The organism is Armatimonadota bacterium, assembly GCA_023511795.1.
GTDB lineage: Bacteria > Armatimonadota > UBA5829 > DTJY01 > DTJY01 > JAIMAU01.
Genome location: JAIMAU010000011.1, coordinates 1 through 57,671, shown reverse-complemented (window position 1 = coordinate 57,671; position 57,671 = coordinate 1). Strand labels below are relative to the sequence as shown.

The following is a 57,671-nucleotide window of genomic DNA, read 5'->3' as shown; positions in this document are numbered from 1 at the left end:
TTCTGTGCCTGTGCGATTGCCAGAGCCGTTTGCTCGAGGTTTTCCCCCTCGGGTGAGATGCTGTTACTTTTTATTTCAAGTTTGCCATGTTTCAATACTTCGCCCAAAACGAAAAACTCCCTCTTTTAGCCTTGGAGGGAGTTAAACGTCTATTTATAAAAACGTGACTCCCGCCGAGGAACTTTGGATTTTTTTTGCCCTTGCAGGAGTCATCAGTCGTTCTAGACGATTCTGGGGGACTCCATCCCCTTTTCATATGAATGATACCACAACAATTTTGAAAAAGCAAGTTGTATGTGAAGTAAATCAAGGGTTGACGGTTTTAAAAGCAGAAAGTTATATTGAAACCGGAGGGACCCAGATGACGCCAAAACAACGAATGTTGGTGACCATGAGGCATGGCATACCAGATAGGGTGCCGGTTGCGCCAGATATGTCAAATATGATTCCCGCGCGCCTAACTGGGAAGCCATTTTGGGATATCTATCTCTATCAGAACCCTCCCCTTTGGAAAGCGTACATTGATGCTGTGAAGTACTTTGGCTTCGATGGTTTTCTAGACTACCAGGTCAATGTTATATTCCCCGATGAGGCGAGCCCTCCCGATGATCAAGTCAAGACAGTGATTGTCGAGAAGACTTATGAAAGAATTATCACCCGTTCGTTTCGCGATGAGGACGGAAAGCGCACCTGGTTTCCACTAGTTACAGTTTACCCACGTGATAATCCGCCGACGGGCGGCGTCCACTTTAGCAAGCTTGGCCTTCCCGAGATGCCAGATAAGTGGGAACCAATTGAGGATATAAAAGAATGGCCCACAGGCGAAGAGTTGTTCAAGTTGGCTTATGAAATGATGGGCGACTTTGGAGTTGTTGGCATCACCTGTGGAACAAGCGTGGTCGTTGGGAGCGATGCCGCTATCTACGAGTATTTCGATAACCCTGAAGTTGTGCGTGAGCGGTCAAGAAAGATAATTGAAAACTCCCGTAGAAGGTTCGAAAATATCCTTCACATGCAGGTTCGCCCAGATTATGTGAGCTGTGGTGGTTCTGGGACGCTTGTTTGGCAGAACATCGAAATATTTCGCGATGTCTCGTTGCCTGTGGTGCAGGAGGTCACTCGACTCTGCAAGAATGCTGGAATAGTGAGCCACGTTCATTCATGCGGGCCCGAAGCAGAACTCGTCAAAATATGTGCCGAAGAAACCGACCTCGATGTGATTGACCCATTGGAGGCACCCCCAATGGGCGACTGTAATCTCCGAGGGCTGAAAGAAAAATATGGCAACCGGTTGGTTCTCAAGGGCAATTTGAATACGGTTGAACTCATGCTCATGGGAACATACGACGATGTATTCCAAGCGTCAAAGCAGGCAATAAGGGATGCAGGCGAAGGCGGTGGTTTTATTCTTTCAACCGGAGACCAATGTGGACGCGATACGCCAGATGAAAATATTCGTGCGATGATTAACGCTGCTGAGGAATTCGGTAGCTATAAATAAAATTGGCGCCCCGGACAGGAATCGAACCTGTGCACCGGGCTCCGGAGGCCCGCGCTCTATCCCCTGAGCTACCGGGGCGTTCAAATATTATATTACTTGAATTTGGTTTCGAAGTCAATCAAGAGCAAGCATGCCGATGCCTGCAAATTCTTAAGCACATTGATTCATAAATAACATGTGGTTATAATATCCGCTAGTATCTCAAATAGTTGGCGAGTGATCATTTGATGGACAAGTTTGCTATTTCAACGCTAATAGTTTTTGTGGTATTTGGCTTAACAGCCGCAAAGTCAGACTACGTCAAAGGAGCAAAAAAGCAAATGTATGACATTCCTAGACCAGAGCATCCTAGGCCAGATTTTATGAGGGCGGCTTGGCAGAATTTAAACGGCAAGTGGCGGTTCGCTATAGACAATGAAAAGTCAGGCATGGAAAAGGGCTGGTATACTGGTCACGACTTCCCATCTGAGATTCTCGTGCCATTTTGCCCAGAGAGCAAGCTTTCAGGAATTGGCGTGACAGATTTCATGAACGCTGTGTGGTACCGCCGGCATTTCAAGGTAGACAAGGCGCTTCAAGGCAGACGCCTGCTTCTTCATTTCGGTGCTGTGGACTATGAGGCTCGCGTTTGGGTCAATGGACATGAAGTTGCCCATCACAGAGGCGGCTATACTCCGTTTAGTGCGGATGTCACCGATGTGGTTGATATGAATGGCGAGAATGAGCTTGTGGTGTATGCCGTAGACGAATTGCGCACCGGGTTCCAACCCTCAGGTAAACAAAGCCATCGGCTTGAATCGTATGGATGCATGTATACGCGCACAACTGGAATTTGGCAGACGGTTTGGCTCGAGGCTGTGCCGGAGACGTACATCTCATCGCTAGCAATTTGGCCTGATGCGCTGAATGGTCGGGTCGCGCTTGAAATCGGAATCACAAATCCTGCGAAGGAAATTTCACTTGAGGCAAAGGTGCTTGCTGGTGGAAAAGAAGTTCGCTCCGAGAGCCTTAAGCAAATCAGTGGACAGAATGTGCTTACTATCAGTATACCTAGGCCTAAGCTGTGGTGGCCTGGGCGTCCGTTTCTCTACGACCTGCGCCTTTGCCTCCTTAAGGATGGAAAGGTTACTGATGAAGTGATGTCCTATTTTGGCTTGCGGGACGTGCGCATTGATGGCGACCGTGTGCTCATCAATGGCAAGCCTGTATTCATGCGTCTTATTTTAGACCAAGGCTTCTGGCCAGGTGGAATCTATACGGCGCCGTCGGATGCCGAACTCAAGGCAGATATTCAGAGGAGCATGGCTTATGGATTCAATGGTGCCCGCCTCCATCAAAAAGTCTTCGAACCGCGCACCCTCTATTGGGCGGACAAGCTTGGATACATCCTGTGGGGCGAATTCCCCGACTGGGGTTGCTCAATTGCAAATCATCCCCAAGCACGCGAGAACTTTATCCGCGAATGGACGGAGGTCGTCTTGCGCGATAGGAACCATCCCGCGATTATTGTATGGATGCCTCTGAACGAGGCGCATTCCAGCTATGATCGATATCTTCCAGTTTTCTTCCGCGAACTTTATAGTCTAACAAAGCGTCTTGACCCTTCGCGCCCATTCATTGATGCCAGCGGTTATACACACGTCGTAACGGATATCTGGGACCTCCACGATTATGACCAAAATCCTAAGTCATTTGCCGAGCGATACAGCCCCTTTGGCAAAGACCCGAAGACCGAGACCCTAGCGCGCAATGACCCAAAGTTCGAGCCGCCATATACTGGCCAGCCGGTCGTCGTTAGCGAGTACGGCGGAATTTGGTGGAACCCCGGACAAAAGGACGACAAGGCGTGGGGTTATGGAGATCGCCCGAAAACTGAAAAGGAGTTCATTGAGCGCTATAGGGGACTTGCAAAGGTGCTTCTCGAAAATCCACACATCGCTGGTTTCTGCTATACCCAGCTTACGGATGTAGAGCAAGAGGTCAATGGACTTTATACCTACGATAGGAAACCTAAATTCCCGCCAGAGAAGCTGAAGCCAATCATTGCGAAAAAGGCGGCAATTGAGAGGTAGTGAAATGAGCTTCATGCTGGCCCTTTAATGTTTGGTTCCGTGGTCGGCAAAGTGAGTACATGTTCTCCTATTTGCCTTTTTTGACTCATAGATGGTAGATGGATTGGATTGTTAGTAATACCCGATGTGTATTATTTCGCAATTTATCCCAAGGAGAGCTAGCTGATGATTAGAATAATTCTACTATTGCCCTTGGTCTGCATGGTCTATAAAGCATCCTTAGCTGGTGAGTTAATCTTGCACGAGAGTTTTAAAGGTGGGAAGTTAGATTCTTCATGGCATCTTCACGTTTCAAAAGGGAATGAAATTGTTTTAAAGGATGGCGTTGCGGAAATTAGGGCAAATCTTCATACTTATGCGCATATCTCTCGGCAGCTTGGCGTAGACAATGTTACTGTAAAAGCACGTATTAAACCTTCGTCGCCCGCAGGAATAAGTTGGTGTACTTCCATTTTCCTTGTCTGGAATACGGCAAATTGGTGTCAAATGGGTATGATAAGCGGGCCGGACGGCATCAATCGGTTCTATGCCGCCGAGACTCTCGAAGGTTTTACTCTAGAGAGTTACCTTGAGCCGTGCGACCATCTACTTCCGCATTACTTGCGCATTGAGCTGGGGAAAGATGTTCTCCGTTATTCGATTTCCGAGGACTGTAAAAAATGGAAAACACTCCGCGTCATTCACCGTCCTGCTCAGCTAAGTGGAGCCCCAGCTTCGCTGGTCGTTGGAAAAGGGTTTTCAAATGATAAGCCTAATTACTCGAATCCCGACCTTGACAATGATTACTTAGATCGTGGGCCTTGGGTAACATCGGAGATTTCAGATATTCAAGTAGAAAAGACTTCGCCCAAGCATCTCGCGCTTAAGCCCGCTGAAAGAAGGTCGCTTAGTGAATCTGGCTTGGACCCAGTGGGCAAGATTATTCTTCGCGGGAAAGATGATCCAACGTTCGAGAAAGTGGCGAAGTTCTACCCGAAAATGAAATATCCGAAAGAGGCAGTGGGCGTCCCAGAGCATCCGACAGACATTGCTATTGACCACCTTGGGCGTTTACAGCTCAATTACAACCAGCCGCCAATTGCATGGATCGAGATTGGCAACCCAGGGGTTCCATTTGGCGATGAGAAAACCCCAATCGAGAGAAAGTGGCTAAGCGGGTATATTCCCGTATTAACCCTAACTACCCGACGAAGTGATATTGAGTACCAGCAGACCGTCTTTGGCTGGTCTGAGGGTATGAGTCCTGATACATCGCTTGTTGCTTTCATATGCTTGGAGGCACGTCGGCTAAAAAAGAATGCCAAAATTCCTGATTCTATTACTCTAGTGGCTAATGGAGAACGTCATCAGTTCGAGCTGACATCCGAAGAATCTTCTCAAGACTTACAAATCGCTTGCATGAAAATGGGATGGCCGGATGCAAAGGATATCTCAAAAATCTCTATTTCAGAGTATAATGCTGCCTTAAATGAGGTAGCAGAATTTTGGCGGCGGCTTCTAAACAGGGTTGCGGTTTTTGAGGTTCCCGAACAGAGAATAAATGATGCTTATAGGGCATGGCTTGCGTATTCTCAGCTCAACGTGGATAAAATAAACGGCATTTACGAGCCACACGATGGAATTGGGTTCTACGAAGAGAACTACGGGTATAGCTGTACGCTCCACTACATTGCCCTTGACATGTATGGCTTGCACGACAAAGCAGAGCGCTACCTGGATTCCATCTTGCATTTCCAGCAACCCGACGGCTTGTATACGCAGAACTTTGGCTTGCCCGATATGGGAACGCTTCCTATCGCGCTTGTGGAGCATTATAATTTCACGGGCGATAAAGGGTGGCTCAGCCGAGTTGCGCCCAATATTGTTAAAATTGGCGATTGGCTCATACGCAAGCGAAAAGAAGCACCAAAGGAAGGAATCACCAAGGGCCTAATCAAGTTCCGCCCATACTGCGATTACTCTGAGCCAGAGGTTAACTACTTTTCGGACGCCTACTGCTGTGTTGGCCTTGAAAAAGCATCAGCCGCCCTCGAGGCTGTTGGGATGAAGGAAGAGGCAGAGCGATTCCGAAAGGAAGCCGAGGCATACCGTGCAGATATTCTAGCCTCAATGGATGCAGCTGCTATCGAGTTTGAAGGCAGAACAGTACTTCCACTTGTGCCAGAAAATCACCGACTCCTAAAGTCAAGCGGCTATACCGGCGGAGATTATTATGGTTTGGTTGCTTGTTGTCTTCTAGAATCTGAGTTTTTGCCAGCTAATGACAAGCGTGCCTATTGGATAACCGATTTCATAGAAAGAAAGAACGGACTAATAGCGGGCGTTTGCAAGTTTCAAACCGGCGGCATAGACCATGCATATACATACGGTTACCTTCTCACACAGCTGAAGCGTGGTGATCCAAGGAAGGTCATACTAGGCTTCTACGGAATGCTTGCCTATGGGATGACACGTGATACTTACTCGGGGGTCGAATGCACGTTTGCAGTCAACGGCTCGAATATGTGGACGCTTCCGCATCTTTATTCTGCAACCCAGCAACTTCGGACGCTCCGCATGATGCTTCTTCGCGAAGAAGGTGATGATCTCCACATCGCCGAGGCCGTTCCTCGGGCATGGCTTGAGGATGGTAAGGTGGTTGAGGTAAGACGGGCGCCAACTTACTTTGGGAATGTTTCGTTCCGTATCGTATCGAAGGTCAGCGAGGGACAAATAGAAGTGAGCATTACTCCGCCTGCGCGTAAGCCACCCAAGAGGATTCTTGTCACCTTGCGCCATCCAAAATTCAAGCCAATTAAGGCGGTCTACCTAAATGGTTTGAAGATTAACAAATATAAAGGTGAAACAATTGAGGTTTCGGCTGCTGGAAGGCCGGTCAAACTCATTGTTAGGTACGAGTAAAAAATTGGGAAACAACGCAATGAAGATTAAAGTACTAATTATGTTGCTTTTGTTTGTTTCCACCGTCCCGACTCTGGATGCCGAGCAGTTCAAAATTCGGGGCATAAAGGGCCTGTGGTGGGAAGGAATAGAGAAGTACCAACTAGCACTTCCCTGGCTTGCTGAGCATAATCTAAACTTTCTGATGATTTGTTATTCTTCGTTCCCCGCTAGTGGAATGCGCTGGCGCTCTCAGTATACACCAGATGAACAGAAGGCGATAGGGAAACTAGCCGAAGAAGGGCGCAAGCTTGGAGTGGATATATGCCTCTCCTTCAACCCTGGTATTTGGAGCAATCCACCGCTAGTATATTCGAGCGATTCTGACTTTGAGATAGCACTCAACAAAGTAAAAATTATGCATGCTGCCGGAGTGCGATGGTTTGCCCTATGCCTAGATGACATAAACCGTGAACTTCAGCCAGAGGACAAAGACAAGTTCGGTAGCCTTGCCGCAGCTCAAGTATACTTCGTCAATCGTCTCTGGAATAGCATGAAGGAACTCAAGCCTCGTCCAAAGCTAATATTTTGCCCCAGTGCCTACCTTACAGCTGATATGGAGCGACATATGGATTATGTTGAGGCGATTGGAAAGGGGATTGATAACGAAGTAATGATGTTTTGGACTGGCCCCCAATGCTGTTCGGCCTCAATCACTGCTGACAATGCTAGACTGGTGGCGAAGTGGATTCGCAGAAAACCATTTGTTTGGGATAACTATCCGGTGAATGATATGTTCCCTTGGCGGCCGCTCCTTTCTCCACTGAAGAACCGTTCTGCTGATCTTGCGAGCGCAGTCTCAGGCTATATCGCCAATCCAATGAAGCAATGGTATGCCTCAACAATACCATTGGCTACTACCGCTGCCTATCTTAATGATCCAGAGCACTACGACCCCCAGGCGGCTATGGAGAAGCTAATACAAAGCTATCCGCTGGAACAACAACGTGCAATTCGCCTGTTGGTCGAGCTGTATGGGTGTTCTTTTTGGGGCGAGAAGAATTGGCCGCCACAACCGGCATTGGGCGACCGCAAACAGGCATTGAAACAATTGCCTAAGTATCGCGCATTAAGAGCTGCCTTTTTAGCCCAGCCTTCTCTGAAAAATTTGTGGGAGGATGTTCGCGATACAGTGGAGCAGGACATTGCTTTGCTGGAAAGGATGGTGGCTGACCGTCGTATTTCCTCTCCGCTCAAGGCAACCGGACTTGACTTCGAAGGAGGGGCGGCTTCCCTCTTCGGCTGTCTGAAATTTGGCTATCAAGTCAATTATGTATATGCGAAACAAACTGGCAAAGACGAGATGCATACTGAATTGTGGCTTGGAACGGTGCCCAAAGGAGGAGCAAGGCTCAAGCTTATGGCCAGAAACGATGATTTGGGCATCAATGGCAAAATTTGCATCCGACTCAATGGTTATGTGATATATCAGGGGCCTGCCAACTTTTCGATGACTAACTTTGAGACAAAGGAGTTTGATGTTCCTGCCTCAGCCCTAAAAACTGATGAAAATATGCTTAGCATCCAAATGATTGAGAATCAGGGTACTTTAGGCATGCCACCTTGGTTTATGGTTGCTGAAGCTGAGCTGGTTCCATTAGATTAGTTATCCACTATCAATGGGCGTGAAGTATTTCTCTCTATTGCTTGACGGGGACAAATTTGACCGCATCTGCCAAAACGTTCCCATCAGCATCATTGCTGAACTCTATCGATCCTTTACTTCCCTTTTCAAAGCGGAAAGTTCCGAGCCTGAACCATTCACCTTTCATTTGGCGAAGGTTAACACTTGTTTTGTGCAATCCATCAGCTGAGCGAATCTCCACAGGTGCGTTTGAGGCATGATCGGAGATCGGATCGGGTCCAAACCATGCATAGACGGCATAGCTTCCTGTTTTGGGGATGTTCGGTCTGAAGACAGCTTTTGCATCTCCTGTGCCTTTCCATGCCCAGCGAGTGCCGAGGTAGTAGCCGATTTGCTGGCTCTCAGTGTTTGGCGTCATGTACCACTTGCCTGAGAACGAGACTGCTGGCGGGGAGTCTGTGTCATCAATGACGATTGCCCCGCGTTCCTCCTTTGGCCTGGCCGGTGGGATTTCTGCGGCATTCAATCCGCATTGAAGGTTCGCCTTTGCAGGATTGGCGATGGCTTCTTGGCCAGCCATGCGGTTTGCTGTGATTACAGCTGACTTTGTTTGACCGCGAAGTGCAACTTGCCGCCCTTTTGACATGAAGTTGCAGCCATTTACGAGCAAATTGCCGCCAAAGGTTTCTATCGCTGGAATATTTTTCCCTTCGGCATCCCATTGGCAGAAGTTGCAGTTACTGAAGGAGATGGTGCCCGTGCCTGCAATTCTAGCGATTTGGTGCGCCGGTCCCCAAAATGAGCAGTTTTGGAATGATACAACGCCAGTATGCGAGGCTTTTACCACGACTTCTGTTGGCTTTTCGCCGAGGAAGCTGACAAATTCGCCATTTGTGATGAGTAGCCCTGGCGGCTGAGTTTGTTCCACGAGGACGGCGATGTTGCATGCATCTGCACCAATTCCAAGCAGGTTGCCGTTCATTGGCCCGTTTTCTTTGCTGATAAATCGGTAGCCAATACAATAGCCAAAACAAAAAGTATTGAACACATATTCCCAATCTGTGCGGGCAAAAATAAATGCCTCGCTATTTCTTGTCATCCATTCCCTGATGCCGGTTGTTTCATCCCAGTTCCAGAAAGGCCAGAAGTGGACGTTTTCGATTCGGCCGATGTCATAACATTTATCAACAAAAATACCTCGCCTAAGAGGTTGGCCATACAAGCCGCGTATATAATGCCGACCAGATGGATTCGTGCCAAAGTCCACACCTTGGTATGGATTTACTAGCAGGCAGTCAATGATAGAGGGATTGTCTCCACCAGCGCAGGAAATACACCATGGATATTTCTTGATGGAGTCTGGCTTCTGGTTTGGATAGAAAACTGTAATTCCTTTGATTGTTGAGTTGGCGCCGAGGGTGATAAACGCTGGCCCATCTTCTGAATTCTCGCCCTCAACTGCAAGCAAAGTGCTTCCTTTGTGTTGACTGAATGCTGTGGGAATCTTCCATACACCTTCGAGCGTAGTATTGTTTGGTATTTTGATGTGCGATTTTATTAGATAGTTGCCAATGGGAACGAAGACGGTTGTGCCGCTTTCGCCGGCGGCTTTGAGCGCTGCTTCGAATGCGGGAGTATCATCGGTAACTCCGTCACCTTTCGCTCCAAAGTCCCGAACATTAAGGGTATTCAAAGGTGAACTTTGCTGAGCATGCACGGTTGATGCTATGATTGAAAATGTTGCAAGACATAGAACAAGCACCTTCATATTTACCTCTTTATTTGAAGTTAATTCGTGGATTTCTAGCCATTATAGTGGATATTACTTACAATGGGCAACTATGGAAGGTATCTAAGCTTGGAGCAGAGAATTGATACAAGCGGCTATGTTGGGAAGAATGTTCAAACGTCTATCAAAAATCGATTTTCGATGTGTGTTGTTTGTTGTTTTTGTTGCCCTGTTGTTTTTCGCTTGGGCAAACAGGTTCATTCAGGATGATGCCTTTATATCCTTCCGCTATGCGCGTAACTTAGCAGAAGGCAATGGCTTAGTTTGGAATTATGGTGAGCGGCTGGAAGGTTACACAAACTTCCTGTGGACGCTTGCAATGGCGATTCCCCACTATCTGAAGCATGATCCTGTCACTTTCTCGTTCTTTATGGGGATGGCCTTCTTTGCTCTCACGTTAGCATTCACCTATAAGTTGGCAGTTTCGCTTCTGGAGTCACACTGGCTCGGTATACTCACTCTTGTTTTGCTTGGCACGAACTATTCGTTCAGCTGTTATGCTACTGGCGGTCTTGAGACGCAAATGCAGACTGCCTTTTTTGTAATCGCTGTGTATCTTGCTGTAGGTTCGATGAAACAAGGGTCGTTCAAGGTTGGGCGCACGTTATTTCTATCGCTTATATCCGCGCTGGCAGTTCTTACAAGGCCCGACTCGGCTCTTCCTGTGGCCGTTTGGCTTGGGGTTGGCGGTTACCTTATTTTGCGCGAGAAGAGTAACAGGAAAGTAGCTTTGCTTTTTGCACTGATAGGTCCAATTGTTGTGATTATAGGCGCATGGGTATTTTGGAAGATTGGTTATTATGGTGAGGTTTTGCCAAATACCTTCTACGCAAAGGCGTCTTCTATCACTTCGCCTATTCGCGGACTTAAATATGTGTATGCATTTTTTTCATCATATTGGCTATTTGTCTTCCCTCTACTGGTAATTGCAGCAGCAAAAAATATGAACTCGCGCCTGGCTATGCCAGCAGTCGTAACGCTTGTCTGGCTAGCGTATGTTGTGAAGGTTGGCGGAGATTTTATGGAGTTTCGCTTTATTGTGCCTGTGATGCCGTTCATATTCGTGCTGATTGTTTGGGTTTCATGTGTGTTCATAAAGCAAAAGGCAGTTCAGGTCGCGCTTGTTGCTTTGGTTTTGTCAGGCTCTTTGCAATATATGACTGTCGGCCGAACTTTCTATCAGACTGGTTTGAACGAGAATGGAATTAGCACCATACCCGAACAATACGAATATGTTATTGGCAGGAATGGCCAGCCTGGTTGGATTGAGATGGGCTTAGCGCTCCGCGAGGCTTTACCAAAGGGCTCTAAGGTGTTAATTGGTGTTACGCCTGCAGGTGCAATTCCATACTACTCTGAATTGCAGTCGCTCGATATGCTTGGGATTAATGACCACTGGGTGGCGAGGTATGGAACGGTAATTGGGGACTATCCAGGCCACCAAAGGTTGGCTACTGTGGATTATATGTTAAAGCGTAGAGTTAATCTTGTTATCAACCATCCGCTTCTCATTGGGCCAGGCGAAACAGCACGTGAATACATCCCTCATTTTTTCCGTCGAATACTCCATGGCGGAGAAACTTTGAAGTCTATTCCGGCTGGCTCAAGAATGTTGGAGATACCTCTCCATGGAGGATATCGTTTGCTGGTTCTATATTTGGTGCCGAGCCGTGAGGTGGATGATGCTATTGCAAAACACGGCTGGCCTGTTTGGCGCTTTTAGCGACCTGTATTCGAATGCTTTTATTAATCGTCGAAACAAGGCTTATAGTTCCATTTATTCTTGAGTATCCATTTTAGGACGTACCATTTTCGCTTTTTAATCTCTGGGGCGACGCTTCCTATCATCCAGCATCGTTTCCCACAATTGGATGCCATCTTGCGAACTTCTTCTGCTCGTGGGCTAGCCCATATCTCCTCGAACGTTTGCTCCTTAATATTGCCCATGACCTCATCAAGCACGTTACAAGGCTTAATATCGCCCCAGGGCTCGCAGAGAAAGACATCTGTTCCCATATTGCAAGGCAATAGGCGCTTGCCGCCATTTACATAGTTTATGATGCCGTGATTGAAGTAAGCTCTGTACCAATTTTTCAGTCTTTTGGTTTTAAAAAGCTCGCGAATCAGTTCGGTGAAAGATTCCGTTATTTCTTCTTTTTTTGTAATCTCGTTGTCAAATTTGTGGAAGTAATAGGAATTGTGAACAATTGCAGTGGCAAACTCTACTTTAAGATGCTTTGCCAGCTCATAAAGTTCTAATAGATCCTTTGCGTTTCGGTCGGAAACGGTGATTCCAAAACCGATATCTTTCATTCCCATGCGCTTAAGTTGCAAAAGCGTGCGCAAGCCGTGGTCAAAGCCGTCTTTGATGCCGCGAAGTTCGTCGTTCGCCGCGGGAAGACCTTCGATGCTGATGCGTATGCCAATATCTCCTTTGAATTTTTCCGCAAGTGCAACAATCCTCTCTGTGAAGTAGCCATTTGTGCTTATGCATATTCGGTCGCATTTTGGCTTAACAATGTTTACAATCTCTTCAAGGTCTTCGCGAAGAAATGGTTCGCCGCCTGTGATATTCAAGAACTTAAGTCTAGGAAACCGTTCATAGTACTTTGGATCCATTTCCTGTTCGGGGCTTGTTGGAAATTGCCAGGTATTGCACATATGGCACCGTGCGTTGCAGCGGTACGTAGCGACAAGAATGCCTTCCATCTTTTCCTCACGTTTATTTGGTGAGCTAGCCCTATTATACACTGAAGAAGAATAAAATGCAAGAAAAACAATAATGGGCCCAAAGAGTAAATATATTCAGCTTATCCTGTTTTTAGCTAAGGTTTATAAACAACGAAATTGAAAATTCCTTGGGATTTTGCGTCAGACAAGTTAAAGATAGTCACTATTAGCTTGCTTGAAGCCGAGCTAACCATGGCAAATCTGGGCCCTGTTAACCCCACAACGTTTGCAACTGCAACGTGGGTTAGGGTGCTGTACCCACCGGGGATAGTGATTCTATACTCTTGGTTTGCAGAATCCCAGGTGCTGCTTACGCCTGAAGTGCCCGCCTGTAACGTTCCGTCTGAATTGACGATTCCATAGGCTATAGGCACACTAGGCTTGCCGCTAGGGAAGGTCAGGTCTCCTGCGACGTACACATCGCCGTTGAAATACCCGGCTCTACCCGATACTGAGAATGCGTAAATTGCATCGCCGCTGCCGTTTGTGGTTACGTACAAGGCATTTGAAGAACTATTGGTGTTATTAATCTGGAAGTTGCCTGCATTCCCTGTGCCTGTATTAATAGCACTCACTGCGTGCCCGCTTCCATTAGTAGACGCAAACAAAGCATTTGAGTTGCTGGCGCTGTTTATTGAAAAGCTTCCTGCTTAACCAGTTCCAGAAGACAAGGCGTATATTGCGTCTCCGGCACCTTGGCTGTTGGCATATATCACTCCTCCCGAGCCACTGTTTCTGAGCCAGAATAGCGTGGAACTGCTAGAAAATGTTGTGGAAAATGGAAGGTTTAGTCCGTCTGCTTGCCATGTGCCATTGCCCGTTCCATCAGACTTAAGCACATATCCGTTTGTTGCTCCCGTAGTGAGTTTGAAACCCGTCATTTGTGCCGTGCCAGCAATATCAAGCCTAGATGTTGGATTACTCGTACCTACTCCTAGATTTCCGGTTACAAATGCAGAACCCAACAATTCGCCTGCAAATCCGCTTCCGGTAGCTTGGGCTCTTAAAGCTGGCCCCAGTCCATTAGTATAGGCGTATATTGCAGGTGAGCTATTTGAAGAATTATAAATGCTAAAATCCCCTGCCTTTCCCAGTGCCACGTTTGCTGCCTGTAGCGACGTGGCACTGCTTGTTGCGTTGTCTACGCCAAAATACGCGCTGGCGCCGCTTTTTGCGGTTGTTGTAACTACCAAACCATGGCCTCCCTCAGACCGGAAGCTACCAGCTGGTCCTGTTCCGGAGTTTGTGGCAGAAATAAGGGAATTGGGAGAATCAATTGCTCCCAAGAGGATTAGCGGAGGTGTTACTTCCTCTGCTTTTTTTGAACGAAGTGCATATCCGGCGCTGACAATTCTGACCCTCGGTGTCAGAATATTCCCTTCTACTGAGGTTTGAAGCCACGTCAGTCCTGTGAAAGCACTGTCGGGGAGGGGGTTGACCGACCCCAAGAGTACATTGAATAACCCTTGGCTTACTTGCACGTTGTTTTGAGTCTCTGTCCAAAGCAAAGAGCCTGCAGTTGCGTCGTTGTATATTGCAAAGGAAAGGTTGTAGGTGCCGTTCAATGGGTTGCCTGCGGCATCGGTCAACTTGCCTTGATACGAAATCATTGTCGGCACGCTAGCAGTTGATGGCAAGATAAACGCAAGAATCCCTAATGTAACGAGCAGTACTGGGAAAATTCGGTTCATTTTAATGCCTCCTAAAAATTTTAATGGTTAATCCCGGGGGAGATAATAGGCAATAGAAGCCTGCAGGAATGGGGAAGCAACCAATTACAGTATAGCTTTCAGTTTGGAATGTGTCAACTGTATTTTTACTGGTTAGCTTGCGCATTTGGCAAGTTAAATTGCACGGTCCCGTTGGCGGCCCAAAAAAGAAAAAAGGGAAGGTTTGAAAACCTTCCCTTTTTCTCGGAATCAGACTAAGCTATAATAGGCTTACCAGCGCTCTCGGCGCTCGCGCCCTCGGCCACGGTCGCCGCCTCGGTTTCCACCACCGAAGCCGCCACGACCACCGCCGAACCCACCGCCTCGGCTCTCTCTCGGCCTAGCCTCGTTTACGGTGAGCGTCCGGCCCTGGTATTCTTTGCCGTTCGTCTGCTCGATTGCATCCCCAGCGTTTTCCTCAGGGATGTCTACGAATCCGAATCCGCGTCCAGCAACGATTCTTACATCGCTAACAGGACCCCACGGCTCAAAGAGGCTTCCAAGTTCCTCTTCCGTGGTTTGGTAGGACAAATTGCCTACATACAGTGACTTTACTGCCAACTGCTCTCCTCTTTCTGGGACCATTGTCCCGCGTATTGAAATCAGCAAGCTTTTTAGCCACGGGGCTAATTCATTGCGCCGAACGATCCCGAGAGAAAGAACAGTTCGCAGCACGAATCAAACACACTCGAGGCTCAATACATGCTTGCCTTAAACATTATACCCTATAAATTTCGAAATATCAACTAATTTTTAGACTATCTTCTCGGATATGCTCTTTGCCTGGCTGAACAAAAGCAGATAGTCACGTCCCCCGGCTTTTGAATCTGTGCCGGACATATTGAATCCACCGAAGGGATGTGCTCCAACCATTGCGCCTGTTGACTTCCGATTGAAGTAAAGATTCCCTACGTGGAACAAATCGGCAGCCTTCTCCAATTTCTTTCTGTTAGTCGAATAAACAGACCCAGTGAGTCCATATTCCGTGCAATTTGCGATATCGAGAGCATCGTCGAAATTCTTGGCTTTGATAATTGCCAGCACTGGACCAAATATTTCTTCTTGGGCTATAACGGCGTTTCGGTCGACTCCCTCAAAAATCGTGGGTTCGATAAAGTAGCCGGGCAGCTCCTCAATTTTCTTGCCGCCGAGTATTAGTTTCCCCTCACGATTACCAATCTCAATGTAGTCAAGTATTGTAGACATGGCATCTAGGCTGATTACTGGCCCCATATAATTATCAGGGTTTCTGACGTCGCCTACTGTAATTTTTTTCACCCGCTCGACAAGGCCGTCTACAAAGTCGTCATATACTTCCTTTAGCACGATGGCACGTGAGCATGCGGAGCATTTTTGGCCCTGATAGCCGTATGCGGAAACTGTTACACCCTCGATTGCCGAAGCTAGATTCGCCTCGCTGTCTACGATGATGGCATTTTTTCCTCCCATTTCGGCAACTACGCGTTTAATCCATATCTGACCAGGCTGGTGCCTGGCAGCAAGTTCGTTTATCCTAAGGCCAACTTCCTTTGAACCGGTGAATGAGATGAACCTAGTTTTCGGGTGCGCCACAAGCGCTTCGCCTAGTTTCCCCCCGGGACCAGTGACGAGATTCACTACCCCTGGCGGTAGGTCCAGCTCTTCCAATACCTCCATGAATTTGGTTGCACAGCCCGGAGCTTGACTCGATGGTTTTAGTACCACTGTGTTTCCTGCGGCAAAAGCTGCTGTCGTCATACCTGCCATTATTGCGACAGGAAAGTTCCATGGTGGTATTACAACTCCAACGCCGAGCGGGATGTAGCGGAGGCTGGGTACCTCGCCAGGGTAAGGGGTCACTGGCTGGGGTGCACCATATCTTAACGCCTCATGGCCGTAAAATTCGACTAGGTCAATGGCTTCTGCAATGTCGGCATCTGCTTCAACCCATGATTTTCCGACCTCAAGTATGAGCCAAGCGGCGAACATGTTTCTCCTTTGGCGAAGTTTGTCGGCCAGGCGGAAGCAAAATTCTGCTCTTTTTTCTGCCGAAGTGAACCGCCATGTCTCGAAGGCCTTTAGCGCCGCCTCAATTGCTTTAATGCCAACTTCTGGCGTGCCTAGTTGAAAAAGGCCCAGCACTTCGTCGGGATTGGACGGATTGTGTGAGGCGAATTGATCCTTTGCTTTTACATGCTTGCCGCCGATTACTAAGTCATACTCGCGGCCAAATGTTTTTTCTACCTCTGCAATCGCTTTTTGCATTTTCTCGCGGGTCTCAGGGTTCGAGAAGTCTTGGAATGCTTCGTTTCTAAACTCGGGTCGTTTCATTGATACCCCCTCTAACACTACTAAATAGGTTATTGTATTCAAAAAAGAAGCCCGGCATCTGACCGTCCTGTCGGTTTTTTGGGCCGGACTTCTGCTCCATCATTGATTTTCACTATGGATGAGCTTTGTTCCTCCTTTGCAAATCCGAAACTACAATGTCAATGGGTAACTTTGATTCATGAATGTTTCCAACGCTTTTTCATATTCCTGCCGCTTTGGTGCAAAGTCCGCCCGTCCCATAAGGGCATAGGTCATGTTTTTGCCTTCCTCTACGCCCGGTTGATTAAATGGATTGACATGCCAGAGCTTTGCCACGAATATGGTTAGCGTCTCCATGAAATAGAATAGGCCGCCAATGGTTGGTTCGGAGATGTCGCGGAGTATCAGTCGGTAGCAAGGCCGTCCAGCTTTTACAAGGCTCATCTCGGTTGAGAGCTGCTCTACTTTGAGCAAATCGCTAAGCGTGTGGCCCCCGAAATAGGCATACTCGACTTCAGAAGGGAATTCATTTGTCAGTTTGGTGGAGGCAGGCCATGAATCAATGGTGACGAAGCCGTAGACTTTGTCGTTCGGCCCCTCTTTGAACAATTGGAGTACAGAATGTTGGTCTGTTGCACCAAGCGCCGCAAAAGGAGTTGTACCTGAATGAACAACTTCCCCTGTTATTGAAGTCTCTTTGCCCAGGCTTTCTGCCCAAAGTTGTTCAAACCACAGCCCAAATTCCGAAAGCACATTGCCGTAGTTAAATAAAACATGGATTTTCTTACCTTTGTCTGCAAGTGCCGCAAGGGCTGACCCTAACATTAGAATTGCATTTTCATTGTTGTATTTGCCAACTATTGCCTCGTGTATTTTTGTTGCACCCTTTACGAGGCCATCGGAGTCGATGCCTACGAGTTCAGCGGGTAGGAGGCCCGCTGGTGAAAGTACACTATATCTGCCGGGAAGATCACCTGGAATATGCAATAGGTGGCACCTGAGTTCCTGGGCTATGTGATTGATTCCGTTGTTCTTTTTGTCGCAAATGATGGCTATATCGGAGGGATTCCCGCCCGCATCCTTATACTTTTTATAAAAATACAAGAAATTCGCAGCTGGTTCAGGTGTGGAGCCTGATTTACTTATATACACCAAGGCGGTCTTTCTGAAATCAAGTAAATCAGCCAGCTGTTCGGCCAAAACGGCGTCCACATTGTCGAGCACGAACATGCGAGGCGAGCCAAAGAGATTATAGAAAGGCCCTTTTAGGAATTGAAGCGTTGACCTGAATCCGAGGGTTGAGCCGCCGATGCCTATCAGAAGTACGTTCTGATACTTCTCTTTTAATTCTTGGGCAACCAGTTTTGTCTCTTGAATCGTAGAGCCTGAGGTCCAAGCTCGACTGATTGGAAGGGAATAGTCTTGCAGCGATGCCCGTACTTCTTCAAAGGCAGAAGCGTTATTTTTGGCGAGGTTACGTATTTCGGATTCGGAGAGGAAATTTGAAATGTCTTTTGCATTGATTAAGTGACCAACATCTACAGTTATTATGTTTTCCATTCCATCACCATTAATTATAGTTTTTAGGATGAGTCGAAGACTATACCAACGCCCAGATATTCAACATATTTTGGTTGACTTCCTTCGTTAGGATACTATACTGTAGCAAAGGTAAGTCAAAATGATTAGGCTTTGAAAGATTTTCTTTTCCCTTACGAAAATTCTCTTTGCTAGACTTGAAAGCTTGGTTGCCGAATGAATGAACGCCTTATTCTCAAAATTGGTCTTATTATTATAATAGGAACTTTTGCTGTCTTTTCCCCAGCCCTTTACAATCAATTTGTCTATGATGATGAACAGTATCTGCTCCAAAATTTCCATGTCCGCCAGGGGCTCACCGCCAATGGATTGGTTTGGTCTTTTAAGTCAATGTACGCTGCTAACTGGCATCCTCTCACTTGGATGGCGCACATGGTTGATTGCAGTATTTATGGCTTGAAGCCTTGGGGGCACCGGCTATCTAATCTGTTAATTCATTCGGCAAATGCTTTCTTTTTATTCATCTTGCTGGTACGGCTAACCGGCTATGTGTGGAGAAGTGCTTTCGTTGCCGCACTGTTTGCCGTACACCCGCTTCGCTTGGAATCGGTCATATGGATAGCTGAAAGAAAAGATGTCTTGAGTACTTTGTTTTTCATGCTTATCCTTTTGGCGTACGCTAGGTATGTGAAATTTCCCACAACATGTACGTACATTTTGATGATTGTGCTATATGTACTAGGCCTCATGTCCAAACCAATGCTTGTAACGCTCCCGCTTGTGCTTCTTCTCTTGGATTTTTGGCCTATTGGGCGCATGGGGTTTATTGGTAGTTCTTCGTTAAATTGTTTTCCAAGCAAAATTAGAGGCTTGTTAATCGAGAAAATTCCATTGTTTATATTGGCGCTGGCCTCTGGTGTTGTGACGTTTGTCGCGCAAAAATCGGGTGGGGCAATGTCTGTCCTTAATGTTTCCTCACTGCCAAGTCGCATTCTTAATGCCTTCCTATCGTATATTGGCTATTTATTTCATATGTTCTGGCCTGCTCGCTTGGCTATATACTACCCATACCCTGAGCTGAAACAGCTGACTTGGAAAGGCATTCTGTCGGGATTGTTTATAATTGCCATAACGGCGTTAGCTTTCCGAACGGCAAGAAAACATCCTTACTTGGTGTTCGGGTGGTTTTGGTATTTATTAACGCTTATTCCAGTCATCGGCATTATACAAGTGGGCGGACAGGCGATGGCGGATAGATACACATACATACCATTAATAGGAATATTTGTGGTAGTTGCATGGGGAGTCCCCAGCCTATTTGAATTTGCGGGTGTAAATGGGAAATTGGCAGCGAATAGGAACGAAAAGCTTCCGCTTCATGCTTTTCGTCGTTACAGCGTCCTCCCAATCACAGGGGGCTTGTGCCTCATCGCTTTCATGATTTCAACTCTTATCCAAATTGGTTACTGGCGCAATAACATCACGCTATTCAGCCGAGCGCTCCAGATATCACATAGGAACTACTTTGCTCTCAACGCGCTAGGGCTGGCGCTTGCAAAAAAAGAAAGACACGACCAGGCAATACCTTTTTATCGAAAGGCTTTGGAGATAGCTCCTAGGTATTTTGACGCCTATATCAATCTGGGCATAAGCCTTGAAGCAAAAGGAAGGCTTCAAGAAGCTTTTGAGCAGTACATGCTTGCATTGAAAATAAATCCAAAATCTGCAATTGTGCACAATAATTTGGGCGTTGTTTTCGCGAAAATGGGCAATTCCAGCCAGGCAAAAGATGAATTTGAAAAAGCCATTCAACTTGACCCCACATACGCTGCCGCGCAAAGGAACCTTAAAAGACTGCTTAGAAGTCTAGTTGGCGGTTCTGCAACGACAGCAGAGGACTACTATAGAATGGGGCTTGCTTTTTTGGACCAGGGGAAGCTTGAGGGGGCAGTTGACCAATTTAGGAAAGCTGTGCAGTTGAAACCCAATCACTCAGGCGCATGGAATGCTTTGGGAATGACTTTGTCGAAGCTGGGCAGGCTCAAAGAAGCAGAAGTATGTTACAATAAAGTTTTAGAGATTGAGCCTAACCGACCTGAGCCACATGAGGGTCTTGCTCTTGTTCTTTATTTGCAGGGCAAGTATTCAAATGCATGGCAAGAGGTTATGTTGTGCCGAAAGTATGGGGGCGCTCCTAATCCAAATTTGGTTAAGCTCCTTGAGGCTAAACTTCTCAAGCCTTGAAGGCGTTTTGCATGTTTCGAGAACCACAAGTCGAAAATAAAGAAAGTCCTAAATTTTGGCGTGTCAATATAATACTTGGCTTGCTTCTTGTTATTTTGACAATCGCTACCTTTTGGCAAGTGCAGGGCCACGGCTTTGTTTTTGATGACCAAGCTTATATCGTGGAGAATCCTCGTCTCCAGCATCCACCGACTCTTGATGACATTAAATGGGCACTAACAACAAACTATGCTGGATTTTGGCATCCCATCGTTTGGCTTTCTTATATGGTGGATGTCAAGCTTCAAGGCTCGTCGCCGAGGGGTTTTCACCTTACAAACCTATTGCTACATATATTCAATACCTTGTTGCTATTTAGCTTCCTGTCAAAAGCTACGAAATCAGTCTGGCGTAGTGCCTTTGTCGCGGGATTGTTCGCCATTCACCCACTTCATGTAGAATCGGTAGCATGGGTGGCTGAGAGAAAAGATCTTCTGAGCACTTTATTCTGGATGCTTACACTCTTGGCATATTTGCGATATGTTCATTTGCCGCGTGTTAGGACTTACTTATCCGTAATTGTATTTTTCGTCCTTGGTTTGATGTCCAAGCCAATGCTTGTTACGCTTCCATTTCTCCTCCTGCTTCTTGACTGGTGGCCACTCCAGCGCACTGCCTTTGTCCGGTTCCCGCAACCGACTAGTTCTTCAGAGGACAAGAAAACACCAGTTTCGCGACTAGTGATTGAAAAGATACCTTTATTTATCCTTTCAGCGGTATTTTCGGTTTTAGCGTATGTGATGCAGGAATCGAACAATGCACTGAGTGGCGGATTTACATTTGGCATCCGTTTTGGGAACGCCATTATTTCCTATGCAGGTTACATATGGAAGATGATCTGGCCACGAAATCTTTCTGCATTCTACCCACACCCTGGCCATAACCTTCCAATTTGGCAGGCTATTGCAGCAGGTGTTATTCTGTTGTTAGTCTCTGTGTTTGCCTTGCGGTCTTCTAAAAAAATGCCTTACATGGGCGTTGGGTGGCTCTGGTATCTTGGCACCCTGGTACCAGTGATTGGCTTCGTGCAAGTTGGCATGTTTTCCATGGCAGATAGATTCACATATGTGCCGCTGATTGGTCTTTTCATAATGATTGCTTGGGGGCTTCCGGATTTGATATGTAGAGCATGGTTGGATGAGGCAAGCAATGAAAGCGAAAATAAGAGGTCGCCTATTCTTATATTCACTGCCTGCGCCTGCATAATAGCTTTTGCCTTGTGCGCCTGGATACAAGTTGGTTACTGGCATGATAATATCAAATTATTCAAGCGTGCAATTGCGGTTACATCCAACAATGCATTGGCATGCAACAACCTGGGGCTCGCGTATGAACGCTTGAATCAGATTGATGATGCGATTATTTGGTACTCAAGAGCGCTAGAAATCGAACCTCTGTATCCGTTTGCACATTTAAATCTTGGGCGTGCGCTGAAGGAGGTTGGCAGTATTGGGGAGGCGGTCGAACATTACATTGCCGCTGTTCAGATAAAGCCTGACTTTGCCGAAGCACACAACAACCTTGCTTCTATTCTTGCTAGCAAAGGGAAAATCAACGAGGCAATTGAAGAATATCAAAAAGCAATCGCTGCGAATCCAAACTATGCGGAGGCTCACTACAATTTGGCGCTCCTCCTCTCCGAAATTGGTCGTTTTAATGACGCCGTTGCCCACTATAAAGAGGCTTTGCGCCTCAACCCATTGGACGCGGATGTCTTGTGCAACCTAGGCTTATTGTTTATTCAGAAGCGTGACTTCCGCAGTGCGGAAAAGCATTTGCATCGTGCAATTTCCATTCAGCCGCAAATGGCGGAGGCACACTATGGCCTTGCAGTAATTCTAGCTGTGCATGGGAAGCATGCTGAGGCCTTGCATGAAATTGAACTCTGCCGTAAATATGGTTATGCCCCAAATCCAGAGCTTGTAAGGATAATTAACAGCAAATATAGAAAATTTAAACCTCATCATGAGATATCAATCGCGCCTAATTAAGTTAAAGTGTTATTTTCTGAATATGGCATGAGGGTTACTATGCCGAGTAAGAAGCGCAAGAAGAAAGAGGTCGTTTCAAGTACCGTAGCTGTTACTAACAGGCAAGTTATAGCTTTATGTATCGTGCTTCTACTGTGTGCACTGCTCCGAGTTGCCTATCTTGTTCAGTACAAGGCTAACGTTCCATATTACTCAGGCTTGGTAGTGGACTCACAGTATTATGATGATTGGGCGCAGAGGATAGCAAGAGGAATAGGGTATGGCTCAAAGCCTTTCTATCTTGCGCCACTTTACCCGTATTTTCTCGCGTTAATCTATATGGGCGTTGGTCGAAATTTTGCCGTTGTTTACGCTTTCCAAGCAGTACTTGGTGTATTGAATTTGGCGCTTGTTTATTTGGTAGGACGTCGGCTATTCGGCCATATCTCGGGCTTGCTTGCCATTATTATCCTTGCTCTTTATGCACCCCTGATGTTTTTTGAGGCCAAAATACTGAGCGAGACTTTAGCTATTACCCTGAGCCTAGCATCTGTATTAATTTTGCTAAAAGCGGTGGATAAACCTGCCGCTTGGAAGTACTTGGTAGTTGGCTTTGCTCTAGGATTAACTGCAGTCTGCAGGCCAACCGCGCTTCTCACGGCAATTTTGGTGCTTGGCTGGCTTTGGTGGTCGCGGGTCGAGAAAGGGCAAAGTGCTGTCCTTTGGGTACTTGTTGGGCTTATGGTTCCGTTACTCTTTGTTGCGGGGCGCAATCAGTTCATAGGGAAAGACTTTGCTCTCATCTCAACGAATGTAGGAGTCACATTCGCCCAAGGAAATAATAGGCAAGCAGATGGGGCGTGCATGGTGGTTCTGCCGGGCTTTACTGGCTCGATAATGGACCAGCAGGCTGAGGAAATAGCAATAGCGAGTAGAAGGCTTGGTCGGCAACTTAAACCTTCAGAAGCATCGGCATATTGGCTTAAACAAGGGCTAGGATTTATTTGGGGAAAGCCGCTCTTGTTTGCCAAGCTTACTGGCCGTAGGTTCATCTGGTCCCTCCACAATCAAGAATCTCCATGTAGCTATAATTTGTATCTTGAGAAGCAGCTTGTTCCATTTCTGCGGTGGTTGCCCGTACCTTTTGCGCTCATTTTTGGGTTGGGTGTCTTTGGTTTTTTGCGGTCTCTTGCAGAAAAAGCCAAGAAAGAGGCTATGCTTGTCTCGTTGTATGTGCTTTCCACGTTTATTGTGCTTTTAGCTTTCTTTGTCACGTCGCGTTACCGCCTTCCTGCCGTGCCTTTTCTAGGAATTTTCGCTGGCTACGGGCTTGCAGAAATGGTGAATTATGGGCGCGAACGGAACATAATGATGTTCACAGTGGCACTATGCTGTTTGGTTGGCGCTTTCCTCCCATCGCTCGTGCGCTATCCAATTCCGCGTGTGACACCTGAGGCGCCCATGGACCTTGGAGTGAGTTATCTGATAAACGGTCAAACCGATAAGGCAATCCAGCAGTTTAGAGAAGCTCTCAAAATGAAGCCTGGTTTTGCGGTTGCCCATAAGAATCTTGGGGAGGCATTTCTTCGGCAAGGTAGACTTCAAGAAGCTGAGGCAGAGTATAAGAAAGCGATTACTATCAATCCAAGCGATTGGTCTGCCTATTTCGGGCTTGGGATGGCGCTTGCTCGACAGCAAAAATTTGCAGAAGCCGTATCAAGTTTTGCCAAATCACTTCGTCTTAACCCATTCAACGCTGAGGCACACAATAACCTGGCAGTTGCACTCTTTGTTACAGGTGATTACTCTGGTGCTTGGCGCGAAGTCCGCCTTTGTCATAAAAATGGTGGAACATGTGATCCTTCTTTTATCCGGGCACTCGCGAGCATGATGCAGGAGCCCGAGTAAAAGCATAGTTGGCGTTAATGCCAGATTTGCAATTTTGACCGCACGCTAGCATGGTTTCAAAAAGTGCTTTCCAGAAAGTGCATGGTGAATAAGAACATAAGAAAGATGTCTACTGAACGCCGGAAGATGAACCTCGCACTTGGAGCTGTTCTTTTCTTGGCAATCCTTCTCAGGGTTGTTTACTTTCTCCAATACAAAGCTAATGCGCCATATTTTAGCCAAGTGATTGTGGACTCCTACTATTATGATGTCTGGGCGCAAAGGGTGGCGAGTGGAAAGGGATTTGGTCCTATGCCTTTCTACATGGCGCCGCTTTACCCATATGTGCTTGCGTTGGTATACATGGTTTTCGGCCACAACCTAGCTTTGGTTTATGTTTTTCAAATGATACTGGGAGTCCTTAACACGTGCATGGTCTACTTGATTGCACGAAAGCTTTTGGGACATACTTCGGGAATTTTCGCGATTATCTTTATGCTCTTTTATGGACCTCTAATCTATCTTGAACCAAAGATTATGACCGAGACGCTCTCGGTAGCGTTGAATCTTGGGTCCATTCTTTTATTGTTAATTGTTCTCGAGCGGCAAAGCGTGCCAAAATTCTTTGTTTGTGGAATCCTCCTCGGTCTGAGTGCGGTGTGCAGGGCGAATGCGTTAATAACTGCTGCCATATTTATTGGATGGGTATTCCTATCACAGCGGAAAACGGGTTCCTTAGCAAAAAGTGTTCTTCCAATGGTGCTTGGAGTTGTATTAGCGATATTGCCGGTCACTCTGCGAAACTACTTTATTGGTAATGACTTTGTCTTGATTTCGTCAAATGGAGGCATCGTCTTTGCTCAGGGAAATAACGAGTACGCAAACGGCGTTTCTGCGCCGCTTCCGGGATTCAGCGGTTCGATAGGTGCCCAGCGCGAAGAAGAAATGGCTCTTGCGGCTAAAGCTCTCGGCCATCCGGTGAAACAGTCTGAATCTGCTACATATTGGTTTGGGCAAGGTATTAAGTTTATTCGCAACCACCCGGGGGAATTTTTATGGCTTCTAATGCGCAAGGTGGTTTGGTCTCTCCACAATAGGGAATCAAGATGTAGCTATAACTTTTACCTTGAGCAAGAAATTGTACCCATACTGCGTTTTTTAGTTTTGCCGTTCCCTTTGCTCGCCGGCTTAGCACTCTTTGGTTTCCTTCGAGGGCCTTTAAAAGGCATGCCTAGAGAGACAAGCTTAGTTGCTCTTTATGTGGTTTCCATATTCCTTAGCCTGGTTATCTTTTCAGTTAGTTCTAGATACAGAGCACCAGCAGTACCGGCGCTGGCGATATTTGCCGGGTTTGGGGTTGTCCAAGCGCTGAGAGCTACTCGGGAGCGAGACATTGGTGTGTTAGTGGGGCTGGCTGGTTGTGTGATTCCAATCTTGGCGCTGTCTTTTGTTCCTTACCCAATCCCTGCTGTAACGCCTGAAGGCCCAGGAAATCTTGGCGTTAGTTACCTGGCCATAGGCAAGCTTGATGAGGCAATATCCCAATTTGAGCGGGCGCTGGATATGAAACCTGACTATACATATGTGCGAAATAACCTAGGGATTGCCCTTGCCAGGCAGGGGAAGCTTGACGAGGCGATTGAGGAGTTTAGACAGGTTCTTGCTGTAAATCCCAGGGATGTTATGGCACATAAGAACCTTGGAATGGCGCTTAAACAGCAGGGCAATGAGGACGAGGCTATCATGGAGTTTTATGAGGCTGTGAGGATTGCACCTAACTTTGCAATCGCGCACGTTCTGCTTGCCGATTCGCTAGCTCAGAAAGGTAAGCTTGATGAGGCAATTGAACATTACTCGGCTGCTGTTGCTTTGGAGCCGGAAGACCCAAAAATTCGCTTGTCGCTTGGCAACGTTCTTTATCAAGCTGGCAGGGCCAAGAATGCAATTTACGAATACCTCGAGGTGATTAGGCTCAAACCTGACCTAGCCGAAGCACACAACAATTTGGCTGTGGCTTATTTTAGAACTGGGGATTATGCCAAAGCATGGCGTGAGGTCATTCTTGCAAGAAGGTATGGCATGGAGCCAAATTCACATTTTATTCAGGCGCTATCACAAAAAATGCCAAAGCCTGCGAGTGAGTAATTGCACCGCCAGAGATATTCAGAAATATTATCCGCAAATCTTTTGATCCCATGCAAGTTAAATAGAAGACGCCAAGGTTAGTCTCGTTTGACACCATGGGTGTTTATCGATTACACTGCTCTAGTTGACTAACGTTAACAACCTTCGTGGAGGGTTTTGCCACGAATGCCTGCCACAAAGCGAAAGAAAGTTCTACATCCGGATTCCAAGCCCGCCATAGGAAAGCTCAGTCGCCAAGAGTGGCTTGTGATTACTTTGGTATTGGTAGTGGCAGTGACCTTTCGAATTATCTATCTTATTCAATACAAGGCTCACATTCCGTACTACTCTGTGTTGGTGGGTGACTCATCATATTATGACTCCTGGGCGCAGAGAATCACCGCAGGGAAAGGCTATGGGCAGTTGCCATTTTACCTTGCGCCGTTGTATCCCTATTTGCTTGCGATGATTTATGGAATCGCCGGTCACAAGCTGGTAGTGGTCTATATTTTTCAGGCAATTTTGGGCGTCTTCAATATCATGCTTGTCTACCTGCTCGGCAGAAGATTATTTGGCCATTGGGTTGGCATTGTGTCAATGATGTTACTCCTTTTCTATGCACCAGTCGCGTATTTGGAGTCCAAGCTTCTAAGCGAGACCCTCGGAATAACTCTAAGTTTGTCGTCAATGTTCCTTCTTTTGTTAGCTTGTGACCAGCCCTCGCCTTTTAAATTTCTTGTCGTTGGAATTTTGCTAGGCTTATCTGCGATATGTCGGCCTGTTATGTCTATCTTTATCGTATTTGTTTTAGTTTGGCTCTACTTTAATAAGTATCGTAATTTTTCAAGAATATTCATCCCGTTGCTAGCAGGGATTTCACTTGCTATGTTGCCAGTGACAGCGCGAAACTATGCGGTAAGTGGGGAATTTGTACCCATCTCAACCAATTACGGCATGACTTTCTGGCATGGGAATAACCCAGAGGCCATAGGAATTTGTGCTATTCCGTCCGGATTAACAACTTCTATTATGGAGCAGCAAAAAGAGGAAATGGCGCTGGCAACAAAAGCGCTCGGGAGGGAGGTGACTGCATCCGAGTCTTCTGCTTACTGGCTTGGACGTGGATTGAGTTTCATCCGTGAGCACCCGGTAGCATATATCTGCCTCTTCGGGAAAAAAGTCGTTTGGTCTGTCCACAACAGGGAAGCGCCGTGTAATTATAATTTTTACCTTGAGCGGAAGTTCGTGCCCGCGCTCCGAGCTCTTTTTATTCCTTTTTGGGCGATTTTTGGTTTGGGTGTGCTCGGCTATGTCTTATCACGCCGAGAAGGTATAAGGGAATCAGGATTGCTTGCAATTTATGCTCTTAGTGTGTTTGTTGGTCTGCTGGTTTTCTTTGTCTCTTCCAGGTATAGAGCGCCAGCGGTGCCTGCTTTGGCGGTTTTGGCTGGCTTTGGCGTAGTTCGCATTATAGATTCATTTTGTTCAAGAAATTTGAAAGTGTTAACCGTGGCTGCTCTATGCGTTATCCCATCTGCCCTTGTTTTGCTTGTGCCGTATCCGGTTCCGCCAATTACCGCCGAGGGTCCAGCTAATATGGGATATAGCTTTATGGAAATGGGTAGGTACAATGATGCGGTAGTTCAGTTCAGGGAGGCAATAAAGCTGAATCCGAGTTATGAGTACGCCCGTGATAAATTGGGGGAAGCCCTGGTGCAGGCAGGCAGGTACGTTGAGGCTATGGATGTATACAGCGATATAGCTGCAGACCATCCGAACTCAGCTGAGGCGCAGAATAATTTGGGCGCCGTGGTTGAGCGTTTAGGAATGCTTGATGCCGCCGTCATGCGCTATTCAATGGCTTTGCATCTAGACCCGGATTTCGCCGTGGCAAGGTACAACCTTGCGTTGGTTCTAGCGCGCCAAGGGAAGCTTGACGAAGCGATATCGCATTTCCTGAAATTATCGAAAACGAATCCGAGCGACCCAAATGTTTATTATTGTTTGGGGCTAATGTATAAGCGCAAAGGCAAATTGGATGACGCGGAAAGCGCATATCGGAAGGCAATCTACATAAAGCCCGACCTCGCTGAGGCACACAATAACCTTGCAGTGGTACTTTTTGAAAAAGGCAATTATGCGTCTGCCTTGAAGGAAGTGGAGCTTGCCCAGAAATATGGAATCAAGCCAAACCCTGACTTCATTAAAGCGCTTTCTAAAAAGTTGTCAGGACGCAAAATTAAATGAAATAGGTATTTTCCAAATATTGAAAGGATGAGATTAGCTTATACTTCGGGCTACTATTAGGCGTTGTATTGCTCGTTTCCATCATGAACTATGTTGAGCTCTCCAGGCAAGCGGCTGAACTTTATATTGTGTTCACTGTTGGTAATTGCCATATTCGGGGCTTTCTGCAGAGTCCTGACAGCAGAATTCACCGACTATGATGGCAATCTGTATGTCACGCAAAACTTCTTTGTTCAGCGTGGGCTCAATGCCGAAAGTCTGAAATGGGCTTTTACCGCTGTCTATGCTGCTACTTGGCAGCCATTGACATGGCTTTCATTTATGCTTGACCATGAGCTCTATGGCTTGAAGCCGGCAGGTTACCATCTAACCAATCTTCTTCTCCACATCGCGAACACTCTTCTACTTTTCGGGGTCCTCAAGCAAATGACCGGTTCTGCCGAACGAAGTGCTTTTGTCGCTGGCTTGTTTGCATTGCATCCCCTAAGAGTGGAGTCGGTAGCGTGGGTTGCCGAAAGGAAAGATGTGCTGAGTAGTTTCTTCTGGATGCTCACTATGTGGGCATATGTGCGGTACGTCCAATTCCCAAGGATTAAAACTTATATTCCAGTAATAATATTTTTTGTGCTGGGGCTGATGTCAAAGCCAATGCTAGTTACTGTTCCCTTCGTTCTCCTTCTGCTTGATTATTGGCCCTTAGGTCGCACATTGTTCTCCCGTTGTTCCTCTAATTTGGTTTGTACTCGACTGAGTAATAAAAGGTTAATCTTTGAGAAAGTGCCTTTGTTCATCCTTTCCATCTTATCATCCATCATCGCATATATTGCTCAGGAAAGAGGTGGGGCGTTAAGTTCGCTGGATAAGATGTCATTGGGTATCAGACTCGCAAACGCCGCCGTGTCATACATTGCGTATATACGCCAAATGATTTGGCCTACCAATTTGGGCGTTCTTTATCCTCATCCTCGGGATACAATTCCTATTTTGCAAGTTATTGGCGCTATCTTCCTATTGATTTTTCTCTCCATTATTGTGCTCAGACTTACAGGCCGGGGGCCCTATATGGGAGTAGGATGGGCTTGGTATCTGGGGACGTTGGTACCCGTGATTGGTTTTGTGCAAATCGGAGCCCATGCAATGGCAGACCGGTTCACATATATACCTATGATTGGGCTCTTTGTTGTGATTGCATGGAGACTACCCGAACTGGCTGGGTGCATTAGGATTGATGGCAAAAAAGGAGAATTAGAGAAAGAGCAAGTTTCTTGTTTTCGTTTCTTTCGTTTTTCTATTCTTCCAATCACAGCCATCATTGTTTTTATTGCCTTTGGAATCTGTTCTTGGGTTCAAACTGGTTATTGGCAGAACAGCATTGCGCTTTTCAAACGTGCAGTAGGTGTAACACACGGCAACTCTATTGCGATGGTCAATCTCGCTGGCGTTCTGATTAGGGAGGGCAGAATCAACGAAGCGAAGGCATACCTCATGCGCGCTGTCGAACTTAGACCAGGAGCCAGGGCATACAATAACCTTGGTTTGGTTGCTGAAAAAGAGGGAAAAATTGACAAAGCGATTGACTATTTCTTAGAGGCAATTAAGTATGATCCTTCCTACATTGGAGCGTACTACAATCTTGCAAATCTCCTTATTCGAGAAAGACGTATTGAAGAAGCAGTTTCATACCACAAAAAGCAATTGCGCTCCAACCAGAGGATCCCGACGTGCATGTCAGTCTCGCCCTAGCCTTAGCCCATCAGCGTAAATTTGGCGAAGCTGTTGAGCATTATCGCGAGGCTCTGCGCATCAATCCTAATCATATAGTGGCCATGCGAAAATTGGCAGACCTCCTTGCAGACCGAGGCGAATCTGAGGAGGCAATAGTTCTTTACCGTAGGCTTCTGCGAATCAAACCTGGCGATGCGATTATCCATCTAAATCTCGGAAGCCTTCTTGGAGAGCAAGGAAGGCTCGATGAAGAGATACTTGAGTATCGCAAGGCTCTTGAGATTAAGCCCGATTTAGCGGAAGCTCACAATAACCTGGCTGTGGCGCTATACTATAAAGGAGAGTATGCCGAGGCGTGGAAGGAGGCGCGTCTGAGCGAAAAGTATGGATTAAAACCCCCAGCAGATTTTCTCAAAGCGCTTTCACTCAAAATGTCAAAGCAATAGTCTTTGTTTTTTTTAAAAACATTTCATTTCGTGTGTTTCTCATGGGAAAGCGGTCAAATCACCGGCTTAATTTTATAATTGCACTTTTTCTTTTAATACTCACAGCAGTGGCATTTTCCCTAATACTAGGCGCCAAATTTATAAACTGCGATGATGTTGTCTATGTGACGCAGAATGACCATGTGAAAGCAGGATTAACGCTCGAGAATATCAAGTGGGCTTTCATGACCTTCGACCAATGCTTTTGGCATCCATTAGTCTGGCTTTCCTACATGTTGGATTATCATATCTGGGGATTGAACCCTCTTGGATACCACCTTACTAATCTGCTATTTCACATCCTAAATACAATTTTGCTCCTTTTGGTGCTCAAAACCGCAACCCTTTCAATCTGGAGAAGTGCATTGGTTGCTGCTCTTTTTGGTATCCACCCGCTTCATGTGGAGTCGGTAGCGTGGATTGCGGAGAGAAAGGATGTTCTAAGCACATTTTTCTTCTTACTTTCAATATTGGCTTACGTCGAATATGGCAAAGTTCCGAAATTCAGCAGATATGCTCTCGTCGTTGTTTTCTTTACCTTTGGCCTGATGTCGAAGCCAATGGTAGTGACTCTTCCCTTTGTGCTCCTTCTGCTTGATTATTGGCCAATTGGGCGGATTTTTTGTTCGAACATCCCTCCAAAAGAGAAAGCTACAGGCTTTGCTGACCGACAAACCCAGGCAAATGCTTTATCTTCAAAACTTGTGGTTGAAAAAATTCCCCTTTTTCTGCTCTCAGCGGTTGTAAGTGTTATTGCATACGTTGCCCAAGAGAAGGGAGATGCGCTTGATGTGCGTCCAGAATTCTCGCTTGGCGTTAGAATAGCAAACGCAACGGTGTCGTATGTTGTTTACATTGTGAAAATGTTCTGGCCAAGAGACTTGGCTGTTTTTTATCCGCATCCCGGCGCGACAATTCCTACTTTGCAATTGATAGGTGCGGGATTGGCACTATTATGCATAACGCTTTTGGCTTGTCTCAGTTTTCGACGGCACCCATACATTGCCGTTGGGTGGTTATGGTACGCTGGCACGCTTATACCTGTGTCCGGTATAGTGAAGTTCGGCGCTCATGCCATGGCTGACCGGTTTACATACGTCCCGCTTATTGGTCTTTTCATAGTGATTGCATGGGGTGTGCCCAACTTGGTTGGATGTTTTTGTGGTAATAGTCTGATGTCAGTGGCAAATGGCAGAAGCCAAATTCGCCCGCAAACCATTTTACCGGCCGCATCTGTTATTTCGCTGGCAGTTTTTGCTGTTTGCACATGGGTTCAGGTTTGCTATTGGCATGATGGAGTTAGGCTGTTCCAGCATTCATTGAGGGTGACGAAAGGCAATTATTTCGCATACAATAATCTTGGCGCGGCACTTGAAGAGGAGGGACGTTTTGACGAGGCTGTCTTATTCTATCGTGCGTCGTTGCGGGTTGAGCCCAATCAGGCGCGAGCCCATGTAAATCTTGGAAATATCTTCCTTAAGCAAAGGAAGGTGGAAGAAGCTTTGAGGGAATACGAGGCCGCTGTGCGGGTTCGGCCTAGTGATCCAATGCTTCAGAACAACCTTGCCGTGGCGCTTGCTCAAAAAGGAATGTATGCCGACGCTATCAATTGCTTTAGGAAAGCTATTAGGATTAATCCGCATCTTCCAGACATTCATGAAAACCTTGCCGAAGTACTTTATCTTAATGGAAACTATGCAGAAGCATGGAGGGAAATCGCTCTGTGCCGCCAAAATGGTGGACGGCCGTCCCAAAGTTTACTCAAAGTGCTGTCTGCCAAAATGCCCGAGCCTGGTGTACAATAAAGACATTAAAAAACTATACAATTGACTGGCAAATTACTTCCGAAATGCGTAGATTGAAGGGCAATTATCAAGCCTATATTGTTGCAGTTCTCCTAGTGTTTGTTGTAGTTGCTGTTTATTGGCGCATCTTAGGATATGAGTTTCTTTTTGATGATGCGCAGTATATCCAAACTAATGTGCATCTGCATAGAGGACTCAGCGCTGGTGCAGTCAAGTGGTGCTTCACGGCTTTTTATGCGGCAAACTGGCATCCCATAACATGGATGAGCCATATGCTTGACTGCCAACTCTTTGGGCTTGATGCTGGCAGACACCATATTCAGAATTTGTTGTTTCATACCATAAACACAATATTGTTGTTTGGCCTGCTTCTTAGGTTGACTGGCTCGGTTTGGAAAAGCGGCTTCGTAGCTGCTCTGTTTGGAGTTCATCCGCTCCATGTAGAGTCGGTGGCATGGGTTTCGGAGCGCAAGGATGTATTAAGCGCCCTTTTCGGGATGCTGGCGATTTTGGCGTATGTTCGATATGCTCTGCGTCCTGGAATTAAGACCTACATCCCGATATTCATATTCTTTGCTATTGGCCTTATGGCTAAGCCTATGATTGTTACCCTTCCTTTTGTGTTACTCCTCTTAGATTACTGGCCCCTAAATAGGTGGAAATTCGCTAATTTTCCGTCAATTATTATGTCAAGAGGCGGGATTAAAAGTCTCGTATTGGAGAAAATCCCTCTTTTTTGCTTATCTGCAATTTCATGTTTTATAACTTACCTTGCCCAAGAAGCAGGTGGAACTACTCGCGTGATGAACAGCCTGCCTCTTAATGTGAGGTTGGCAAATGCACTAGTCTCCTACGTCAGCTATATCCTTAAAGCCATTTGGCCACAGAGACTAGCTGTGTTCTATCCACATTCTGAGGATTCGTTACCTACTTGGGAGGTAATTATTTCAGCATTTGTGCTTTTCTGCTTGACTGTGATTATCCTGCGAGCTATGCGAAAATATCCTTACCTCGGCGTGGGATGGCTTTGGTACCTTGGCACGCTTGTACCCGTCATTGGTCTTGTCCAAGTTGGCTCACAGGCGATGGCAGATAGGTATACGTACATTCCGCTTATTGGTATCTTTATATTGATTGCTTGGGGAATACCAGATGTGGCTGGTTGTTCAAAGGCAAAAATTGGAAGGTGTGAGCTTGGGGAAGAAAAAGCTCCTCTCCGATTTTTATTCCTTTCTTCTGTTTTGCCTTTTGTTGGTATTGCTGCTCTAATCGCATTTATAATTGCTTCCTGGGTCCAAGTTGGTTACTGGAGAAATCCTGTAACGCTATTTGGCCGTACAGTGGCAGTTACAAAGGACAACTTCATAGCGCACTTTAATCTTGCGTTGGCCCTTGCCGAGAAAGAGCGTCATGCCGAGGCAATTCCTCATTACGAAGTTGCGCTTAAGCTTAGGCCTATGGATGCAGATGCACATCAAGCTCTTGCCGATTCGCTTGTGAAGGATGGGAGGACTGACGAGGCTGTTGCTCATTACTATGAGTGTCTTAGGCTTAGGCCGAACGATGCGAAAGTTCACTGCATCTTGGCCGATGTGCTTGCCGATTTGGGGAGAACCGATGAGGCCATAGCAAATTATAGAGAGGCAATTCGCATTGAACCGGATTTCGCCGAGGCACTCACAAATCTTGGTGTCCTTTTGGTTAGTCAGAGCCGAGTGGAAGAGGGAATAGCACACTACCTAAAAGCTATGCGAATTGACCCCCACCTACCAAATTTGCACTACAATCTAGGAATTGCCTTTGCAAAGTTGGGGAAGTTCGATGATGCCATCCGGGAGCTAGAGCTGGCAATTAAAGAAAAACCAGACGACATCGAAGCTCGCAGGCGGCTTGTGGGTGTGCTATTCGTAAAATGCCAATATGCTGCGGTTTGGAAGCAGGTTCATGAGCTCCAAAAGCTTGGTGTCAACTTGCCAGAAAACTTCCTGAGGATGTTATCTGCAAAGATGCCCGAACCATGAATGCTAGCTGTGGGTTGGATATTTAGGTAATTGAGACTCTTAGCGTTTGGCTTAGCTTGAATTCGGGGTTAATTTATTTCAATTATGCTTCCTGCAATAAACCTGGGGCCGTCTGATTGGTTGAAATAGTATGCGACGAGAATTCGCCCGTCTGGAAGTAGCGCCGCCCATGGGTACCCAAGATCCCCATTGCCTCCGTCATCGCGGATAACGAGTTCCGGTGCCTCGGCAACATTGGTGCAGTCGGGATTCAGCAGTCTCGCGCGTACCCCATATGGCTCATGTCGATAGCCATAGACTAAAAACACACGCCCATCCTTTAATCGTATTGCATGATATGGATGGCCAATGATTTTGCCATCTTCCCATTTGAAACTCTTGCCGCCGTCTGTCGAACGCGAGATTACCAGATGATCATTAAAGTTTGCCGTTCGTATAAAGCAAACTATGTCACCTTTTGCTGTTTCAACCAGCGATGATTCATTGAGTGTAATCTTGCTGTCCTTAGCAATTGGGCAAACGTATTCCCATGTCTCGCCGCGGTCCGACGAAGTCATAAGATGGACAGACGTTAGTCGGTCGCGTTTTCCTTCGTTTGCAGCAACGGCCCAGTACAGCTTTCCGTCATTACGCTGAATCATAGCGCCTCGATTGTAAGCGGGGCAGGGCTTACCTAGCACGTCTAGCGTTTTGTCTTCTGGAACTGGTGGCGGTATAAACGGGCCTTTCCAAGTTTTGCCGCCGTCGTCCGAGCGCATGATATAACCCCCCAGGAATCCAAATGGCGGATGACTTAAAGTCTTTTGATGTTTTTCAACGCCCTCGGGTGGCAATAACGCCCAAGCATAACTTGAGCAAACAATTGATCCATCCTTAAGCTGTATCATGCAAGGATCCTGAGAACCTCCTAGTGGGTGAGCGTAGATAAGCTCGGGCTCTTTGGTCCATGTTTCACCGCCATCTTTCGACCGAACTAGAACAAGGTAGCTATTGGGGTCGGTATGGCTATACTTGCCGCCCCACAAAAGCTTCCGGTTTGGCGCCCGCCGAAACGTACATAAAATTTCACCGTTCTTTCGGACTACTAACGAAGGAAATGCACAATAATACATGTCATCTCGATAGATGATAAGGTCTTTCACCTTTCTCATGCGAATAGCTTCTCCTTTCGCAACCGGGTGGGGCGGGTAGAAACTAACAGCAAGGATTAGCAATAAGAGTCTTGTTAGCTCTTTCATACCTTCTTAATTCTAGATGACGACCTTTTTTCCTCCAAAGGAAGTAAGTAATATTTCGAAGTTGCAGGTTTGCATTAAAATAAAGCCTATCGTTGCAAGACGATAGGCTTTATTTAGAGGTCTTAATTGATGCTTAAAACGTCCTGTTATTTTGCAGGAGGACCTTGTCGCACTTCAGGGGCTGGTTTTCCTTTATATGGACAAGGGCACTGATCTTTGTATGGACAGTTTGCACATTGCCCTGGAGCGCCATTGCAGCAAGGAGCGCATATTCTGGGACAAACATAGCCTTGGATGCGTTTGCCAGCCTGCTTGCCATAACAAGGGCACTCATCTTTGAACGGGCATTGTTCGCATGCTCCTGGGTAGCCTTTACACCATATTCCACAGCCAGGCAGGGTTGCTCCTACACCTGGTCCTGCGCCTAACTTCATTGCTAGTTCACGATTGTTCCATAGGGTCTCATGAAGTTGGGTGCGCAATTTGGCGATTTCATTCTCAAGGCTGGCGATTTGCTTTTCAGTTCCCTTTTGGTTTCGAAGTCGCGCTAGCTCAAACTGTTTGGTCCGAATCTCTTCATGCAATCCTCGGACTTTGTCTATGAAGGCTTTTTCCTCGGGAGTTTTTGGCTGGGCTGTCATCCACCATGCGCCTCCACCTACAGGACCTATCCCCATGCGTGGACAGCCTGCTGGTGGACCAGCCATTCTCGGGCCGCTGCGACCTGGGCCATAGGCGTATGCGAGCGTTGCTGCAAGCGCTAGGATTATCAGAAATGCTACTAAAACATACGTTCTTGTTCTCATTTCAATCCTCCTGGGTTTGAAGTTTTGCTATTTATTAGACTGATGTAAATCGTTTTGCATTCCTAAAAACTACTTGACACTCTCAGCAATTTTCACAAGCTCAGACGTGGGTGCGTCACCTACAACGGCGATTGTAATGTCGCCAACCCTTGTTTGAAACATTCTTGCGTGTGGACGGTCAGCTAAAATGCATCCATTTGGGCCACATCTTGCTCCACGGCCAAACCTGCGCTTTTGTCCGCGATTGTCTGCCATGCATCCCGGACCAGCACATGGGCACTTGCTTTCGAAAACCGAAATAGTGTTTAGGCCATTTGCGTATTTTAGGGCCGCGAATGATATACCGCAGGGTGAAGTTTGTATGTAGTACCCATCAAATATGTAACCTGTTGGGAGATATTTTGGTTTTAGTGGCGTAAATCCCACCGCCTTGCGAACTTCATTTATGTTCATAGTGCTTCTACAGACAGCCGAACTTTCAGGCTTAATTGGGGCGGTGAATAGAGAGTCAGGCGGCCTAGCGGAAAAATCTATGCTATCGTACCGGCTGAGACTAAAAAGTTTGCCATTTAAGCCATACCAGTCGGTCCTCAGGATGATGTATTTTTCCTTGTCTACCCAAATCTTGCTTGTAGGATTGCCGCTAAACTTCGGCTCAAGCTTGATTATGTAGCAGTTACGGCCTGCTATGCTTTGCGAGCCGACAAGCTTTGGCACATAATTTTTAAAAAGCTGACCAAGGTAATCTCCTGTCTTATGCTGCAAACAAGCGGCTGGCATTTTCTGCTTTGCAGAAATCGTAATTATTGAGTTATTGCTTTCAATAATGATTGTGCCAGCTGTTGGGCCAGTAAGGAATTCCATTCGTGAACGACCTTGACTTCGGTATACCCTGACTTTCGAAGACACCGGCGCCTTGCCCACCTGGATAGAAACGAACTTTATTCCTTGAAGTGTTGCTTTTTTCTCGGCAGAATAAGTTTTTTCCACTATTTCATGCGCAGACATCGCTGCGAGAGCGAATTGCGGGATGACGAAAGTTGCAATGATTAGGGCCCATCCACAAATCTTCCTCACAGCGATCCCTCCTTTTTTAGTTCGATACAACTCACCAACCCTAGGACGGCCTTATCTGCAAAGGGTTCATTCCAGCTCATAGTAGCGTGACGCGCAAAATATGTGTTGGCTCCGATTTCTGGTATATTTTGAATACTTGTAAATAGCAAGATGCCAATGGTAATCAAAACTGCGCCTGCAGCGGCCGCCGAATGAAGTTTGTGTCGCGCAAACCACCAAATCGGGTTGGCAATTCTTGTATGCAAAGGTTTCGGCTGGAGACGGCCCACGATTGCATTCCATGCATCAGGAGCTTTCTCTAGCCCAGCCTCTTGTATTAGGCTTGCAGTGCGGGCTAGAGACTCGAGCTCTCGTGCACATTTTGAGCATGAAGCGACATGGTTTTCAATCTTGCGGCGAAGCCGCGCATTGCAGCCGCCAACTGAGTAATCAGCCAATTTAGAAGCTATTTCAGTGCATTCTCTATTCTGCGATTCTTTCATGGTCTTTCCCATAAGTGCTCTTAATTTTGTTTTTTGCATGGTCGAGAATCTTTGGCTTATGGCATATTTATTATTGGCTCTATGGTTCTACATATGGCGCAAGCTTGCGCCGGAGGACCTCTCTTGCTCGCGCGAGCCTCGACATTACAGTGCCGCGCCTTGTGCCAAGAATTTTGGCTATGCTCTCGATATCCATGCCTTCCAAATGGTGCATTATAACTACAAGCCTGTGTTCTGGGCTTAATGCCTCAATTGCCCTTGCCACTACACGCCTTTTTTCTTCAATTTCAAACTTTGAAGAAGGGTCAGGCTCCCTGCCAGCGATATGGGCTTCTTCAATTTTGTTTTCATCATCCGAAGTTATTTTTATTGTATTTGTCGAAGCTTTTGCACGTTTCTTTAGGAGATCTTTGCAAACATTTAGTGCGATACGATGAAGCCATACGTTGAACGAATCGCTTTCTCGTAATTGCTCAAGAGCATTCCATGCGCGTACAAAAGCTTCTTGAGTTGCATCTTCAGCATCCTCTTCGTGTCCAACAATTAGCCTTGAGAAATTATAAATCTTGGCGTTATAGCGCCGGTATAAATTTTCAAAGGCCAAGGTATTTCCTTGCTTTGCTAACCGCACAAACTCGGAATCGGGCATCTCCATTTTGCTTTTATCAGCCGGCTTAATCATTAATTTTGACTCTTGCTGTAGAGAATAGCATCCGTATTTTTTATGGTTCTCGAATTATACCACAACTTTACTTCAGCAAAATTTGAATTATACAAGGAGGAAATCTTATCAATTTAAGAGAATTTAAGCGCTAAGAAGTTGCAGACCCGCAATTTGTGCCTACAAAAGGGCTATTTGGCGGGTGCAACCAAGTTGCTGGCGAACTCATTCGGACACGGAGGGAAAAAATTGAGTACAAAAGCTTCAAGCTCATCAAGTTATGTTGCGAGCGCTCGCTCAGAGTTATTTGCTGCAAGTTGTATTGCGCTGGTAGTAAGCGCAATCGCATTTGGTATTCGCGGTGACACTCTCGGCGATTTTATGAAGCAGTTTAACGCGACACCGGATGCGATTGGATGGGCGATTGTCGGTGCATTCTGGGGCTTCACGATTGCAATCGCCTTTAGTGGGATTGTTTGCGACTGGCTCGGGATGAAAACACTGCTAGTATGCGCATGGATACTGCACATGGCTGGCATTAGTGGGACTGTCTTTGCTAACAGTATTCAAATGTTAGCCATAGGAACCTTGCTAATCGGTTTTGGAAACGGTTTTATTGAGGGTGCTGTCAATCCTCTGGTAGCTACGTTGTATCCCGAGGACAAGACTGCCAAGCTGAATGCATTGCATGCTTGGTGGCCCGGCGGAATCGTAATAGGGACAATTATTGCTTATATTATGTCGCTTTTCCAAGCAAGTTGGCAGATTAAGACGGGCGTACTTTTCATCCCCACGCTTTTATACGGCGCAATGTTCATCGGGCTTAAGCTCCCGCCTACTGAGCGCGTCCAATCTGGAGTATCAACTGCTCGAATGTGGCGCTCCATTTTCTCCTTGTATTTGGTTTTTTGGATTTGTATGTGGTTGAGTGCGGCAACCGAGCTAGGCACGAATCAGTGGATAGCTGAGATGATGAAAAATAGCGGAATTAAGGTCGGGACCCTTGTTCTTGGGTGGATTAGCTTTGTAATGCTGATAGGACGTGTGTTTGCAGGTCCTGTAGTGCATAAATTGTCGCCCATCGGTGTGTTGCTACTTTCGTCAATTGTTTCTTTCATAGGTTTGATTGCGCTTAGTATGGCTAAGGGACCAGTAATGGCGTTTTTGGCAGCGACGGTTTTCTCTGCAGGCATTTGCTACTTCTGGCCTACAATGTTAGGATACACATCAGAGCGGTTCCCCGAGGGTGGGGCGCTGCTTATGGGTTTGATGGGCGCCGCGGGAATGGCTTCTGCTGGTTTTGCCCAACCAATCTTTGGAGGCTGGTATGAAAAATTCGGGGTCGTTGGCGCTTTGAGGCATGCAGCAATTCTTCCTGCCATTCTGACTGTTGTCATGGCGGTCTTCTATGTCATTCATAAGCTTGAGGGTGGTTACAAAGCTGTTAAGCTTACCCCGGCTGAATCAGCAGCTTCTGCTCAAGCCGAGGCAGAAGTGACGTCGGAAGTTACCACAAAGTTGGAAGAAGGTTTAGCAAGTCCTTTTTTGAGCGACGATAATTCATCTTAGAAAAAGAATTCGTGATTATTAGGGTTTGCGGGAGAACTTTGAGCCTGCGAACCCTTTATTTTTTAATAATTGCAAATGCATTGGGTACTCACGACGGCTGCACTGTAGCTGCCGTTTTATAAAATTATTGAGCACAGGCAGCACAGTCGGCAATTTCGGCGTCGGTAGCCTTTGTGCCCCGAATTTTTAGAGAAGACAATGCTCCAGCGGCACGGTAGACGTCCTCAACCCAGTCTGTTTTGAAGAAGCCCCTTGTATTGTGTATAAATAGCCAGCCAGGGCAAATTAGTGCACCTGCCGTTTGAAAATCACCTGCTCTTCTGAGACATGGTACGAAAAGCTTTTCAACGAAAGCTTGATCATTGGATGAGTCAAAGCCATTTACATCTATAATAGTTTTTTGCACCCTTTCAGCGAGAGCCCTAGCAAGCATGCACCAGGGACCCGCCTCACCAATTCCAACAAGACTGACTGATGATATATCTTTCATGTTTTGTAGGTAAGATAGAGCAGTTAAGATATCCTGGACACGATTTGCGGTATCGGTGCGGTTATACGTAGAAAAGAATTTATACTTTGTTCGGTTAGGATTTTCACAAATTGCTTCTCCAGTGTTAAAGCAGTCTATCGTAAGAACAGTTGTGCCCTTGTCGAGGAGAATGCGGACGAGTGTCTCATGATTGATAAGAATGTCGCTCTTGGAGCTTCCAACGATTAGTGCCGCGTGAGGCTTTCTTGCGGTTGAGTTGGGGTGAATGAGGCAGGCTGGAATTTGGTCACCTTTTCCCTTGCGTCCAAACACAAGCTTTTCGCCCTTGAAGTTGCAAAAAATAAAGGTTCCGCGTGGTTCAGCTATAACTTCGGCATTTTTGGGCATCACAGCGGCAAGACAATATTTGAATGGCACGCTAAACGTTTTTCGAAACAGCTTTAAACTTTCCTCGTCGTATGGTTTCATTGTTTCAAGCTGTTTTTTCGCTGCCTCTATGCGGTTCTCGATAATTCCTTTGGCATCCAGAGCATTTGCAGGCCGCGGCTCTTTTGCGAAAACAAGCATATCTTCGGGTTTTTCAATTTCAAAAGGGCGCTCCTTGAATGCTGATGGGTCTGGGTTGCCTAAAATCCAACGTCCAAACCAAGCATATACAGCTTCACGGCTGTCTTTGTTGTAGTTATGGGGTGCATCGAACTGAACATATGCCACTTTATCCTCTGCACCAAGAAGCTTGTAGACGCTTTTAATCGCAGGGAACTCGACTGTCGGCGTCTTTACAGTCCAGTCGCCAGTGGCGGAGACAAGAAGAAGTGGGCGGGGAGCGGCTAGCGCACCAATCTCCATGTTGTTTGTGTCAAGCCTAATGAGCGGTGGGTTTTCACATTGACAGCCGCCCTGCATTGTGGAGGATATCATGTTAACAGGTGCTGAAAATTTCACACGGTCGTCAACCGCTGTTAAGAGGAAGGTTTGCGTGCCACCCCCGGATGCCCCGGTGCATGCAATGCGGTTCTTATCCACATCGGGCAAAGAAAGTAGGAAGTCAACCGCCCTAATGCTGTTCCAAAGTTGCAGGCCGCCGATGCTGATGCCCCACAGATGCTCACGTTCGCCATCAAGTTGGCCAAGTCGGTGTTCAACTTGTTTAGAGTCTAGGAAGCCAATCATATCATAGGCAAATGCGATGTATCCTTGCTTTGCAAAATTAATACATCTGCCGGGAATTGAGGTTTCCTCTCTGTGCACTAATCTGCCATCGCTCCAGTGGCCATGGGTGTTTAGAACTGCCGGGAATGGTCCCTTCTTGCCAAGCGGCCGGAAAAGGTTGCCTGTTACATAAAAGCCTGGAAAACTCTCGAAATAAACCTTTTCAATAGAGTAGTTGTCGCGCTCGATTCGTCCAAAAATGCGCGCATTGAGAGGCGTCTTTTCTGGCGTTGGAAGGAGCCCTGCGCCTGTGAGTATTTGTTCGCGCAGGTATTTCGCTCGCTCGGCCCATGCCTCCTTTGTTGTAGGGGCGGCGAACGAGTATATCATATCCAAATGCCGAATTTCCTCACATCGGTTATCATGGATGCTACCAATATCATATGGATTCAAAGGCATACTCCTTTCTTCGGTGGCAATTGCGTATGTGAACAAACAAATGGCAATTATGGTAGCCGACAAAAATGAACCTACTTTCATTAAGTCCAAATTTGTAACCTCCAATCACTAATTACAATCTTGCCAACTTAGCCAATGCAAAGCGAATGGGATGCAAGCGGCTGTCATACGTCTCGACGGTTGGCAAGTTCGTTATATATTGCATTTGCTGATGGAATCATCTAGATTAATATTGGACATGTTGAATTGGCTATAATCTCAGCAGACCGCATTGCCACAATTATTGTGCCCAGAGTAAAATCTGCAAAATTTATTGGATGATTGTTTAGATTAGTCCTTCGATTTAACTTCCATATCCTGGTAAAAGGAATTCTTTTGTCATTCAGGAATAATCCATGTTGTATGCATTAATTTGGAGGTAAGAGCAAATGAAGTTATTTTCGCTTTGTGCGTTGATATTGCTAGCGTTTGGCATAAACTCCGTGTTAGCGGCGGATGCGTCGGCTGAGATTCCCCAATACCCTGCAGCAAAGCTTGCCAATCAGGACCTGCGTGGCGGTGCTAGCGTGTTTGAATATAACTTGCCAGCGAATGCAAAACCGACTGAGGTTTGGGCGTTCTACAAAACCAAGATGGGTCTTGGCATGGGTTGGGTTTATACCGTTAATTGTGATACGCCTTGGGGGCTAGTGCGTGTATGCAAACCTAAGCTAGCAAATCGAACTTTAGGCATCGCAGTTGCAAAATCTCGACTTTTTATCTTCAATGCCCCCACGGAATTTGGCGCAGAAAGCTTAAACGATTGGCTAAATGACGTAATGCTCCAAATCATGCCACCGGTTGCAATCGTGGATGGCCAACCGATTAGCAGTCGTGATTATTACCGGCGTCTTGAGCGCATTCCATTAAGCGTTGAGGGAAATATTAGTGGCTTATCGGTTTTAAGAGACCTAATAAGTGAATGCCTCCAGGTAAAGCTTGCGAAAAGGGAGAGTGTCGTTCCTACTGCTGAGCAAATCGAGGAAGCTTGGCAGGCAACCATTAAGATTCCTGAGATTGCACGCCAATTTACAGAAGGAAGCCTAACTCAAGACGAGATGAGGGAGATGATTCGCATTCAGCAAACGCAGTATAACCTTGCTACTAAGGGTGTTGTAGTAACTGATAAGGAGGTAGAGGAATACTATAACCAACACAAAGCTGAAGAATTCACCGCACCTGAGCAAGCTGTCGTTGCCGCTATTTTTGCGAAAAACAAGGACATTGCAGATAAAGCCGCCCAGATGTTAAGGGAGGGCAAAGATTTCGGCGAAGTGGCATTGGAGTTGTCGGATGACAAAGTTTCGGCAAAGGTAGGCGGACGCCTAAGGAGACCAATCACGCGCGGCAGCCAGGAAGTGCCCAAGGAAGTTCAGGATATCGTATTGGGCACACCTGTTGGTCAATGGACTGACCCAATTGAGGCAGGCGGCGGCGAGTACGTTATCTTCAAAGTGTTGGATAAGAAAGAAGCTGTAGTTAGGCCCATAGAAGACGTGCGCATGCACATCCGTCAAAAACTAATGCTTGAGAAAGGCAAGTCGGCTAACGATTTGGGCCGATTAATGCAGCAAGCATGGAGGGATGCGACAATCAAAGTCAATCTCAGACGCTATCAAACGGCGATTTTCAATTTGATAAGAGGTTCAGAATAAACAAAGAAATAACCCTGCCGGTCTTTTTTGGCCGGCAGGGTTTCGTCGGGAGGTTCTACGATAACATCCTGGACGCTAAGCTATGACAATTGCAGTCGGTGTTGCTCTGAAAGGAGAAAAAGGTTCTGTAATCAGTTCTTCTACTTTCAATACGTTTTTTCCGTCGTCCTAGTTCCCAAATTTGGGTATTATTCCAAAGAAGTTAGAGAAAGTCTATAATTTTTGAATCGACAGCTTAGGGTTGTGAAAGAGCGATGGAGACTCAGCAGAAAGTTACCAAAAAAGAGCGAATAATTGAGCTGTATGACCGTGGTCTCGATGTGGAAGCAATAGCCGATGCTTTAAATACCGACCGTAGTTATGTGGCGAATGTACTCATCAAGTCTGGCCGACCGGTCGAATATGAGAATCTATATGTAACTACGAGCGGTCGTACATATTCAGAAGAAGCCAGACGACTCTCGGGTGTTCTTCGGTTCAAAGACCCCGCAGCTGCACAAGAATCCGTCCGAATGCTCGATGAAGCGTACAAGCAGTTCGAACGCGAAGGAAATAAACGTGGGCAACATCATGTTCAGATGCTTGCGCTTATAGGCAAAAATCGAGCTGAGGGAATCGGAAAAACAGTCGAAGCGGCAATATTCCGCGATTGGCTCATTCGAACCCTCCGACGCCAACAGTGTGAAGAAGAAGAGCAGGCCGAAAGAGCATCATAAACGCCTATACATCCTCATTCTAAACGTTGCATCACCAATTTCCCTGTGGTAGAATGTGCCATCGAAGAAACCTACCTTCGGGTACGGAGACCATAGATGGCAGAAGTCAAAACAATCTTGGCAACCGATTGCGGGAGTACTACTACAAAAGCAATTCTCATTGAAAAACAAGGCGATGAATACCGACTTGTGGTTCGCGGCGAAGCTCCCACGACTGTTGAAGCTCCGTTTGACGATGTAACAGTCGGGGTAGTGAATGCTGTTCGCGAGGTCGAAGAACTTTCTGGCCGAAAAATACTTTTCGAGGGGTCGAATCCTGGAGAAGGAATTAAAATTCAAGTACCCACAAAAAATGATGTAGGCGTAGACATGTATCTGTCTACATCCAGCGCAGGCGGCGGCCTCCAAATGACCGTTGCGGGCGTTGTGAAAATGATGAGCGCCGAAAGTGCTCAAAGGGCAGCGCTCGGAGCAGGGGCGATTATCATGGATACTATAGCCATTGACGACGGGCGCAAGGAGTATCAAAAGGTCGAACGCATTCGTCAGCTCAGGCCCGATATGATACTAATGTCTGGCGGCACTGATGGTGGGACGGTCAAACACCTGGTTGACATAGCTGAAATGCTTATTTCCGCCGACCCAAAGCCAAGACTTGGGATTGGCGTTAAACTTCCAGTAATCTATGCGGGGAATAAGGATGCTGTGGAAGCAGTCAAGCAGATACTTGGCGACCGCGTTGACCTCCGTGTCGTGCCTAATCTGCGTCCAACTCTCGACCGCGAGAACCTTCAACCAGCACGCGAGGCAATTCATGAGCTATTCCTCCAGCACGTTATGCAACAAGCTCCTGGCTACAGCAAGCTGATGACTTGGACAAGCTCTGGAATCATGTCCACCCCGAATGCTGTCGGCAAAATAATACAAACTATTGCCGAGCAGGAGAAAATCAATGTACTAGCAGTTGATATCGGTGGTGCGACAACTGATGTGTTTTCCGTTTTTTCTGGTGTATTTACTCGCACTGTTAGCGCAAACCTTGGCATGAGCTACTCCATTTGCAACGTCCTCGCCGAAGCCGGGATAGAAAATATCCGTCGCTGGATTCCATTCCTTGCCGATGAGGGGTATGTAAGGAATCAACTTCGTAACAAGATGATTCGACCAACAACGATTCCCCAGACTCTTCGCGATCTTTATATTGAGCAGGCAGTCGCACGCGAGGCCCTCAGGCTTGCATTTGAACATCATAAATCGCTTGCCCGTGAGCTCAAGGGCGTCCAGCAAGTCCGAACAATCGCCGATGCTATTAGCCAAGAAGGTACGGGCAAAACACTTGTTCATTTGATGGACCTCGATATGATTGTCGGCAGTGGTGGAATCCTAAGCCACGCTCCGAGGAGGGCAGAGGCTGCTCTTATGATGCTTGATGCCTATCAACCTGAGGGGGTAACAATGTTGGCAGTGGATTCGATATTTATGATGCCCCAGCTCGGAATACTCTCGACTATCATGCCCCAGGCGGCGTCTCAAGTTTTTGAGCGTGATTGCCTCATCAAATTAGGAACCTCAATCGTTCCCGTAGGTATCGGCAAGGAGGGGCAGACGGCATGCACCATAGCAGTCAGATACCGAAAATCACAAGAGTGTGAAGCAAAGACCTATGCCATTCCATTCGGAAGCATCAAGGTGATTCCATTAGGCGTTGGTGAAAAAGCAGAAGTTGTGATTACTCCTGCCAGAGGTTTTGATGTTGGCTCAGGGCGAGGTCGCTTGCACACTGTCGAGGTTGAGGGCGGAGTGGTCGGTCTGATAATAGATGCACGGGGCCGTCCGCTGGTTATTCCTTCGGAGGATGATAAACGCATTGCCAAGTTGCGAGAATGGATGGAGGCATTAGGGCTAAGACCGGAGTAAAGCATGGGAACAGCATATACACCAGGACTTAAAGTTAGTTCGAAAACGACAATACGCAAAACAAGGCGCCTGCCTCTAAAAGGAGAAGTTAACGTAAAGGTTGGCGACCACGTCTTGCCTGACACAGTTGTCGCCCGAACAGAACTTCCCGGCGTAATGCAGACCGTTCGCGTGGCAGAGTATCTAGGGATTGAGCCATCGGAGGTTGAGCGCGTACTTAAGGTTGCCATTGGCGACGAAGTCGAACCCGGGACGGTCCTCGCTGAGAGCCGATCTTTCTTCGGCCTGTTCAGAAACGAGTGCAAGTCCCCAATTGCTGGCACGGTTGAGATGATCTCGCCAATCTCTGGGCATATAGGCATTCGATACAAGCCAACATTGGTTGAGGTCAAGGCTTATATAGAAGGCGATATCGTTGAGGTTTTGCCGGAGGAAGGCGTCGTAGTCGAGACCACTGGTGCGCTTATACAGGGAATCTTCGGAGTGGGCGGAGAGCGTCTGGGAGAAATTAAGGTAGTAGTAGCTCAACCTGGTGAAATTGTAGACGAGGATTCAATCACTGATGATCTCGCCGGAAAGGTAATAGTCGCGGGCGCTAATATTACTGGTATGGCCATAAGAAAAGCCGCCGGAATTGGAGTCGCAGGAATAGTGGTTGGTGGAATTATCGACAAAGACCTTGTTGATTACCTTGGTTACGACATAGGCGTTGCCATCACAGGACATGAGGAAATCCCAACAACGCTAATTGCAACCGAGGGCTTCGGTGTAATGCGAATGGCACATCGTACTTTTGAGCTTCTTAAATCGCTCGAAGGGCGGCAGGCATCAATTAATGGTGCAACCCAAATACGCGCTGGAGTAATCCGTCCCGAAATAATCGTGCCTATTAAAAACATTGTTGTTGCCAGCGTAGATTCCTCGGCTGAGCAAACTCTGGAATTGGGAACAAGGATACGTATTATTCGCGAGCCTTATTTTGGCATGCTTGGCGAGGTAGTAGCATTGCCACCTGAACCAGTATTAATTGAATCGGGGGCGAAGGTTCGAACCCTAAAAGCCAAGCTCGAGAACGGCGAGGATGTTACGGTTCCACGCGCGAATGTTGAGATAATCCAAGAATAGTTTTTCGACTTTTTTAAGGTTGTGACTCATAGAAGACAACTGGCTTCTTAAATTAAGTTCTTAGATAAGGAGTCCTGCTATGTTTTCAAAAAGACGTGTTTTGTTTAGGCTTCCACATTCTTTATTGGCGCTTGCCCTTTTGGTGCTTACTGCGTGCAGCTTGTATGCAGGAGAATGGACAAAAGAGTTAGCGCCGGGTGTGGTGCTAACTCAGATTGTAAAAGAATGTTCTGGCCCCAATGATAAAACTATTCCAAGAATCATAAATATTGTAAAAGTTGACCCTAAAGCCCCTGGAGTTAAAATTAAAATGGTACTTGGTGGTGATTGTGTTTGGGGTCTCGACAAGACAAATGGCCGTGAGACAATCGGCTCCATGGCTAAGCGCCTTCGTGCAATTGCTGTTCTAAATACCGATTTTTGCAATTGGACCGGCGACCCACTCGGTCTTCACATTAGCGGAGGAGAGCTCATCAGCGAACCATATCCAAATCGAACAATGTTTGGCATTACATCCGATGGTCAGTACCTATTCGACCGCCTCGAATTTGATGCTCGAATCACTCTCCCCGATGGCAAGTGGTTTCCGATAAGGGGCATAAATCGGCCCCGGGGCGACCACGAGATGGTTGTCTATACGCCGAAGTTTTTCAAGAGCACATGCACGGAGTCAAATGGCTCAGAGGCAGTGGTAATTTCACCCGACCTCCCCATTAGGCTTGGTGTTCCTTTAAAGGGTACTGTCACCAACGTCCGCCCCGACGCTGGTGATACTCCTATACCTGAAAACGGCATCGTGCTTTCTGGTAGAGGCACGGGTTCGGACTTTATTAAAGAGAATTTAAAAGAAGGTGTAGAGTTGACTTTGCAGTTCAATGTCAAAGGTGAAACGACAACCGGTTGGGAAAAGGTCATAGAGGCCACTGGTGGTACTCCCAGGCTTGTTCGTAATGGCAAAATAAGCTTAGAAGCTGAAAAGGAAAACCTAACGCTGGATTCCAAATTTGTTACCGTTACGCACCCTCGCTCGGCACTCGGCGTAACAGCAGATGGAAAACTTGTGCTAGTTACAGTTGATGGCAGGCAAGAGGTAAGCACCGGCATGCCTTTGAAGGACCTTGCGGAACTAATGCTTTCCATAGGATGCGTTGATGCAATGAATCTCGATGGCGGCGGTTCAACAACCCTTTCTACGTGGTTTGGCACGCTCAATAGCCCCTCGGATGGCTGGCTTCGTCCGCTTCCCAATGCGCTCGCTGTCTTTGCCGAAGAGGCTGAGGATTTCGACGTTCCCGAATTTACTATCTCAGCCCCATCAGTTCCCATAGTAGCTGGATCAACTGTCCGCCTAAGCCTTGTAGATTCATCTGGCCAGCCTATTGACCCAAAGTTAGCGGAAAAGGCAATCTGGAGCATGAACGGCGTTACAAACTTCGTGGACCAGGGAGGAGTCCTCCATGCCGGAAGAGTTGGTGAGACTGAGATTGTTGTAAAGTTAGATGGCAAAACCGCGTCTCTACCTATTGAGGTAATTTCAAAGGAGACGGGCAAACTCGTTGCAGAACTAATTCCAGATCCTTCGGGTGATGCTAATAAGAGTATCCTTAATGTTTTAGTCATCGATGCCGCTGGAAAACCGATGCAGGATTGCATGGTTTCAGTCAAAGTTACCGGTGGCGCCTCTGACCAGCCGTGGAAAAATACAAATGCCGATGGCAAGGCCTCTTTTTCAATCACTTGGGAACAAGGCGCTTCCGGCGAAGTTACCGCGAGCGTAGAGGGACTAACTCCGTTTACAATAAAAAGACAGTAGTAGGCAGTAGTCTAGTTGACACCCTAAGAAGCGTCGTGTTATACTTTTTGCGTTAACCTGGGTGGCTTAAGAGGCTTGTCAAAAGGATGCGACAGTTGCCAAAACGCTGAATTCCCGGTTTATTATGCGCGGACAAATCACAGGATTGCTTTCTAAAATTTGCCTCTTGTTACTCCTCGGCGTTTCATCATTCGCCGCGTCCGAGGATTTGTTACTGATAAACCCTCCCCCACAGAGTACTCCAGAATCTCCCCCAGGCGACCGAGTCAAATGCGTACTGGGAAATCTTAACGAATGGATACCTGCCGCTTTCTCTGGACCGGAATACCGCATAGGGCCAGGGGACACGCTTAGTATTAATGTCCAGGGTAAGGCGACACTCGGCTACAAAGCGCGTCCGGATGCTAAGGCAGGCGAATCTCCTGATGAGGTGACGGTTACACCTGGAGGAGATATCTATCTTCCTTTGGCTGGCAAAATACAAGCAGCTGGAAAAACGGTTTCTGAACTTGAAGACACTTTACGCCAGCGATTGAGTACGTATATCAGAAATTTTGAAGTTTCGGTCACGGTTTCGGATGTCCGCACAATCAATGTATGGATAAGCGGCGAGGTTGAGAATGCTGGCCCACGAATACTGCCGGCAGTATGTACTGCAAGCCTTGCTGCTCTTCAGGCGCAAATTAAGCCAACAGGTTCGACTCGGCGAATCGAGGTCATCAGAAATGGCACAAGAAAAATTGTTGACCTCTACAAAATAATTGTAACAGGTAATGCGCAAAATGACGTATGTCTTGAACCTGGCGACACCTTGCATGTTCCTGCTGTGACCGACTATCTCGAGGTAACAGGCGAAGTCACGCGTCCGGGCAGATACGAAATGGTTCCACTTGATGGGAATAAAGACAAGTTTTGCGTTTCCGACCTCATAAGCTTGGCGCTTGGAACTACCCCTGCTGCTGCTCAGGACAAGGCTTTCATCGAACGAATTGGCGAAGATGGACGAAAGTTTGCGATAAATGTAAATCTGCTCTCAAAGACGGATGATATTGCACTTAAGCCAGGAGATGTTTTGGTGGTCCCCTCGATTTCTGCATTCCAACCTATAGTACGGTTGATTGGAGAATTCAAAGGCGATGGAGTATACCAGCGCGCCCCTGGTTCAACGACGACTGATATCGAAAACAAAAGTGGAATTTACTTCCTTAAGCAAGGTCAGACTGTTAAAAATGTTATTACGGCAACCGGAGGGGTCACTCCACAAGCTGATCTCAAACGAGCACGAATCGAGCGCTTTGAGAACGGCGTCTTGAAGAATATTCCTGTTGATCTCGAACGCCTTCTTTTGCAAAATGACGACACGGAAGATGTTGTACTGCAAAATGGAGATTCGCTAGTACTTCCTGCACTTGCCGACAAAATTCACGTGTTCGGTGAGGTCAAGCAACCGGGGTCATATATATATAGCCCCAACCGAAGATTGGTTGACTATCTGGGAGATGCTGGTGGCACTACAGATATAGCCAAGCTAACAGAAGTTAGCATTGTCCGCGGCGGCTTTGAAAAACCTATAATCATGAAGGTCAACGCCAAGCAAGCAATTATTAAGGGATCAGTTAAGAGTAATCCCGTGCTTGAACCTGGCGATATTATTTACGTGCCTTCTAAGTTTATAGGAGGCTGGCGTGATGCGATGCAAATGGTATTTTCTAGCTTAAGCCTAATTACATTATTCCGCCGTCTCTAGGCGTTGGAAGGCCAATGGACGAGATAAACCTTGCTGACTACTTATATGTGTTAAAGCGGCGCAAGCGGACCGTGCTTGGGATACTTGTTGCTGTGATGATTATTTCAGGCATAGTGTTCGCAATCGTGCCCCGCACATATCAGGGCAAGGCAACGCTTCTTTTCCCCGAACCTCGCACTAACGCGTTAAGTTCACAACTTGCTTCTCTTGTTGGCGGTATACCGTTACTTGGTGAGTCTCCTTCGCTTGCTGGGCGAAACGTTTGCATTACCGTTCTTCGTAGCCGCACCGTGAATGAGAACATCTGCAAACGTCTTAATTTGAATCGGTACGGATTGACCTATAAAGATTTGCAAGATAATCTTTACATCGAAACGCCAAAAGAAGGCGGATTGAACATCACATGCGATGTGCCTACTTCCTGGCTTAAAGGCCATATAAGCAAAAGCGAAGTTGGCGAGGCTGCCGCGCGCCTTGCAGCTGATATCGCAAATTGTTATCTTAGCGAGCTTCAGCTGTTTGACCAAATGAACTCGCGGTTACTAGGGCGAACCAACCGAATGTTCATTGAGAGTCAGCTGCAGCGCTCGAAGAACGAGCTAGCTAAAGCCGAAGAGCGGCTTGAGAAGTTCCAAAAAGCAAATCCGACGCTAATACCGCCAGACAAAGCTTCGCTGTACGCCAACCAAGCGCTCGAACTAGCATCACAGCAGATACAGGCTGAGATTGCTCTTCAGGAAGCACAAGGGCAAATCGCCCGCGCACGAGCCACATGGACAGCCGGCGCACCTTCTGAGCTTTCACCCGAGGCTGTCATGGATAATCCCGTCATTTCAGAACTTAAAGCCAACCTTGCCAAGTTGGAGGTCAGGCGCGCAACGTTGCTGGAGGATTTCACCGAAAACCACCCGGATGTAGTTGCTTTGGACCAGGAAATCAAAAAGACTTACGATAGGATACAAGAAGAAGTTTCGCATATCATAGCTGGGAAGGCTGGAAGCACAAGCCCAGCACATCAGGAACTAGTCAAGCAATTAGTTTTATTGGAAATTAACGGCGAAGGTTTAGAATCTAGAAAATCCGCGCTTAATTCGGCAATGGCAAAGATTGAACGGCAATTATCCAATCTGCCTCCGTTAGAAGTGGAATATGGAAGGTTACTACGAGATCTTAAGGCTGCAGAAACGGTTTACATGACGCTCTTGGCCGAGTATGCTAAAGCTCGTGTAAATGAGGAGCGGAATGCAGAGACATTTATTGTTGTGGACAAGCCGGTTGTTCCGACTGGCCCTGCGAAGCCTTCGGTGAAGCTGTTCTTTCTCGCGAGCCTGGTGTTGGGACTTTTTGGTGGCGTGTTCATAGCTATCGTTCAAGAAGGCTTTGCAGGTACGTCAGGCGAAATTAGAAAAGCTAAAGGGATTCCACAAAAGCAACCTCGTAAGAAGGAGGTCTGAATGGAGCAGATTTGTGTGCTGGGACTTGGGTATATAGGGCTTCCTACGGCCACGTTAGCAGCTTCAAGTGGTTACAAAGTCAGAGGAGTGGACATAGATCCCAATGTAATCGATTGCCTTTCTGCCGGGCGCGCACATATTGCCGAGCCAGAGCTTCAGGCATCAGTTGCTCGCGTAATTGCTGATGGTTCGTTGACGGTCAGCAGTTCTCCATGTCCGGCTGATGTTTTCTTGATTGCAGTTCCCACGCCAATAAAAGAAGATAAGACCGCCGACTTAAACTGCGTTACTCATGCTGCCCAAATGATATCCGAAAACCTTCAAAATGGCGCGTTAGTTATCGTGGAGTCGACTGTGCCGCCTGGCACTACGAGTAATGTTGTTATTCCAATTCTAGAAGAATCGGGTTTGAGCGCCGGAAAGGATTTTTATGTGGCTTATTGCCCAGAACGGGTACTCCCAGGGAAAATAATAATTGAGCTAATGAACAACGATCGTGTGATTGGTGGTTTAAATACTGAATCAGCAGTCCGTGCAGCAAGATTTTATCGCAGGTTTGTCCGTGCAGATATGTATATTACCAACTTAATCACCGCCGAAATCGTAAAGCTTGTCGAGAACGCATTTAGAGATGTGAACGTAGCTTTTGCTAATGAAATTTCGTTGATTTCCCAGCAATTAGGAGCCAATGTTTGGGAAGTAATTGATCTTGCAAACAAACATCCGCGTGTAAACATACTAAACCCCGGTCCTGGTGTTGGCGGTCATTGTATAGCGGTTGACCCGTGGTTTCTTGTGGAAAGCGTGCCCGAAGCTACCGCTCTTATAAAAGCAGCGAGGCAACTTAATGACTCAATGCCAGAGCGAATAATATCGTGGGTTGAGTCAGTGGTTCCACCTGGCGCAAAGATTGCTTGTTTAGGAGCAGCATATAAAGCCAATGTAGGCGATACTCGTGAAAGCCCTGCACTGCGCATTATATACAGCCTTAAGGAAAAGGGATATGAGCTGTATGTAGTTGACCCATATGTGGAAAATCTCAATGGCTTGGTACTTGTGTCTCTCAACGAGGCACTAGATAGCGCCGATTGTTTGCTCCTACTAGTAGATCATGATGAGTTCAAAAGCTTGGATATAGACCGCTTGCGCGAAAAGTTTGGCAATGGAAGGTTGATGGATACAAGAGGTATTTGGGTAAAAGGCCGAACTATTAGGGTTAGCTAAATTACTAAACCATGAAAAACAAAATTGCCGGATTTGAGGAAAAAGAAATATTAACCGAGGAGCCAGTGCGGCCTGACTACCTTATTTTTGGTAGCCCGAGGATAGAAGAGGACGAGATTGAAGAAGTTGTAGCCAGTCTAAAAAGTGGCTGGCTAGGAACTGGACCAAAGGTTGCAAAGTTTCAATCTGACTTTCGTGACTACATCGGTTGTAAACATGCCATTGCGTTAAACTCGTGCACCGCGGGGCTTCATCTTTCTCTTCTAGTTAGTGGCGTTGGTCCTGGTGACGAAGTCATCACTACACCAATGACCTTCGCCGCGACCGCTAATTCAATAATTCATGTAGGCGCAAAGCCTGTTTTCGTGGATATCGAACTGCCTTCGATGAACATAAATCCTGCTTTGATTGAGAGTGCAATCACTGAACGCACAAAAGCTATTATTCCCGTGCATTTTGCAGGCCGGCCGTGCGATATGGATAAGATTATGAAGATTGCAAAAAAGCATGGCCTTATTGTTATCGAGGATGCAGCGCATGCAATTGAAGCGTGGTATCATGGACAGAAGATTGGCAATATAGGAGATCTAACTTGTTTCAGCTTCTACGTGACGAAGAACATTGTCACCGGCGAAGGCGGGATGGTAACTACCAATAACGACGAATGGGCAGATGCCATTCGCATCTACAGCTTGCATGGGCTGAGCAAGGACGCATGGAAGCGCTATTCTGACGACGGGTTCAAGCATTATCAGGTGGTTGCCCCGGGTTATAAGTACAATATGATGGATATTCAAGCTGCAATAGGATTCCATCAATTAAGAAAAATAGCTGAATACCATCGCCGACGAAAAGAAATATGGGAAACTTACAACAGAGAGTTCTCAAGTTTGCCGATGGATCTTCCACCACCTGAAGAAAGAGATACTGTTCATGCAAGACATCTTTACACGCCACTACTGCGCATCGATGAGATTGATATCTCAAGAGATGAATTTCAACAACGGTTGCACAAAATGAATATTGGCACGGGAATCCACTTTGTATCCTTGCATTTGCACCCATATTACGCCGAGACATTCGGTTATCGGCCGGAGGACTTTCCAAATGCTTTGGAAGTTTCACGCCGGACGATTTCATTTCCGCTTTCAGCCAAATTGACTGAAGAGGATGTTAATACCGTAATTCTGGCTGTCCGTCGGGCATTTCAAGCCTGATGAATAGCCAACTCTTAGCAAAATTGCCGCACGCCTTTCCCGCAATTGTTTTTAACATTGAGAGACATAGAAAAATGAAATTTTATAAGGCTTGCTTTTAACATGGATTTTCCAACGGAGAAAGAAATTTTACTGGGGGATTAAATGAATAACCTGCCGAAGTTTTCTAGGGAATCAAAGGCTATTGTTTTTCCTGCTGGCACAGTCGCCGGTTATGGGCATATTCAATCTCTTGGACTTGCTGGCATTCCCGTAGTTGCTGCTAACCCGGCTAAGTGTGACAGTTTCTATTCACGCTATGTTGTAGAACGACACATTGTTCCCGATCCACTTAAGGACCATGAGGCTTTTGTCCAATGGCTCGTTGAATATGGGAAAAACCAAGAATCAAAACCGGTGCTCTTTATGGCAGAGGATGTTTTTGCATATATTGTAAGTCTTTATCAGGCTGAACTTTCGCCAGTATGTCTATATCCTTACCTGCCTCTTGATAAGCTTGATCGATTCTTTAATAAAGAACATATGCTCAAGTTTGCTGAACAGGCGGGAGTGCCACTTCCGCTAACGTTAACAAACCCATCAAGGAATCAGCTATTAGAGTGGGACACCTTCCCGGCAATAATTAAACCTTTGGTGGCTAGGTTCACGTTTAGAGGCAGAAAGCTCATCAATACAGGAAAGTTTCAACATCTATTTGGCTCGAAAGCAGCAAAAGTTAACAACCGCCAGGAATTGCTTGAAAAGGCGGCAATGGTGGAGGAAGCAGAAATAGCCTATTTTGTGCAGGAATATCTATTTGTATCCAATCGCGAGCTCCCAACGATAAAATTCGTAGCGGCAGAAGACCATTCTATCCCGGCAGTTTTTATTGGACGCAAGGTTCGTCAGTGGCCTGCTGATTTCGGTACATGCACAGTTGGTGAGTCTGATTACATCCCTGAGATATATAGTTTAACTGAGCGGTTCTTAAAAGCTATTGAGTACGTTGGGCCTGGTGGCATTGAGTTTATTTGGAATAAGAATGAAGGGAAATGGCAATTTATCGAACTTAATCCGCGTCTAGATTTTTGGATTGGCATGGCGGCATTAAAAGGCGTAAACCTTCCACTTCAGCAATATCTTCTCAGCACAGGTCAGCATTTGTTTACTGCTAGGCAGCGTGATGGCGGTAGGTATTGGATTGACATCCTCGGCGACTGGGAGGATTGGAGATGGAGGCGAAATAATCCTGAATGGAAGGTTTCGCTTTGGGAAAGGCTTAAGCCTTATTTCTACTTTAATGAGGCTGTTTTCAGTTGGAAAGATCCCATTCCAGGCGCACGTAGGCTTGTACGGCCTATAGTTAGAAGGTTTCTTAGGCCATTAAAGGCAGTAATTCAATGCGCCAGATACATCAGCCGAAAGGCTCCTATCGACCCTATTCCAACCTATAATGATTATTGGAACCGCCGTATCGAGGATGGAAGTTCGAGGGCTTTCTATCCAAGGTTTGAAATTGCGGCAAATATTATTCGGCCTGCGGATAATATTTTGGATTATGGATGCGGCAGTGGAGAGTTTCTGAGCTATCTTAAAAGCAAAGGTTATAAGAATATAGCAGGTTGCGATGTTTGCAGACCAGCTGACTTCCCAAGGGAAATACCTTTCTTTAACGAAAATGAGCTTTTTTGCAATATGCATTTTGACGTAGTAACCATGCTTCAGGTCATCGAACACATCCCTGATGCTGAAGATGCTATCGCAAAGATGTTTACCATATCCAATAAAATAGTTGTCTCAATTCCAAATTGTGGCTATTGGCAGCACAGGCTCCGGTTGCTTTTTGGCAGGGTGCCTATTACTGACGTGTTATACCATATGAAGGAACATGTGAGGTTATGGACCCACAAGGATTTCATGGATGTATGCCAGAGGTTTGGTTGGAAAGTTCGGTTTGCAAGAGCCGCTGTTCCACAAAATGGTCTTTTAGCTCGATTTTTTCCAGGTTTATTTGCGAGACAAATGATTTATTTGTTATATAAAAATGTTTTTTATTCCTTTAAAATTAAAAATAAAAGTATCTATATAAAAAGCAAATTTTAAATCAGTTTCTGAAAAATTGTTATCTGCAAGTTTTATCTCCTTAATAA

The 57,671-nt window shown here is 46.5% G+C and carries 39 protein-coding genes and 1 tRNA gene (1 of these 40 running past the window's edge); 25 read left to right on the top strand and 15 right to left on the bottom strand.

Annotated features, from left to right (window positions below; all coding sequences use genetic code 11):
* On the bottom strand, nt 1–107 hold the beginning of the coding sequence (locus tag K6T99_09825) for a dynamin family protein (GenBank protein ID MCL6520120.1). 1,738 nt of this gene lie to the left of the window's left edge; only the first 107 of its 1,845 coding nucleotides appear in the window; it begins with the start codon at nt 105–107; its stop codon lies off the left edge, out of view.
* A gap of 905 nt (nt 108–1,012) precedes the next feature.
* Between K6T99_09825 and K6T99_09820 the strand changes: the two genes are divergently transcribed.
* Nucleotides 1,013–1,501 (top strand): hypothetical protein, encoded by a 489-nt coding sequence (locus K6T99_09820; protein ID MCL6520119.1) that lies wholly within the window; start codon nt 1,013–1,015, stop codon nt 1,499–1,501.
* Nucleotides 1,502–1,504: 3 nt separating this feature from the next.
* Here K6T99_09820 and K6T99_09815 read toward each other — a convergent pair.
* Nucleotides 1,505–1,579 (bottom strand) — tRNA-Arg (locus tag K6T99_09815).
* A gap of 242 nt (nt 1,580–1,821) precedes the next feature.
* Here K6T99_09815 and K6T99_09810 point away from each other — a divergent pair.
* The 3 genes from K6T99_09810 to K6T99_09800 all read left to right on the top strand — a co-directional run bounded on the left by K6T99_09810 (nt 1,822) and on the right by K6T99_09800 (nt 8,119).
* Entirely contained in the window at nt 1,822–3,573 is a 1,752-nt protein-coding gene (locus tag K6T99_09810; GenBank protein ID MCL6520118.1) for a beta-galactosidase, read from the top strand.
* A gap of 165 nt (nt 3,574–3,738) precedes the next feature.
* On the top strand, nt 3,739–6,474 hold the full coding sequence (locus K6T99_09805; protein MCL6520117.1) for a hypothetical protein: 2,736 nt from the start codon (nt 3,739–3,741) through the stop codon (nt 6,472–6,474).
* A 19-nt stretch (nt 6,475–6,493) separates the two neighbouring features.
* A complete protein-coding gene (locus tag K6T99_09800) occupies nt 6,494–8,119 on the top strand; it encodes a beta-N-acetylglucosaminidase domain-containing protein (GenBank protein ID MCL6520116.1) in 1,626 nt (541 codons plus the stop codon).
* A gap of 34 nt (nt 8,120–8,153) precedes the next feature.
* On the opposite strand, the gene K6T99_09795 is transcribed toward K6T99_09800, so the two are convergent.
* On the bottom strand, nt 8,154–9,866 hold the full coding sequence (locus K6T99_09795; protein MCL6520115.1) for a hypothetical protein: 1,713 nt from the start codon (nt 9,864–9,866) through the stop codon (nt 8,154–8,156).
* A 130-nt stretch (nt 9,867–9,996) separates the two neighbouring features.
* Between K6T99_09795 and K6T99_09790 the strand changes: the two genes are divergently transcribed.
* On the top strand, nt 9,997–11,610 hold the full coding sequence (locus tag K6T99_09790) for a hypothetical protein (GenBank protein MCL6520114.1): 1,614 nt from the start codon (nt 9,997–9,999) through the stop codon (nt 11,608–11,610).
* A 23-nt stretch (nt 11,611–11,633) separates the two neighbouring features.
* On the opposite strand, the gene K6T99_09785 is transcribed toward K6T99_09790, so the two are convergent.
* The 6 genes from K6T99_09785 to K6T99_09760 all read right to left on the bottom strand — a co-directional run bounded on the left by K6T99_09785 (nt 11,634) and on the right by K6T99_09760 (nt 18,175).
* Nucleotides 11,634–12,596: a radical SAM protein gene (locus tag K6T99_09785; protein ID MCL6520113.1), complete on the bottom strand. Its 963-nt coding sequence runs from the start codon at nt 12,594–12,596 to the stop codon at nt 11,634–11,636.
* A 116-nt stretch (nt 12,597–12,712) separates the two neighbouring features.
* Entirely contained in the window at nt 12,713–13,192 is a 480-nt protein-coding gene (locus K6T99_09780; GenBank protein MCL6520112.1) for a hypothetical protein, read from the bottom strand.
* Nucleotides 13,193–13,267: 75 nt separating this feature from the next.
* Nucleotides 13,268–14,308 carry a hypothetical protein gene (locus tag K6T99_09775; GenBank protein ID MCL6520111.1) on the bottom strand — a complete coding sequence of 347 codons (1,041 nt, stop codon included), beginning with the start codon at nt 14,306–14,308 and terminating at the stop codon, nt 13,268–13,270.
* A 249-nt stretch (nt 14,309–14,557) separates the two neighbouring features.
* Nucleotides 14,558–14,911 (bottom strand): RNA-binding protein, encoded by a 354-nt coding sequence (locus K6T99_09770; GenBank protein MCL6520110.1) that lies wholly within the window; start codon nt 14,909–14,911, stop codon nt 14,558–14,560.
* Nucleotides 14,912–15,079: 168 nt separating this feature from the next.
* Nucleotides 15,080–16,636 (bottom strand): L-glutamate gamma-semialdehyde dehydrogenase, encoded by a 1,557-nt coding sequence (gene pruA, locus K6T99_09765; protein MCL6520109.1) that lies wholly within the window; start codon nt 16,634–16,636, stop codon nt 15,080–15,082.
* 150 nt (nt 16,637–16,786) lie between these two features.
* The gene (locus K6T99_09760; protein ID MCL6520108.1) at nt 16,787–18,175 is read right to left on the bottom strand and encodes a glucose-6-phosphate isomerase; all 1,389 of its coding nucleotides are present in this window, start codon (nt 18,173–18,175) and stop codon (nt 16,787–16,789) included.
* A 195-nt stretch (nt 18,176–18,370) separates the two neighbouring features.
* Here K6T99_09760 and K6T99_09755 point away from each other — a divergent pair, with 195 nt between their 5' ends.
* From K6T99_09755 to K6T99_09715, 9 genes are all read left to right on the top strand, one after another.
* Nucleotides 18,371–20,398, top strand: a complete 2,028-nt coding sequence (locus tag K6T99_09755) for a tetratricopeptide repeat protein (GenBank protein MCL6520107.1) — start codon at nt 18,371–18,373, stop codon at nt 20,396–20,398.
* An 11-nt stretch (nt 20,399–20,409) separates the two neighbouring features.
* Nucleotides 20,410–22,428, top strand: a complete 2,019-nt coding sequence (locus K6T99_09750) for a tetratricopeptide repeat protein (GenBank protein ID MCL6520106.1) — start codon at nt 20,410–20,412, stop codon at nt 22,426–22,428.
* Between the two features lie 39 nt (nt 22,429–22,467).
* Nucleotides 22,468–24,315 (top strand): tetratricopeptide repeat protein, encoded by a 1,848-nt coding sequence (locus tag K6T99_09745; GenBank protein MCL6520105.1) that lies wholly within the window; start codon nt 22,468–22,470, stop codon nt 24,313–24,315.
* A 105-nt stretch (nt 24,316–24,420) separates the two neighbouring features.
* Nucleotides 24,421–26,439: a tetratricopeptide repeat protein gene (locus tag K6T99_09740; protein ID MCL6520104.1), complete on the top strand. Its 2,019-nt coding sequence runs from the start codon at nt 24,421–24,423 to the stop codon at nt 26,437–26,439.
* Between the two features lie 165 nt (nt 26,440–26,604).
* Nucleotides 26,605–28,665 carry a tetratricopeptide repeat protein gene (locus tag K6T99_09735; protein ID MCL6520103.1) on the top strand — a complete coding sequence of 687 codons (2,061 nt, stop codon included), beginning with the start codon at nt 26,605–26,607 and terminating at the stop codon, nt 28,663–28,665.
* Between the two features lie 126 nt (nt 28,666–28,791).
* Nucleotides 28,792–30,408: a tetratricopeptide repeat protein gene (locus K6T99_09730; GenBank protein ID MCL6520102.1), complete on the top strand. Its 1,617-nt coding sequence runs from the start codon at nt 28,792–28,794 to the stop codon at nt 30,406–30,408.
* Nucleotides 30,387–30,836 carry a tetratricopeptide repeat protein gene (locus tag K6T99_09725; GenBank protein MCL6520101.1) on the top strand — a complete coding sequence of 150 codons (450 nt, stop codon included), beginning with the start codon at nt 30,387–30,389 and terminating at the stop codon, nt 30,834–30,836. Before K6T99_09730 ends, K6T99_09725 begins: the two co-directional genes overlap by 22 nt.
* 41 nt (nt 30,837–30,877) lie before the next feature.
* Nucleotides 30,878–32,680, top strand: coding sequence for a tetratricopeptide repeat protein (locus tag K6T99_09720; GenBank protein MCL6520100.1), 1,803 nt, complete (start codon nt 30,878–30,880; stop codon nt 32,678–32,680).
* Entirely contained in the window at nt 32,599–34,701 is a 2,103-nt protein-coding gene (locus K6T99_09715) for a tetratricopeptide repeat protein (protein MCL6520099.1), read from the top strand. The genes K6T99_09720 and K6T99_09715 overlap by 82 nt, the downstream gene beginning before the upstream one ends.
* 68 nt (nt 34,702–34,769) lie before the next feature.
* Here K6T99_09715 and K6T99_09710 read toward each other — a convergent pair whose 3' ends face one another.
* The 5 genes from K6T99_09710 to K6T99_09690 form a co-directional block, all read right to left on the bottom strand.
* Nucleotides 34,770–35,939 (bottom strand): glycoside hydrolase, encoded by a 1,170-nt coding sequence (locus K6T99_09710; protein ID MCL6520098.1) that lies wholly within the window; start codon nt 35,937–35,939, stop codon nt 34,770–34,772.
* Between the two features lie 146 nt (nt 35,940–36,085).
* Complete coding sequence (locus K6T99_09705; GenBank protein MCL6520097.1) at nt 36,086–36,745, bottom strand: hypothetical protein; 660 nt, start codon at nt 36,743–36,745, stop codon at nt 36,086–36,088.
* Nucleotides 36,746–36,814: 69 nt separating this feature from the next.
* A complete protein-coding gene (locus K6T99_09700; protein MCL6520096.1) occupies nt 36,815–37,822 on the bottom strand; it encodes an outer membrane lipoprotein-sorting protein in 1,008 nt (335 codons plus the stop codon).
* The gene (locus tag K6T99_09695; GenBank protein MCL6520095.1) at nt 37,819–38,316 is read right to left on the bottom strand and encodes a zf-HC2 domain-containing protein; all 498 of its coding nucleotides are present in this window, start codon (nt 38,314–38,316) and stop codon (nt 37,819–37,821) included. The genes K6T99_09700 and K6T99_09695 overlap by 4 nt, the downstream gene beginning before the upstream one ends.
* Nucleotides 38,317–38,383: 67 nt before the next feature.
* Complete coding sequence (locus K6T99_09690; protein ID MCL6520094.1) at nt 38,384–38,986, bottom strand: RNA polymerase sigma factor; 603 nt, start codon at nt 38,984–38,986, stop codon at nt 38,384–38,386.
* A gap of 228 nt (nt 38,987–39,214) precedes the next feature.
* On the opposite strand from K6T99_09690, the gene K6T99_09685 reads away from it, so the two are divergent.
* Nucleotides 39,215–40,534, top strand: coding sequence for an MFS transporter (locus K6T99_09685; GenBank protein MCL6520093.1), 1,320 nt, complete (start codon nt 39,215–39,217; stop codon nt 40,532–40,534).
* 124 nt (nt 40,535–40,658) lie between these two features.
* Here the strand turns inward: K6T99_09685 and K6T99_09680 are convergent, their stop codons facing one another.
* Nucleotides 40,659–42,725, bottom strand: coding sequence for an acetylxylan esterase (locus K6T99_09680; GenBank protein MCL6520092.1), 2,067 nt, complete (start codon nt 42,723–42,725; stop codon nt 40,659–40,661).
* A 338-nt stretch (nt 42,726–43,063) separates the two neighbouring features.
* On the opposite strand from K6T99_09680, the gene K6T99_09675 reads away from it, so the two are divergent.
* From K6T99_09675 to K6T99_09630, 10 genes are all read left to right on the top strand, one after another.
* Complete coding sequence (locus tag K6T99_09675; protein MCL6520091.1) at nt 43,064–44,329, top strand: peptidyl-prolyl cis-trans isomerase; 1,266 nt, start codon at nt 43,064–43,066, stop codon at nt 44,327–44,329.
* 254 nt (nt 44,330–44,583) lie between these two features.
* Nucleotides 44,584–45,045, top strand: a complete 462-nt coding sequence (locus K6T99_09670; GenBank protein MCL6520090.1) for a hypothetical protein — start codon at nt 44,584–44,586, stop codon at nt 45,043–45,045.
* A gap of 96 nt (nt 45,046–45,141) precedes the next feature.
* Nucleotides 45,142–46,962 (top strand): glutamate mutase L, encoded by a 1,821-nt coding sequence (locus tag K6T99_09665; GenBank protein ID MCL6520089.1) that lies wholly within the window; start codon nt 45,142–45,144, stop codon nt 46,960–46,962.
* 3 nt (nt 46,963–46,965) lie between these two features.
* On the top strand, nt 46,966–48,087 hold the full coding sequence (locus K6T99_09660) for a hypothetical protein (GenBank protein ID MCL6520088.1): 1,122 nt from the start codon (nt 46,966–46,968) through the stop codon (nt 48,085–48,087).
* Between the two features lie 79 nt (nt 48,088–48,166).
* Nucleotides 48,167–49,900, top strand: coding sequence for a phosphodiester glycosidase family protein (locus K6T99_09655; GenBank protein MCL6520087.1), 1,734 nt, complete (start codon nt 48,167–48,169; stop codon nt 49,898–49,900).
* Nucleotides 49,901–50,045: 145 nt separating this feature from the next.
* Entirely contained in the window at nt 50,046–51,647 is a 1,602-nt protein-coding gene (locus K6T99_09650) for a polysaccharide biosynthesis/export family protein (protein ID MCL6520086.1), read from the top strand.
* Nucleotides 51,648–51,661: 14 nt separating this feature from the next.
* Complete coding sequence (locus K6T99_09645) at nt 51,662–53,101, top strand: hypothetical protein (protein ID MCL6520085.1); 1,440 nt, start codon at nt 51,662–51,664, stop codon at nt 53,099–53,101.
* On the top strand, nt 53,102–54,325 hold the full coding sequence (locus tag K6T99_09640; protein ID MCL6520084.1) for a nucleotide sugar dehydrogenase: 1,224 nt from the start codon (nt 53,102–53,104) through the stop codon (nt 54,323–54,325).
* 11 nt (nt 54,326–54,336) lie between these two features.
* Nucleotides 54,337–55,542: a DegT/DnrJ/EryC1/StrS family aminotransferase gene (locus K6T99_09635; protein MCL6520083.1), complete on the top strand. Its 1,206-nt coding sequence runs from the start codon at nt 54,337–54,339 to the stop codon at nt 55,540–55,542.
* Nucleotides 55,543–55,686: 144 nt separating this feature from the next.
* Complete coding sequence (locus tag K6T99_09630) at nt 55,687–57,624, top strand: methyltransferase domain-containing protein (protein ID MCL6520082.1); 1,938 nt, start codon at nt 55,687–55,689, stop codon at nt 57,622–57,624.
* Nucleotides 57,625–57,671 lie beyond the last annotated feature (47 nt).

Bases quoted from the DNA above. Each gene is read 5' to 3' on its own strand.
- K6T99_09660 (MCL6520088.1), top strand. From the start codon at position 46,966: ATGGGAACAGCATATACACCAGGACTTAAAGTTAGTTCGAAAACGACA.
- K6T99_09720 (MCL6520100.1), top strand. From the start codon at position 30,878: ATGGGAAAGCGGTCAAATCACCGGCTTAATTTTATAATTGCACTTTTT.
- K6T99_09785 (MCL6520113.1), bottom strand. From the start codon at position 12,596: ATGGAAGGCATTCTTGTCGCTACGTACCGCTGCAACGCACGGTGCCAT.
- K6T99_09675 (MCL6520091.1), top strand. From the start codon at position 43,064: ATGAAGTTATTTTCGCTTTGTGCGTTGATATTGCTAGCGTTTGGCATA.
- K6T99_09740 (MCL6520104.1), top strand. From the start codon at position 24,421: ATGTCTACTGAACGCCGGAAGATGAACCTCGCACTTGGAGCTGTTCTT.
- K6T99_09800 (MCL6520116.1), top strand. From the start codon at position 6,494: ATGAAGATTAAAGTACTAATTATGTTGCTTTTGTTTGTTTCCACCGTC.
- K6T99_09805 (MCL6520117.1), top strand. From the start codon at position 3,739: ATGATTAGAATAATTCTACTATTGCCCTTGGTCTGCATGGTCTATAAA.
- K6T99_09670 (MCL6520090.1), top strand. From the start codon at position 44,584: ATGGAGACTCAGCAGAAAGTTACCAAAAAAGAGCGAATAATTGAGCTG.
- K6T99_09640 (MCL6520084.1), top strand. From the start codon at position 53,102: ATGGAGCAGATTTGTGTGCTGGGACTTGGGTATATAGGGCTTCCTACG.
- K6T99_09790 (MCL6520114.1), top strand. From the start codon at position 9,997: ATGTTCAAACGTCTATCAAAAATCGATTTTCGATGTGTGTTGTTTGTT.
- K6T99_09665 (MCL6520089.1), top strand. From the start codon at position 45,142: ATGGCAGAAGTCAAAACAATCTTGGCAACCGATTGCGGGAGTACTACT.
- K6T99_09770 (MCL6520110.1), bottom strand. From the start codon at position 14,911: ATGGTCCCAGAAAGAGGAGAGCAGTTGGCAGTAAAGTCACTGTATGTA.
- K6T99_09750 (MCL6520106.1), top strand. From the start codon at position 20,410: ATGTTTCGAGAACCACAAGTCGAAAATAAAGAAAGTCCTAAATTTTGG.
- K6T99_09745 (MCL6520105.1), top strand. From the start codon at position 22,468: ATGCCGAGTAAGAAGCGCAAGAAGAAAGAGGTCGTTTCAAGTACCGTA.
- K6T99_09690 (MCL6520094.1), bottom strand. From the start codon at position 38,986: ATGATTAAGCCGGCTGATAAAAGCAAAATGGAGATGCCCGATTCCGAG.
- K6T99_09735 (MCL6520103.1), top strand. From the start codon at position 26,605: ATGCCTGCCACAAAGCGAAAGAAAGTTCTACATCCGGATTCCAAGCCC.
- K6T99_09655 (MCL6520087.1), top strand. From the start codon at position 48,167: ATGTTTTCAAAAAGACGTGTTTTGTTTAGGCTTCCACATTCTTTATTG.
- K6T99_09645 (MCL6520085.1), top strand. From the start codon at position 51,662: ATGGACGAGATAAACCTTGCTGACTACTTATATGTGTTAAAGCGGCGC.
- K6T99_09795 (MCL6520115.1), bottom strand. From the start codon at position 9,866: ATGAAGGTGCTTGTTCTATGTCTTGCAACATTTTCAATCATAGCATCA.
- K6T99_09710 (MCL6520098.1), bottom strand. From the start codon at position 35,939: ATGAAAGAGCTAACAAGACTCTTATTGCTAATCCTTGCTGTTAGTTTC.
- K6T99_09695 (MCL6520095.1), bottom strand. From the start codon at position 38,316: ATGGGAAAGACCATGAAAGAATCGCAGAATAGAGAATGCACTGAAATA.
- K6T99_09630 (MCL6520082.1), top strand. From the start codon at position 55,687: ATGAATAACCTGCCGAAGTTTTCTAGGGAATCAAAGGCTATTGTTTTT.
- K6T99_09810 (MCL6520118.1), top strand. From the start codon at position 1,822: ATGTATGACATTCCTAGACCAGAGCATCCTAGGCCAGATTTTATGAGG.
- K6T99_09705 (MCL6520097.1), bottom strand. From the start codon at position 36,745: ATGAGAACAAGAACGTATGTTTTAGTAGCATTTCTGATAATCCTAGCG.
- K6T99_09635 (MCL6520083.1), top strand. From the start codon at position 54,337: ATGAAAAACAAAATTGCCGGATTTGAGGAAAAAGAAATATTAACCGAG.
- pruA (MCL6520109.1), bottom strand. From the start codon at position 16,636: ATGAAACGACCCGAGTTTAGAAACGAAGCATTCCAAGACTTCTCGAAC.
- K6T99_09760 (MCL6520108.1), bottom strand. From the start codon at position 18,175: ATGGAAAACATAATAACTGTAGATGTTGGTCACTTAATCAATGCAAAA.
- K6T99_09775 (MCL6520111.1), bottom strand. From the start codon at position 14,308: ATGAACCGAATTTTCCCAGTACTGCTCGTTACATTAGGGATTCTTGCG.
- K6T99_09755 (MCL6520107.1), top strand. From the start codon at position 18,371: ATGAATGAACGCCTTATTCTCAAAATTGGTCTTATTATTATAATAGGA.
- K6T99_09820 (MCL6520119.1), top strand. From the start codon at position 1,013: ATGCAGGTTCGCCCAGATTATGTGAGCTGTGGTGGTTCTGGGACGCTT.